Source organism: Aureimonas jatrophae (genome assembly GCF_900104035.1).
GTDB lineage: Bacteria > Pseudomonadota > Alphaproteobacteria > Rhizobiales > Rhizobiaceae > Aureimonas > Aureimonas jatrophae.
Genome location: NZ_FNIT01000008.1, coordinates 112,316 through 169,701, shown reverse-complemented (window position 1 = coordinate 169,701; position 57,386 = coordinate 112,316). Strand labels below are relative to the sequence as shown.

The following is a 57,386-nucleotide window of genomic DNA, read 5'->3' as shown; positions in this document are numbered from 1 at the left end:
GAAGTTCACCAAGCGCATCGCCTTCAACGTGATCCCCCACATCGACGTCTTCATGGAGGACGGCTCCACGAAGGAGGAGTGGAAGGTGATGGCCGAGACCAAGAAGATGCTGGATCCCAAGATCAAGGTGACCTGCACGGCGGTCCGCGTGCCGGTCTTCATCGGGCATTCCGAGGCGGTCAACATCGAGTTCGAACAGCCGATCACGGCGGACGAGGCGCGCGATATCCTGCGCGAGGCGCCGGGCTGCCTCGTGATCGACAAGCAGGAGGACGGCGGCTACATCACGCCGATCGAGACCGCGGGCGAGGACGCGACCTATATCAGCCGCATCCGCGAGGACCAGACGCTCGAGAACGGGCTCAACATGTGGATCGTGGCCGACAACCTGCGCAAGGGCGCGGCGCTGAACGCCATCCAGATCGCGGAGCTTCTCGTGAACCGCAAGCTGCTCGGCGCCAAGGCCGCCGCCTGACGATCCTTGTGGCCGGGCGGCAACGCCCGGCCACCATTCGTCTCGCCAGCCCCAATCCAGCCCCGACTGTTGTCTAGCGCCGGAACGCGAACAACACGGCGCCGCCTGATAGGGCGACGCCTTTCGGCTGGATCAAAGACGCCATGAAGAAGCTGCTTCTCGTTTTCGCCGCGACCTCGATGCTCGCCGGCTGCACGACGGATCCCTACACGGGCGAGCAGAAGATCTCGAACACGGCCGGAGGCCTGGGCATCGGCGCGGGTGCCGGCGCGCTCGGCGGCTACCTCGTCGGCCGTGCGACAGGCTCCGATCCCGGTCGCGCGGCGCTGATCGGCGCCGGCATCGGCGCGATCGGCGGCGGCGGCATCGGCGTCTACATGGACCGCCAGGAGGCGGACCTGCGCGCCCAGTTGCAGGGCACCGGCGTCTCGGTGACGCGCGACGGCGACCGCATCATCCTCAACATGCCCTCCAACATCACCTTCGCCACGAACCAGGACCAGGTGCGCTCGGAATTCTATCCGACGCTCCAGTCGGTCGCGATCGTCCTCAACAAATACGACCGCTCCATCGTGGACGTCGCCGGCAACACCGACAATGTGGGCGGCGAAGGCTACAACTTCGCCCTGTCGCAGCGGCGCGCCTCGTCGGTCTCGCAGTTCCTGGCGAGCCAGGGCGTCAACCCGCGTCGCCTGAACACGCAGGGCTACGGCATGAGCCGCCCCATCGCCTCCAACAACACCGAAGAAGGTCGCGCGCTCAACCGTCGCGTCGAGATTTCGATCTCGCCCCTTCAGGCGGGCTGATCCGGTCAAGCGGACCGCCCGCGCCGCGCATCAGGCGTGGGCGGTCCGATCCAGGCGCCGGCTCCACAGGACGGCGACCAAGGCCAGCGCGGCGAACAGCGCGCCCGCCAGCGGCAGATCGCGGAAGCCGGCGCCCGCCCCGATCAGTCCCGCCCCCGCCCAGGCCCCCAACGCATTGCCAAGGTTGAAGGCGCTTTGGTTGAGCGTCGAGGCGAGGTTGCGCGCACCCGCCGCCACCTGGACGATGCGCATCTGCATGGGCGCCACCACGCCGAACACCAGCGCGCCCCAGACGAACAGCAGCACGAGCGTGGCCGCGGGCGCATCCGCCAGAAGCCAGAGCGCCAGCAGTACCGCGACGATCCCCAGAAACAGACCCATCAGCGCGACCAGGAGAAACCGGTCCGCCGCGCGTCCCCCCAGGATGTTGCCGACCGTCATCCCGACGCCGAACACAAGAAGCAGAGCCGGCACGTCGGCTGGCGCGACATGCGTGACGTCGGTCAGAAGCGGCGTGATGTAGGTATAGACCGCAAACAGCGAGGTCGAGGCGAGTACGCTGATCGACATGGCGACCAGAACGGGACGGCGCAGGAGCACGCGCACCTCGTCGCGAAAGCCGACATCGGCACGCGGAACGCTGCGCGGAACCGTGAGCGCCAGCGCCAGGGCCTGAAGAAGCGCGAGCGCCGTGACGACGCCGAACAGCGTGCGCCAGCCGAACGCCTGCCCCACGAGCGTGCCGAGCGGAACGCCGACGACATTGGCCAGCGTCATGCCGACGAACATCAGCGAGATCGCCTGCGCCTGCCGGCCCGGTCGTGCGACCTCGGCTGCCAGCACCGCGCCGACACCAAAGAACGTGCCGTGCGCCAGCGCGGTGAACAGGCGCGCGGCCATCAGCAGCCCGTAGGTCGGCGACAACGTGCAGGCGAGGTTGCCGACCACGATGATCGCGGCCAGCGCCAAGAGAACGCGGCGGCGCTCCATGCGCGACGTCAGAACGGCCAGAAGCGGCGCGCCGAACACGACGCCGAGCGCATAGCCCGTGATCAGGAGCCCGGCCTGGGGGATCGTTGCACCGAGATCGCGCGCCACCTCCGGCAACAGGCCCATGATCCCGAACTCGCCCGTGCCGATCACGAAGGAGCCGAGCGACAGGGCTGCGATGGCCCAGCCCCCGCCGCGACCGGTCGACGCCGTATCGGGGCCGACGGGTTCGTCGATCGAAACCGAGATCATGGGTCATCCTCCCGGAGCGATCGATGGACAGGCTCGATCCCAAGCACGGTCGCCGGACCGATGGCCAATGCGCATTTGCCGACGCACCCATGCATCCGCCGCGCTCCTGGAAGGCGGCAGCCGCATGGCTGCTTCACCGAGCCGGACAGGGTGCCAGCCGGACCGGCGGCCTCAGGGCTGGAACGCGGAGTCGATCAGCCGGCGCGTATAGGGATGGGTCGGGTTCTCCAGAATCTCGGCGGTCGCCCCGCGCTCGCAGATCTCGCCGCCCTTCATCACCACCACGTTGTGGCAGAGCGCGCGCACGACCTTCAGGTCATGGCTGATGAAGAGGTAGGTCAGCCCGTGGCTGCGCTGGAGGTCGCGCAGGAGCTGGATGATCTGCGCCTGAACGGACAGGTCGAGCGCCGAGGTCGGCTCGTCGAGGAGCACGAACTCGGGCCGCAGCACGATGGCGCGCGCGATCGCGATGCGCTGTCGCTGGCCGCCGGAGAACTCGTGCGGGAAGCGGTTGAGGCAGTTGGGATCGAGATCGACGTCGCGCAGCGCCTCGCGCACCAGCGCCTCGCGTTCTCTGGACGAGGCCCCGATGCCGTTGACGACGAGCCCCTCCTCCACGAGATCGCGCACCGACATGCGCGGGTTGAGCGAGGCGAAGGGATCCTGGAACACGACCTGGAGCTTGGTGCGCAGCGGGCGCATCTCGGCCTTGGTGCGCCCCTGGATCGGCTCGCCCTGCCACAGGATCTCGCCGCAGCGCACGTTGAGAAGCCGCAGCATCGCCTTGCCGAGCGTCGACTTGCCGGAGCCCGACTCGCCCACGATGCCGAGCGTCTCGCCGCGCCGGACCGACAGCGTCACGTCGTCGACCGCGCGCAAGGAGGCGGTCCTGGAGCGCAGGAGCCCGCCCCAGCGGATGTCGAAGAAGACGTCGAGGTTGCGCGTCTCCATCACGACCTTCGCCGCCTCGGGGACCGGATCGGGCAGGCCGCGCGGCTCCGAGGCGAGGAGCTTTCGCGTGTAGGGATGTGCGGGCGCCTCGAAGACGGCGCGCGTCTCGCCGCGCTCCACGATCTCGCCGCGTCGCATGACGCAAACGCGGTCCGAGCGCCGCTTCACGATGCCAAGGTCATGGGTGATCAAGACCATGCCCATGTCGCGCTCGCGCCGCAGCGTGTCGAGAAGGTCGAGGATCTCGGCCTGGACCGTGACGTCGAGCGCTGTGGTCGGCTCGTCGGCGATCAGGAGGTCGGGGCCGTTCGCGATCGCCATGGCGATCATCACGCGCTGGCGCTGGCCGCCGGAAAGCTGATGGGGATACTGCGACAGGCGCATCTCGGGCTCGGGGATGCGCACCTGACGCAGGAGGTCGAGCGCCTCGGCGAGCGCCGCCTTCTTGGGCATGGGGCGATGCGTCGTGATGGCTTCCGCGATCTGGTCGCCGATCCGGTAGAGCGGATTGAGCGAGCTCATCGGCTCCTGGAAGATCATGGCGATGCGCCCGCCGCGCACGGCCCGCATCTGCCGCTCGGTGAGCCTGGCCAGATCCTCTCCCATGAAGCGGATGCGCGTGTCGGCACCGAGCCTGGCGTTGCCGGCCAGAAGCCGCATCACCGCGCGCGAGGTGACGGACTTCCCCGAGCCCGACTCGCCGACGATGGCCAGCGTCTCGCCGCGCTCGACGTGGAACGAGGAGGCGCGCACCGCCTCCACCGCGCCGTCCTCGTGGCGGAATGTGACGGACAGGTTCTCGACCTCGAGGAGGTGCGTCATGGTCGAGCCTTCTATTTCGAGGTCGGGTCGATCGCGTCGCGCAGGGCGTCGCCGAGCATGTTGAAGCCGAGCACGGTGACGAGGATGGCGGCGATCGGCGAAAGCACCCACGGGTAGGAGCCGAGCGTCTGAAGGTCGCTCGCCGCGTTGAGCAGCATGCCCCAGCTGACCAGCGGCGGGCGCACGCCGATGCCCAGGAACGACAGGAAGCTTTCCAGGAGCACGATGGTCGGGATCATGAGCGTGGTCGAGACGATCACGTGGCCGAGGACGTTGGGCAGGATGTGCTTGACGAGGATGCGCGGCGTCGAGGCGCCGATCGCCTCGGCCGCGCCGATATAGTCGAGCCGGCTGACCAGAAGCGTCTTGCCGCGCACCTCGCGAGCGAGCTGCGCCCAGCGCAGCGCCGACAGGATGAGGGCAAGGCCGATGAACACCAGAAAGGCGTCGGTGTTGCGCGGGATGACGACGACCAGCGCGAAGTAGAGGGGAAGTTCGGGCAGGGCCAGCACGAACTCCACGACGCGCTGGATCCACTCGTCGCCCCGGCCGCCGAGATATCCCGACAGGATGCCGACCAGCGTCCCGACGGTCACCGAGATCGCGACCACCAGCCCCGCCATCAGGAGCGTCAGACGCGAGCCGACGAGAAGGCGCGAGAGCATGTCGCGCCCGTCGCGGTCGGTGCCGATGACATGGAAGGCACAGTTCTGCGGCGCGGCGAGAAGATGCCGGTCGAAGCTCATGCCGAGCACGCGGTACGACCAGCCCTGGCCGAGAAAGGTCGGCTGGCATCGCGTCGCGGTGTCGACCGTCGGCACGAGAAGGAAGGTCGCCGGGTCGAGCTCGAAGCTCACGGGATGGGTGAAGGGCACGGGGTGGAAGCCGTCCTCGGAGCTGAAGTGCAGCGTCTGGGGCGGCTGGTAGATCGCGTCGGCGTTTCGCGCGTTGGGATCGTAGGGCGCGAGGAAGTCGGCAAAGACCGCCGTCAGAAGGAGAAGCGCGACGAGCGCGAGGCCGATCATCCCAAGCGGGTTGCGCCGGAAGCGCCGCCAGACGAGCGCGCGGTAGGAGCGCGCGCGCACCTCCGGCGCCTTGGCGTCGGCGAGAAGCCCCTCGTCGCGGGCGGCCTCGTCGGGATGGAGGAGCCGGCGCTCCTCGTCCTGCGCGATCTTGGCGTCGAGCAGCGTCATCGGAAGGCCCCCTGGCGCACGCGCGGATCGAGAGCGGCGAGCGCGACGTCGGCCAGGAAGTTGCCGATCACGAGGATCACGGCGAGGATCATGAAGATCGAGGCCGTGACGTAGATGTCCTCGACGAGCAGCGACTGGAGCATGAGTGGGCCGATCGTGGGGATGGCGAGGATGATCGCCGCCTCGAGCTCACCCGAGACCATGTAGGGCATGATCAGCCCCTGGTTCATGACGAGCGGATGGATGGCGTTGGGCACGGCGTGCTTCATGACGACCTTGCGCTCGGGCAGGCCTTTGGCGCGCGCCGCCTCGATGAAGGGCTGGCGCAGGACGTCGAGGAGATTGCCGCGCATGACGCGCAGATTGTAGGCGAGCCCACCGAAGGCCGCGATCAGGACGATCGGCCAGACATGGGCGACGAGATCAAGGAACTTCGCGAAGCTCCAGGGCGCGATCACGTAGGGCGCCGAGAAGAGCGAGCCGATCGTGGGCGAGCGCCAGACGAAGGCGAGAAGGTAGAGGATCACCAGCGCCATGAAGAAGCGCGGGATGGTCATGCCGAGGAAGGCGATCACGGTCGCGGCGCGGTCGCCCCATCGATGCTGGTTCACGGCCGCGAAGATGCCGAGGCCGCAGCCGATCAGCGTCGCAAGAAGGTGGCAGACGAGCGCGATGCCCAGCGTCCACCAGATGCGCTCGCCGATCACCGCGATGGCCGGGCGGTTCTGGAGGAAGGACGGGCCGAAGTCGCCGCGCGTGACGATGCCGCCGATCCACTTGGCGTATTGCACCGGCAGGGGATCGTTGAGGCCGAGGGTCTCGCGCGTCGCCTGGGCCAAGCGCTCGGCGTCGGCCTCGCCCATGCCGCCGCGGCTCATCGCCGTCGCCTTGACCGTATCGCCGTAATCGCCCGGCGGCGCCTGGATCAGGGCGAAGGACACGAGGCTCACCGCGAAGACGAGGCCGATCGCCGAGACGAGGCGGCGAAGGACGAAGCCGAGCATGGACGCACTCCCTACGGATCGCTTGGGATCAACGCGATGGCGCACCGCCGGGGCATCAGGACCCCGGCGGCGCGGCTTCCCTTACTGGACCCCCGGGAGGGTTCGAGGTGCCAGTTCGGGAACGCTGCCCTGCTGATCGGCGGGGACGAAGAGGCGTTCGCGCATCGCCCCATCCTCGCCCCAGCCGTAGGCCAGAACCGGAGTTCCGGCAGGCACGTTGTGCAGGCGCTTGCCGATCAGAAGCGCGGCCGGCACCGAGACGAGGCCGATCTGGTAGACGTTCTCGGTCTGCAGCCGGTTGAAGTCCCGCAGGAGGGCGTTGCGCTTGCCCGCATCCGGCTCGCGCTGGATCTGGCGCACGAGCGAGACGAGCTCGGTCTCGAAGGGCAGAAGCTCCTGCGGCTTCTCGGGCGTGCCGCGGTGCCATTCGGGCCGGTTGGCGGCGACCGGCGCGAGATAGTCGAGGTTCATGATCGGCGCCTGCGAGTAGCGGTCGCCGCGGCGCACGACCCAGTCCCAGGCGCAGCCGTCGATGAGGTTCACGAGCTCGGTATTGTTGGGCTGGAGCACCGCGTTGACGCCGACCTCGCGCAGCATGGTGACGAGCGACTGCGCGATGCTCGTGTCGGTCGGGTAGAGCGTGGAATAGGCGAGGTTGATGTCGAGGTTGCGCCCTCCCATCGCCGCCTTGTCCGCCGGCCAGTTGACGATGCCGTCGCCGTCCGTGTCGGTGAAGCCCATCCTGGCCAGCGCCGCCTTCGCCCCGGCGAGGTCGTAGGGGTAGAAGACCGTCATGTCGGGCGAGCCGAAGTCGCTCTCGGGATGGAGCCCGCCGGCGAACGGGATGATGAAGGGACCGCGCACGAGCGACTGGCCGAGCGCCTGCCGGTCGATGCCCTGGCTGACGATGCGGCGGAACTCGGCGTTGCGGTTCAGCTCGCGGATCGCCCGGTCACGGTCGGAGGCGACGCCGCAGACCGTCGAGTAGTTGGGCAGGACGCTCCAGTCGATCGAACGGGGGCCCCAGATGACCTTGGTCGGGAAGTCCGGCTTCTGGGCCTGGCGCATGGACTCGAGGTAGAGGCTCGGGTCCTCGAGGTTGGCGTAGTCGGCCGAACCCGCCACCGTCTGGATCGTGCGATCCTCCCAGGTCGACAGCTTGTACTGGACCTCGTCGAGGTAGGGCAGCTGGTTGCCCTTGTCGTCGACCTCGTAGAAGTAGGGGTTGCGGCGCATCACCATGATCTGGTTCGGCCGGTAGTCCGTGACCGTCCACGGCCCCATGGTCACCCAGGGCGTCTTGTCGGGCGAGAGCGCGGTCGCGTAGCTCTGGTAGGTAGCGTCCTTGTTATACTTCGGGTGTAGGGGCTTGAGGATGTGCGCGGGGCCCGGGCACATCTTCTGGTAGCCCATCTGGTAGAGCGTCGTGACCGGGAAGGCCTCGGTGAAGACCCAGCGGATCGTCGCGTCGTCGACCTTTTCGAGCTTCGTCCCCTCGCCGTAGGCGGCCGGCCGGCCCCAGGCGGCGACGCCGGGATCGTTCATGTTGTCTTCCCAATGGAAGACGACGTCGTCGGCCGTGAAGGGCTGGCCGTCCGACCACTTGGCGCCCTTGAGGAGGTGCATGGTGAGGGCGTGGCCGTCCTCGGACCACTCCCAGCGGGTGGCCAGCTGCGGCAGCGGCTCGGTGTTCTCGGGCGTCAGCATCCAGACCGGCGCGTTGCGCACGAGGCACTGGCTGATGATCTCCTCGACGCCGCCCCAGGCGAGGACGTTGCCGGCCGCCCAGTTCCACCCTTGCGGACGCGCGCCCGAGACGTGGCGCAGGACGCCGCCGTAGACGCCCGGCCCCTCGACGCTGGACGTGTCGACCACGAGCGGCACGGCGGGCAGACGGTCCTTGACGGGCGGCAGCTTGCCGGCCTTCACCATGTCGGCGACCCAGCCCGGCTCCTGATAGCTGTCGAGCGCGCGGGCCTGCATGAGCGTGTCGCGCGCGATGCGCACGCCCTCGCCCTTCTGCAGGCTCTGCCCGACGGGCGCCGGCTCGGGGCCCTTCAGCTCTTGCGCGCCCGCCGCTCCCGACAGGGCCATCGTCCAGAGGACCGCGATCGCGGTGCCCGAGAACCACTTCGTCATGCGTCCGTTCCTCCCATCCTGAATGGCGGCCGGATCTTCAGCCCGGTACCGCCGCCCTGTCCGATCTGGTGATGTGTCAGGCGCCGGGGCGCTGGCCGAGCGCGCCCATCGTGCGCCGCGCGGCGGTCGCCTCGCGGACCTCCTCCACCGAGCGCACCTCGCGGCGCGCCGCGCCCGCCCACTGGCGCGTCGGCACGGTGCCCTTGGCAAGACGCTCGCGCGCGGCCGGGATCGCGTCGGCATACTGTGGCAGCCATTCGGCCTGCGCCACGAGCATCTCGTCGACCATCTGCCAGACCTCCTCGGGCGAGCAGATCGCGCCGACCAGCGGGTCGTGCAGAACGGAGAGCTTGAGCAGCTCGACGTCGCCCGTCACCGCCGCCTGGACGGCCATGCGCTGGACGTCGACCGAGGCTTGGCAGGTCGCCGCGCAGCCGAGCGGCAGCGTCAGGTTCGACACCATGTTCAGGCCGAAGCGGTCCACGAAGCCGGTGGACTCGACGATGCAGTCGGACGGCAGGTTGGTGATGATGCCGCGGTTCTTGACGTTGAAATGCCCGCGATAGGTGCGGCCCGTTTCCAGCGCCTCGATGATATGGCTGCAATGCTCGTCGGTGCGGCGCGCGGGGTCGAGCCGCTGACCGGCCTCCTCCAGGAAGGCAGGGAAGTCCGTTTCGAACCAGTTGCGGCTCTCGGTGGAGTAGCGCAAGTACCCGCCCGTCTCGCCGTGGATCCAGTCCGACATGTCGATCCAGCGGCCGATCTCGTCGGGCCGCTTGCGGTACCAGGGCAGGTACTCCGACAGGTGGCCGTTCGACTCGGTGGAGTAGAAGCCGAAGCGCTTCAGGACGTCGATGCGCACCTTCTCCTGTTGGCTGAAGACGGGGTGGCGCTCGAAGGCGGCGACGAGCTCGTCGCGCCCGATGCGCCGGCCGTTGTGGCGCAGGTCGACGTACCACGTCTGGTGGTTGATGCCGGTGCAGATGTAGTCGAGCTCCTCGCGCGGAACTCCGAGCGCGCTCGCGATCTGGCGCCAGCCGTTCTGCACGCCGTGGCACAGGCCGATCGTGTCGACCCCGCCATGGTCGATCGCCGCCCAGGTGTTGATCGCCATCGGGTTGGCGTAGTTCAGGAGCCGCGCGCCGTCCTCGGCGACCTCGCGGATGTCGTGGCAGAAGTCGAGGATGGCGGGCACGTTGCGCTGGCCGTAGAGGATGCCGCCCGCGCAGATCGTGTCGCCGACGCACTGGTCGACGCCGTATTTCAGTGGAATCTGGATGTCGCTCGCATAGGCCTCGAGCCCGCCGATGCGCGAGCAGTTGATGACGTAGCGCGCGCCCTCGAGCGCGCGGCGACGGTCGCTCGCGGCCGAAACCTGCGTCGGCAGGCCGTTGGCCTCGACGATGCGCCGAACGATGCGCTCCGCCATGGCGAGGTTCTGCGGATTGATGTCGGTGAGCGCGATGTGCGCGTCGCGAAGCTCCGGCACGCACAGGATGTCGGACACCAGCTTCTTGGTGAAGCCGACCGAACCGGCTCCGATGATGGCGATCGTCACGGACATCGCGGCCCCTCCCCTTGCGTCTTGCGGCGGTCCGGCCCCTGCCGGCTTCTCGGCCGCGACGGGTCGAGGCGGATCGACCCGGTTGCGTTGGATCGGAGGTTATCGCCGGGTATTTGGGGCGCGATAGAAGCAAAATGTCGGATGGAGGGTAAAATCGTGCTGGGCTGCCGCAAGCGGTGCGGCGCCGTCAGCCACTCGACGCCGGGCTCCCGGCATACATGCCGCTGGTGCGGAAATCGCTCGGGCTCGTGCCGAAGGCACGTCGGAAGGCCTTGGCGAAATAGTTGGGATCGTCGAATCCACAGTCGATCGCGATCGCCTTGACGGGTCGCTCGCCGCTGGCCAGCAACCGCGCCGCGCGCCGCATGCGCTCGTTCAGGACGAACTCGCCGGGCGAGATGCCCTCGGCCGCCGTGAAGAGACGGGTGAAATGAGCGCGGCTGAATCCGGCGAGATGCGCGAGGTCGTCGACCGAGAGGCGCGCCGTCAGATGGTCGCGCACATGCGCCTTGACGAGGTCCACCGCATCGCGAACCGGCGCCCCGTCTTCCGCCGCCGGCCGGCCGGGGCCGAGAATGTCGTCGTAGAGCGCCATCTGCGCGGCATAGGCGTGGGCGGACGCCGCACCCGGCGTCACCCCTCCCCCCTCGGTGAGCTTCAGGCACTCGCCCGCGATGGCGTCGATCGTCGCCGCCGCCAGGCGGAAGACCGGCCCGGCATGCTCCTGCACCGCCCGGTGAACACGCAGGGCCTCGCCGCCATACATGGAGATCCAGAAGAACTCCCAGTGCCCGCCCGCGGGCACCGTGTAGACATGGTTCGAGGGGATGATGACCAGCATGGTCTGGCCGGGCCCGACCTCGTAGGCGCGGCGCTCGAAGACGAGGCGGCCCGCACCCGAGATCGTGTGCTGGAGCACCGTGAAGGGTGCGGCACCGCGTTTCTGCCCGTCCCAATGGTAGCCGTCGGCGTCGGTCAGCCGGTCGTAGCCGGTCGAGGTCGGCATGGTGTGCAGCCGGTGGCGGCTGCGCGCCAGCGTCACGATGCGCATGGCCGAGCCCTGCGCGCGAAAGCGGCGCAGGAGCTCCCCGTCCATCCCGCCCTCGCTCGCCACGGCCGCTCAGGCGGCGTTGCGGCGGCCGTCCGGCTTGGGACGCGCCCATTCGGGTATGAAGTCCCCGTGGGCGCGCAGGAGATCGGCGGTCAGCTGCCAGATCTGGTCGAGGTCGAGTTCGGCGGCGGTGTGCGGGTCCATCATGGCCGCATGATAGATGTGATCGGGATTTTCCTCCACCAGCGCGGCGACGGTGAGCTCCTGCACGTTGATGTTGGTGCGCATGAGCGCGGTCAGCTGGGGCGGCAGGCGTCCGATCCGCGTCGGCTGGATGCCGCTGGCGTCGACGAGGCACGGCACCTCGACGGCCGCGGCCTCGGGCAGCGACGAGATGCAGCCGTTGTTGCGCAGGTTGCCGTAGATCACCGAGGGCTCGCCGGTCCACACCGAGTTCACGATCGAGGAGGCGTATTCGTGGCTCGCCTTGACCTCGATCCGGTCGGCGTCGCGGTACTGCTGGACCTGCGTCTTCCAGCGGGCGATCTGCTCGACGCAGCGCTTGGGATATTCGTCGAGCGGGATGCCGTAGCGCTCGATCAGGTCCTCGCGGCCCTCCTTGATGAAGTAGGGCGTGTATTCCGCGAAATGCTCCGAGCTCTCGGTCACGAAGTAGCCGAGGCGCGTCAGCATCTCGTAGCGCACCTTGTTGGGGCAGCGCTCGTTCCAATGCGAGGGCTTGGGAATGCGGCCCGCGCGATAGCCTTCGAGGAGCGCGGGATAGAGGTCCTTGTAGGAGCCGTCCGCCTGCCGGTGCTCGAACTGGAGATAGAAGGCCATGTGGTTGATGCCGGCCGCGCGGTAGCGGATCTCGCCGAGCGGAATGTCGAGGTCGCGGGCAAGCTCGAAGGCCGTGCCCTGCACGGAGTGGCACAGCCCCACCTGCCGGATGCGGGGGAACTTCTCGGCGATGGCCCAGGTGTTGATCGCCATCGGGTTGACGTACTGGAGCAGGATCGCGTCGGGGCAGACCTCGGTCATGTCGGCGCAGATCGCCCACAGGTGGGGCACCGTACGCAGGCCCCGCATGATGCCGCCGACGCCCAGCGTGTCGGCGATGGTCTGGCGCAGGCCGTATCGCTTGGGCACCTCGAAGTCGGTGACGGTAGCAGGCTCGTAGCCGCCGATCTGGAAGGCGACCACCACGAAGTCCGCCCCTTCCAGCGCCGCGCGCCGGTCGGTGAAGGTCGTGACGGTGCTCTTGCTGCCGAGCGTCGCGGCGAGCTTGCGCGCGACGATCTCGCTTTCGCCGAGGCGCTGCCGGTCGATGTCCATCAGCCGGATCTCGATGTCGCGCAGCGCGGGACGCTGCAGGATGTCGCCGACGATGTTCTTCATGAAGGTCGTCGAGCCCGCGCCGATGAAGGTGAGCCTGGGTTGAGACATGGATCCGATCGCCCTCTGCGGTCCGGTTCGCTCCGGCTTTCCCGGTACCGGCGTTTTTATGTTGGATCCCGGCACCCTAACGGAGCCCGCACAAAGGAACCTAGCGGGGATTTCATGCCTAAACGGGTAAAATTAGGCTGCCGATCGTCGCCCGTGGCATTCCAGATACGTGCGCATCGAGCCCGAGCCGGTGAGCGAGCCTCTTCCGGATCGTCCGACCGCGACGTCGTCCGTTGGCCGGCGGTACTGGCCGTTCCCGACAGACGACGAGTTGCAGGATCTCGGAAACCTCGCCGTGCGTCATGATCCCATCGCGCCTCGAACGATGGGGCGGCTCCCCGGCGGAAGTTGCCCATCGTCACCTTCTCGCGCCTTGCGCTCCCGGCCACCGCCCTGTGCGGGCCGACCTAAGGGGTGCGATCGTGGCGCCCATCATCTGCGGAAGGATCCGAAGCCGGTTCTCGCAAGAGCGCCAGAACCGCGTCCTGCAGCAACTGCTTGTGGCGGGCTTGAACGGTTCCGTCGGCCAGGTCGCGATCGAAGATGGCGCCGAACGTATGCCGGTTCGAAACGCGGAAGAAGCAGTAGGACGAGATCAGCATGTGCAGGTCGATCGGGTCGACGTCGCGCCGGAACACCCCGCTTTGCTGTCCCCGCCTCAGGATGTCGGCGATCGTGTCGATCACCGAGACGTTGAGCTGCCCGAGCGTGCCGGACTGCCGCATGTGCGTCGCCCGGTGGATGTTCTCGATCGTCACGAGGCGAATGAACTCGGGGTTCGCCTCGTCGTAGTCGAAGGTGAAGTCGACGAGGCGACGCATGGCCTCCTCGGGGTCGAGATCGCCGAGCCTCAACTCCGCCTCGACGCCCCGGATACCGGCATAGGCATGTTCTAGGACGGCTAGGTAGAGCCCCTCCTTGGACCCGAAGTGATAGTAGATCATCCGCTTCGACGTGCGGGTGCGCTCGGCGATCGCATCGACGCGCGCGCCCGACAGGCCATGGGCGGCGAACTCCTCGCGCGCCACCAGAAGGATGTCGTCTCGGGTCATCCGGGTTCGGCTTGCCTGAGGCGTCGCCGTGCCGCGTCCGCGACCGGCGCGGTCGGCGGATACCGCCCGTTCACCCGCTTTGCGGTTGCTCGTCTCCACCTCCCTGATTCCTCTCCTGCCCGACGATCGCTGCGCGCGAAGCATGCTTGGAATGGCGGCCCACGCCAATCAAGTCCCGTCACCGTTGACTAAACGAACCAGTTCGTACACTTTTTGGCAGCGCTCGAAAAACGGAGCGTAACAAGCCACGGAGCAAGGCGACACACTCGGCACGCACCATCACGGATGGACGAGCCGAAAGATCGCTGCCGGGGCGCGGGCGTGACGCAACGCGTCCGCCGGGATGGGAGGACCAACGGCATGCGACGGATCGTCGAGGCTTACTTCGCTCTTCTGCGTCTGGCGATTGCAGGCCTTCTGGCCGCGATGGTCATACTGGTCTTTGGCAACGTCGTTCTGCGCTACGGCTTCAACAGCGGCATCACCTCGTCGGAAGAGCTGTCGCGGCTGGCCTTTGTCTGGCTGATCTTTCTGGGTGCCGCGCTGGCGCTGCGCGACCATGCCCATATCGGCATCGACACCCTGATCCGCATGCTCCCGGCCGCCCTCGCCCGGCCAGCCGTGCTTCTGGGATACGCGCTCATGCTCCTGGCCTGCGTGCTTCTTCTCCAGGGAGTCTGGGGGCAGTTGGCGCTGACCTGGGCCACCACGACGCCCGTGACCGGCATCTCGATCGGCTGGTTCCTCGTTCCCGCGCTCGTCTTCGCGGTGACGGCGCTCGGCCTCCTCCTCGCTGAGGGTATCGGCATCGCGACCGGACGCGTCGACCTTTCGCACGTCGTGCTGGTCCAGGAGTCCGAAGACCAGCCCATGACCCTGGCCGAGGGCGGCCATGGCGCACCGGTCCGCTGAGGTCGCGCGTCGATGGTGATCGCGGTCTTCCTCGGCTCGCTTCTCGGCACCATGGCGCTCGGCATGCCGATCGCCTTCGCCCTGATCCTGTCGGGCGTGGCGCTCATGGCGCATCTCGACCTCTTCGACGGTCAGATCGTCGCCCAGACCCTCCTGCAGGGTGCCGACAGCTTCACGCTGATCGCAGTGCCCTTCTTCATGCTGGCGGGCGAGGTGATGAACCGCGGCGGCCTGTCGCGCCGCATCGTGGCGCTGGCGGTGGCGCTCGTCGGCCACCGCCGCGGTGGACTGGGCTTCGTGTGCATTCTGGCGGCCTGCGTCCTGTCCAGCCTTTCGGGCTCGGCCGTGGCGGATGCCGCGGCGCTGGCCGCCCTTCTCATGCCGATGATGATCAAGTCAGGCCACGATCCGGCGCGCTCGGGCGGCCTGATCGCGGCATCCGCGATCATCGGCCCGATCATCCCGCCCTCGATCGGCTTCATCTTGTTCGGCGTGGTGGGCGGGGTGTCGATCACCAAACTGTTCCTGGCCGGCATCGCGCCCGGCCTCATGATCGGGGCCGCACTCTGCATCGCCTGGCTCGTCGTGATCCGGCGCGAGCGCTTCGAGCTGCCGCCGCGCGCCGGATGGGCCGAGCGCGGTCGCGCTCTGCGCGAAAGCGTCTGGGCGCTCCTGCTGCCGGTGATCATCATCTTCGGCCTGAAGCTCGGCGTCTTCACGCCGACCGAGGCGGGCGTGGTGGCGGCCGTGTATTCGCTGTTCGTCGCCATGGTGATCTATCGCGAGCTCGACGCTGGCGCGCTGGTGGACGTCTTCGCGGCGGCGGCCAAGACCACGGCGGTGGTGATGTTTCTGGTGGCGGCGGCCAGCGTATCGGCCTGGCTGATCACGATCGCGGACCTGCCGGGAGCGATGGTCGCCCTCTTGGAACCGCTGATGGGCAACCAGACGCTGCTGCTTCTGGCCATCATGGTGCTGATCGTGGCGGTGGGCACCGCGATGGACATGACGCCCACCATCCTGATCCTGACGCCCGTGCTCATGCCCGTAATCAAGCAGGCGGGCATCGACCCGGTCTACTTCGGGGTGCTCTTCATCATCAACAACTCGATCGGCCTCGTCACGCCCCCGGTCGGCACCGTGCTCAATGTCGTCTGCGGCGTGGGACGCATCTCCATGGAGCGCCTGATCCGCGGGGTCTGGCCCTTCATGCTGGCCCAGCTCGCGGTCCTGCTGCTTCTGGTTCTGTTTCCAGCGCTCGTCACCGTGCCCGCAGCCTTCTTCTCGGCTCGCTGAGCGCGCCGCGTCCCTTGTTCCATGTCTCAAACGCCCAAACGGGCAAACCGGCGCCAGACAGCGCCATTCGGGAGGATCTTCATGAAGCTCGCACCCCTTCTGGCCGGAGCGGTATCGCTGGTCACGCTTCTCGGTTCGCCGGCCCTGGCCGAGATCCAGGAGCGGACCATCAAGTTCGCCGCCGCCAACTCCAAGGGCCATCCGCAGGTCACAGGCATGGAGCGGTTCGCCGAGCTCGTGTCGCAGCGAAGCGGCGGCAAGATCACCGTGAAGCTGTTTCCAGGCGGCACGCTCGGCGGCGACGTCCAGACACTGGCCAGCGTCCAGGGCGGCACGGTCGAGATGAGCGTCATGAACGCGGGCATCCTGTCGGGCACGGTGAAGGAGTTCGGCGTCGTTGATCTGCCCTTCCTGTTCGCCACGCCTCAGGAAGCGGACGCGGTGATGGACGGCCCGATCGGCACGCAGCTCATGGAACGCCTGCCGGCGCAGCGCCTTGTCGGCCTCGGCTTCTGGGAGCTCGGCTTCCGCCATCTCACCAACGAGCGCCGGCCGGTGAACACCGTCGAGGACGTGCGCGGTCTGAAGATCCGCGTCGTGCAGTCGGCGGTTCCCGTCTCGACGTTCAACACGCTCGGTGCCAACGCCGTGCCCCTGCCCTACCCCGAACTCTACAGCGCCCTGGAAACAGGCACCGTGGACGGGCAGGAGAACCCGCTCGCCAACATTGTGAACGCCAAGTTCACCGAGGTCCAGAAGTACCTGACCCTGACCGGGCACCAGTACAATCCGCAGATCGTGATCGTCTCGAAGGCGTTCTGGGACCGTCTCGACGCCGACGAGCAGGCGTTGCTCCAGGCCGCGGCCACCGAGGCGCGGGACTACCAGCGCCAGGTCTCGCGCGACGCCAGCGACGGCTTCCTGGCCGAGATCCGCAAGAGCGGCATGGAGGTCGTGGAACTGTCGCCCGAGCAGCTCCAGGGTTTCCGCGATGCGGTCGAGCCCGTGGTCGCGGAGTTTCGCGACCAGATCGGCGCCGAGACCGTGGATGCCGTCATGAACCAGCTCAAGACGCTGCGCGGCGGCCAGTAACCCGTCGCCGGTTCCGTTCGCGGCGCGCCCCAACCGGCGCGCCGCCCCTCTCGTCTGGAAAGGCAGCCTTCCCATGCTCGACGTCGCCCAGCGCACGCTCCAGGTCGGCCTGATCGGCAGCGGCATTCAGCTGTCGCGCTCGCCGGCACTGCACGAGGCCGAGGGCCGCGCGAACGGCCTCGACCTGCGCTACAGACTGCTCGACCTCGACGAACGAGGGGGCCCGGACGCCCTGCCCTCGCTCCTGCATCAGGCGGCCGCGGAAGGCTTTGCAGGCGTCAACGTCACGCATCCCGTCAAGCAGGCCGTGATCCCTCACCTCGACGCCCTGTCGCCGGAGGCGGAAGCGCTCGGTGCCGTCAATACGGTGGTGCTGCGCGAGGGCCGGCGGATCGGACACAACACCGACTGCTCGGGGTTTCGAGACGCCTTCCGCAGGAGGCTAAGTGGCGCGACCCTGGATCACGTCGTGCAGCTCGGGGCGGGCGGCGCCGGGGCAGCCGTCGCGCATGCGCTGCTGCAACTCGGCACGCAGCGCCTCTCGCTGTTTGATCGCGAACGGGACAAGGCGGGCGAACTGGCCCGGCGGCTGACGCGCTCCTTTGCCGGCCGACGCATCGAGGTCGGCGATGACCTTGAGGGCGCCCTGTCCGAGGCAGACGGCCTCGTGCACGCGACCCCGACGGGGACCGCAGCCCATCCGGGCCTTCCGCTCGACGCCAGGCTGATCGCACCGCGGCACTTCGTGGCGGAGATCGTCTACTTCCCGCTCGAGACCGAGCTTCTGCGCCTGGCGCGCGCGCGCGGCTGCCGCACCGTGGATGGGGGTGGCATGGCCGTGTTCCAGGCGGCCGGCGCCTTCGAACTGTTCACCGGGATCAGGCCCGACACGGAGCGGATGCTGGCCCATTTCGAAACCATAACGCGCTGAATCCACGCACTTAGGGAGACTGCAGACATGTGCCCTCCGGGATGCCTTCATTCGATCTGCGCCCAGGCCACGCGCCGGGGTGTCCTGCGGAGCGGCTTTGCTCTGGGTGCGGCCATGGCCTTGCCCTCCGCCTCGCTCGCGGCCCCCGTTCCGGCGGCCGAACACCGCTTCAGCACGGTTCACGACCTCACGCACACGCTGTTCGAGGGTTTCCCGACCTTCAGCGGCGAGCGGTGGTTCACGGTGGAGAAGCCGGTCACCTGGGACAAGGACAAGGTGAACCTGCATCGCTGGACGCTGATGGAGCATACCGGCACCCACATGGATGCGCCGCTCCATTTCTCGCAGGACGGCCTGAGCGTCGACCTCATCCCGATCGCGGACCTCGTGGTCCCGCTCGCGGTCATCGATATCCGCGAGCGCGCGGCGGCAAATCCTGACACCAGCCTGACGCCGGACGACATCGCCCGCTGGGAAGCGCGATACGGTCGCCTGCCGGATGGTTGCTGCGTCGCGATGAACTCCGGCTGGCACGCGCTGCTCGACGAGCCCCGCTTCACCGGCCGCGACGCCGACGGGCGCAACCATACGCCGGGCTTCCACATCGAGGCGGCGGACTTCCTCCTGCGCGAGCGCGACGTGAAGGGAATCGCGGTCGACACGCTATCGCTCGATACGGGCCTCGCCTCGTCGGGCGCGTTCCCGGTCCATTACGCCTGGCTCGGAAGCGGACGTTGGGGCGTCGAGGCGATCGCCGGGCTGGACGACCTTCCCGCATCAGGCGCCATGCTCGTGGTCGCCGGTCCCAAGGTGCGCGGGGGGACCGGCGGTCCGAGCCGTGTCCTGGCTCTCGTGTGACCTGATGCGGCGCAGCGTCGTCGACCCGATCCGGCGGGAGACCACCCCATGAAGACCTCGATAGCGACGGTATCCCTGTCGGGCGATCTGTCCGAGAAGCTTACGGCCATTGCGGCGGCCGGCTTTGGTGCGGTGGAGATCTTCGAGAACGACTTCCTGGCGTTCGACCGGAGCGCGCGGGACGTCGGGCGCATGGTGCGCGACGCGGGATTGGAGATCTCGTTGTTCCAGCCCTTTCGCGACTTCGAGGGTCTGCCCGAGCCCCAGCGGTCTCGTGCCTTCGAGCGCGCGCGGCGCAAGTTCGACACGATGAACGAGCTCGGCACCGACCTCATCCTGATCTGCTCGAGCGTGTCGCCGCTGGCGCAGGGAGGCATCGACCGAGCGGCCGACGATCTGCGACAACTCGGCGATCTGGCTCGCTCGATGGGCGTTCGCGTCGGCTACGAGGCGCTGGCCTGGGGCCGTTTCGTCCACGACCACCGCGACGCCTGGGAGATCGTGCGCCGGGCCGATCATCCGGCGGTCGGGCTCATTCTCGACTCCTTCCACACGCTGGCGCGCGGCATCGATCCCACCACGATCTGCTCCATTCCGCGCGACAAGATCGCGATCGTCCAGATGGCCGACGCGCCGAAGCTCGACCTCGACCCCCTCTCCTGGAGCCGGCATTATCGCGCCATGCTGGGTCAAGGCGATCTGGCCGTCGCCGACTTCATGGCCGCCGTCGAGGCGACGGGCTACGAGGGCTACTACTCGCTGGAAATCTTCAACGACGAGTTCCGCGCAGGTTCCGCACGTCAGACAGCGGTGGACGGGCGTCGCTCGCTGATCTTCACGATGGACCGGTTGAAGCGCGAGGGACGCGCGGTGAAGGGGCCATCCGAGCGGCAGCCTCTCCCCCCGCCCGCCCCCACGACGGGCGTCTCGTTCCTGGAGTTCGCGACCGACGCCGCCTCGGCACCCGCCCTGTCGACCCTGATCGAGGGGCTGGGCTTCCAGCATGCGGGCCGGCATCGCACCAAAGAGGTCGAGCTCTACGCGCAAGGAGCCCTTCGCATCGTGATCAACCGCGAAACGGAAGGGCTCGCCCACTCCTCCTATGTCCTGCACGGCACGAGCCTGTGCGCGATCGGCTTGGCGATGGCCGATACGGACGCGGCCGAAACACGCGCCAAGGGTCTCGTCGCCGACGTCGTCCGCCCTCCGGTCGGGGCGGGCGAGCTGGCGCTCGGCGCGCTGGCGGGTGTGGGGGGCAGCCTTCTCTACCTCGTGCCGGAGGGCGAGGCTCGGGACCGGCAATGGGAACGCGACTTTCAGTTGCACCCCGGCTGGAACACCCATGATGGCATCAGGCTCGAACGGGTCGACCACCTCGCGCAGACCGTGCGAACCGAGGATATCCTGTCCTGGACGCTCTTCTACCGCTCGATCTTCGACCTCGAGCCTTTGCCCGGCGTCGAGGTGGCCGACCCGGGCGGCCTCGTGCGCAGCCATGTGATCGAGAATGCCGATCGCAGTTTGCGCATCGTGCTCAACGCCTCGCAGTCCTCGCGCACCCAGTCGGCGCGCTTCGTGCGCCAGTTCGTCGGCCCCGGGGTCCAGCACGTCGCCTTTGCCACCAGCGACATCCTCGCCACCGCCGCGGCCCTCAAGACAAACGGCATGCCGCTCCTGGCCATTCCCCAGAACTACTACGACGACCTCGAGGCCCGCTTCGACCTTGCCGACGAGACGATGGCGGCCCTGCGCGAATACGGCATTCTCTACGACCGCGACGACGAGGGCGCCTATTTCCAGCTCTATCTCGACGCTCTGCCCGGCGGCTTCTTCTTCGAGATCGTCGAGCGCCGTGGGTACAAGGGCCTGGGCGCCGCCAACGCGCCGATCCGTCTGGCCACACAGGCCAGGATGAGACCGGAAGGTCTGCCGGCCGTCTAGGACTGAATCGGTTCCGCCGCCTCCGTCCCGCGCCGTCGCGAGGTTGTGCGCTCGCGCAGGGCGTCCAGCGCGTCGGCGTTGAGGCGGCCCCAGCGGTAGAGCCACTCGACCGGCTCGACGAAGCGCGTGCCCAGCGCCGTCAGCCGGTACTCGACCGCCGGCGGCACGGTGCCCGCGACGTGGCGCGTCACGAGCCCGCTCGCCTCCATCTCGCGCAGCGTCTGCGTCAGCATCTTCTTGGAGATGCCGGGCAGCGAGCGCTGCAGGACGCCGGTGCGCGCCGCGCCTGCATGCCGCGCATGGAGCGTGTGGAGCACCATGCTCGTCCACTTGGTGGCGAAGAGTTCGAGAACGCGGCGCGGCGCGCAGTCCTCGCGCCACGCCTCGTCGGGCGTTCCGGGTCGCATGAGTGGATACCTCCGGGTGCCTATGTCCCCATTCGGTTCCGTCTAGCCGCCGGCGTCCGGGCTGCCTAGCTCGGGCGGAACGCGGCCCCAAACACAGCCGAACCCGGACGGAGACGGACAGCATGACCAAGACAGCCCTCGTGGTGGGTGCCAGCGGCATCGTGGGCAGCGCGACCGCCGCGCTTCTCAACGAACAGGGCTGGCGGGTGCTGGGTCTGGCCCGACGCCCCGCCAGCCAGAACGGCATCCTGCCGGTGGCGGCCGACCTGCAGGATGCCGCGGCCACAACAAAGGCGCTGCGCGACGTGCGGCCCGATGCGGTGTTCATCACGACCTGGGCCCGGCAGGCCACGGAAGCCGAGAACATCCGCGTCAACGCCGGCATGGTGCGCCACCTTCTCGACGCGCTGCGGCCCGGTGGCACGACGCGCCACGTGGCGCTGGTCACGGGCCTCAAGCACTATCTCGGACCCTTCGAGGCCTACGGAAAGGGCGAGCTGCCCGAGACGCCGTTCCGCGAGACGCAGGGCCGCCTGCCGGTCGACAACTTCTACTACGCGCAGGAGGACGAGGTCTTCGCGGCAGCAACGCGCGACGGCTTCCATTGGAGCGTCCACCGCCCGCACACGGTGATCGGCCAGGCGGTCGGCAACGCCATGAACATGGGCACGACGCTGGCGGTCTACGCCACGCTCTGCCGCGAGACGGGACGCCCGTTCCGCTTCCCGGGCTCGGAAGCGCAGTGGAAGAGCCTCACCGACATGACGGACGCGCGCCAGCTCGCCCGCCAGCTCCTGTGGGCGACGGAAACGCCTGCGGCCGCCGACGAGGCCTTCAACATCGTCAACGGCGACGTCTTCCGTTGGAACTGGATGTGGGGCCGCATCGCCGAGTGGTTCGGGATCGAGCCCGCCCCCTTCGACGGCACGGTGCGCCCGCTCGAGGACCAGATGCGGGACGACGCGCCCCTTTGGCGCCGCATCGCGACACGCGAGGGTCTGGCCGAGCCCGATCTGTCGCGCCTCGCCTCGCCCTGGCACACGGATGCCGATCTTGGCCGTCCCTTCGAGGTCGTCACCGACATGGGCAAGTCGCGCCGGCTCGGCTTCCTCGACTACCAGCCCACCGACGACAGCTTCTTCGACCTCTTCGCCAAGCTGCGCACCGACCGCCTTATCCCCTGACGGGCGAGGCACCTCACCAGACAACGGGATGGATGCGCCCCGTCTCGCTTCAAGCCAAGGATACGCCGTTGCCGACCCTCTCCACCGCCGCGAACTTCGCCGAGCGCGATCGCACCATCGCGATCAACACCTACACCACGGTATTACGCCGCGACCGCGTGCCCCACGACCTCTTCGCGACCTACTGGCGCGACGTGCATGGTCCGCTGTGCTCGCGCATCCCCGGTCTCGGCTGGTACGTTCAGGCTCACTTCGATCGGGAGCAGGACGCTCACCTTTGGCCCGAGATCGAAGGGATCCGCACCTTCGACAACTACGAACTCGACGGGGGCGTCGAGATCGGGTTTGCCTCCGCGGACGACCAGACGCTCTTCAACGACACCTGCGCGATCCTGTTCGCGGATGAGCAGAACATGTTCGCCGCGACCGTTGCCTACGCCCTTCCAAAGGGCTCGCAAACGCTCGTGGATCGCTCAGTGGATCCCGTGCCCAATGGCGACGACGGACTGGACCGGATCCATGTCCATTTCGGCGCGGCCCACACCGACGCCGAGGCGTTTGGAGCCCGCATCGAGGCGCTGGCGCGCGATCTGGCGGTCGAACCCGCCGTGTTGAAGGTGCGCGTGCATCTCCCGGACCGCTACGATAACGCCAAGCCTGCCCCACCGGCGCCCTATGTCGGGCACGAGGTGAGCACGGAGCGTGAGCTGATAGCGGTTCTGGAATTGGCCTTCGCGACGCCGCTCGAGCGGCGGCAATTCTTCGCCTCGCCGAACTTTCAGACCGCAACGCGAGATCTCGACCGGGACGTTGCCTACGCAACGGGCTTCGCGGTGAGTGGGGTCTATACCTATGTGCGCGACAAGACGCTGACCCTGGCAGGACTGCGTGGAAGTCGCCCCGCTCAACTCATCGAGCAGATCGGCGCCGTCAACCAGGTCACCGACGAGGTTCGCCGGCTCCTGATGACGGGCAAGCTCTAGGGTCGCGTCCGGCCCTCGGCGGCGAAGTGGCGACGTCCCCGCCTGTCCGTGGTGCTTCTTAAGCGGTACGGCGGACACCATGGCTGCGCCGTCGGCAGGCGGCTTCCGTCCCATCAGACGAGGCCGCCTCTGACTCAGCGGAAGCGGAAGTTGGGCACGGGATGCGCGGTCCGTGCTGCCGCTACGAAAGCACGGAGCAGAGACGCGCCGGATGGAAACCATCACGGCCAGCCAGCAGCGACGGGTCTGAGCGAAACTTCGGATTCCGCTCCCCTACCAACGTTTGCAGGGTCGCGATCCGGTATCGGAACCACGAACAGCGGTTGCCGAACGGGATGCTCATAGGCCACGAGCGGTACGAAAAAGCCCTCTAGATCAGGCCAAGAGGACTGATCTAGAGGGCTTTGTTGGTTGCGGGGGCAAGATTTGAACTTGCGACCTTCAGGTTATGAGCCTGACGAGCTACCGGGCTGCTCCACCCCGCGCCATGTCGGCGGCGCCTCGGCCGTCGATGAGCGGGATATAGACGAGGACTTCGCGGAATGAAAGAGCCGTTCGCGATGTTTTTGTGACGAACCCCGTTCCTCCCGCCACCGGTCCGGCGTCAGTCCCGCAGAGCCCGGCGCAGGACCTTTCCGACACCGGTCTTGGGCAGTTCCTCGCGAAACACGAGATCGCGGGGACGCTTGTATCCGGTCAGCCGCTCGCGGCAGTAGGCGCGCACGGCCGCCTCGTCGACCGAGGGATCGCTTCGCACCAGGAAGAGGCGCACCGCCTCTCCCGAAGCCTCGTCCGCCACCCCCACCGCAGCCGCCTCGGCGATGCCCGGCATGCGCGTCACCACGTCCTCGATCTCGTTGGGATAGACGTTGAAGCCCGAGACGTTGATCATGTCCTTCTTGCGATCGACGATCCGTACGAAGCCGCGGGCGTCCATGATCCCGATATCGCCCGTGCGGAAGAAGCCGTCGGCCGTGAAGGCTCCCCGCGTCTCCTCGGGCCGGTTCCAGTAGCCCTTCGTGACCTGCGGTCCCGCGATGGCGATCTCGCCCGGCTCGCCGAAGGGCAACTCCCGGTCGGCCTCGTCGATGATCCGAAACACCGTCGAGGGCAGCGGCAGACCGATCGTGCCGGTGAACTCCGTCGAGGTCACGAGATTGCAGCTGGCGGACGGCGAGGTTTCCGACAGGCCGTATCCCTCGCAGATCGGCGACCCCGTGGTTTCGAGCCAGAGACGGGCCGTCGCGGCCTGCACGGCCATGCCGCCGCCGACCGACAGGCGGAGGTGAGACCAATCGACGGTCTTGGCGTCGGGATGACGGGCGATGGCTCCGAACAGGGTGTTCACCGCCGGGAAGAGGTGGAAGCGTCCGCGCTTCAGCTCCTTGATGACGGCGGGAATGTCGCGCGGGTTCGGGATCAGGATGTTGCAGCCGCCCATGCGGATCGACAGCATCATGTTCACCGTGAAACCGAAGATATGGTAGAGCGGCAGGGCACAGACCGTCATGACCTGCTCGCCGTCCGGGATCCGCTGGGTCGCCGGCCGGTTCCAGAGTTCGGACTGCAACGCGTTGGCCACGACGTTGCGATGGCTGAGGATGGCGCCCTTGGCGGTTCCGGTCGTGCCACCCGTGTACTGCAGGGCGGCGGGATCCTCGAGCGTGATCTCGACGGGCTGGAACCCATGCTCCCGGGCCATCGCCGAACGCCATCGCACGGCGCCCGCCAGATGGAAGCGGGGAACGGCCTTCTTGACGTGACGCAGAACGAAGTTGACGACATGTCCCTTCAACCCGGGCAGCATGTCGCCGACGCCCGTCACCACCACATGCTCGACCGGCACCTCCGCCCGGCAGGCCTCCAGCGTATGGGCCATGTTTTCGAGGATGACGATCGCGCGCGCCCCGGAGTCCCTCAACTGATGGGCCAGCTCGCGCGGGGTGTAGAGCGGGTTGGTGTTGACGCAGACGAGCCCCGCCCGCGCCACCGCCGCCACGGCCACCGGGTACTGGAAGACGTTCGGCATCATCAACGCGACGCGGTCGCCGCGCTGCAGTCCCAGGCCCTGCAGGTATCCCGCAAAGCGGGCCGACGCCCGGTCGAGTTCACGATACGTCATCGTCGCGCCCATGAACCGGAAGGCCGGACGATCGGCGTAGCGCTGGAACGCCTCCTCCATCAGCGCGGCGAGCGACGCATAGGGCAAGGGTCCCAGTTCGTGCGGCATGCCGGGCGGATAGTGAGCGAGCCACGGATGCATCGATTCGATCCTCCCATCGTTTCTTGCATCGATGGGTAGCGCAGGGTTGCCTGGAACGAAATAGTCTTCCGTTTACGTTCACGTCAGCTGCTACACCGCCTTCGAACGGTATCGGGCGGCAACGGTGAGCCGGCACCACAAGAACCGACTGTCGCGCTTTCCCTTCGCGCGAGGAGATTTATGTAGCCTCGAAATGCTCGCCTTGCTGTCGATCGTCAGATGTCGGCCGTAGGACAAGAGCATGGAGCGAAGCGTCGAAGGGAATCAGGCGGGATGACAACGGACCGGGACCAGGAGATCAGGAATCGCGCCTACTACCTTTGGGAGAAGGCCGGGCGCCCCGCCGGACACGAACACGATTTCTGGGCGCAAGCGGCACGCGAGATCGAGGGCGATCCCGCGGACCGGCCCGCTGCCGACGACGAGAACCGCTTCATCGCCCGATAACAGCCCTCTGCGCTTCGATGCATCCAAGCGGATGCTGCTGCGTTTCGGTCACGGATGCGGGAGCGCCACCGAGCTGCTCTCGCCAGTCATGACAGTCAGGAGCTGAAGCGATGAACTTTCCGATCAAGGAGCATATGGAGATCATCGGTGCGGACGGCGTTCACGTCGGCACGGTGGATCGCCTGGAAGGCGACCGTATCAAGCTGACCAAGAAGGACAGCGGCCAGGGCCTGCCGCAGGGCGGACACCATTACATCTCCACCGCCCTCGTGGCCGGCGTGGAAGGCGACAAGGTGCGCCTCTCGGCCAACGGCGACGTCGCGGCCGAACTCTTCGAAGAGAGCGAGGACGGCAAGGCCGCCTGAAGCCGGCAGAGCCGCTGCCGTCTGACGCGACGGCACACCCGGACCGACATGGACGGCCGGTGTCTCCCAAGCGGAGCCGCCGGCCTTTTTCATGGTCCGTAGCCGATGCCGCCGCTTGACAGCGGCACCGGCCTCCCGCCAACCTCACGGCGATTCCGAGGGGTGCGCCGAAGGGCGCTGAGATGGCGATCGCCGAACCCTTGAACCTGATCCGGGTCATGCCGGCGTAGGAACGGGAAACGCGACGTTGCCTCCTCACCCGATCACGTCTGCCTTTCGGGCGGGACCAACGCGCCGGCTCCTCGACCGGAGTGGCGGCCGGACCGCGCGGATGATCATCCAGACCGCCTTCGGGGTCGCGGCGGCGCTCGCGACCTGGCAGCTCGTCGTGCTCGCGCTCCGGCCGCCACGCTACATGTTGCCCGAGCCCTGGACGGTCGCGCAGACGCTTTGGCGGCGCCGCGATCTGCTGATGCGCGAGGGTGCGACAACCGCGACCGAGGCGCTCCTGGGTCTGTTGGTTGGAGCCGTGGCAGGCGCGCTGGCGGGTCTGGCGACGGCGGCCTGGCCCCGCGCCGGCGCCATTGCCTGGCCGGTTCTGATCGTGCTCCAGTCCCTGCCTGTCTTTGCGCTCGCTCCCTTGCTGGTTCTGTGGTTTGGCTTCGGCATGGCTTCGAAGGTCGCCATGAGCGCGATCGTGATCTTCTTCCCGGTTGCCTCCTTCCTAGCCGACGGGTTGCGCCGCACCGACCCCGACCTTCTCGACGCGACGGCGCTGACCGAAGCCAGCCATTGGCGAGCCATCCAGCACGTCCGCCTGCCGCTCGCCATGCCCGCCTTCGTGTCGGGTCTGCGGGTCGCAGCCCCCCTCGCCCCGCTCGGTGCGGTGATCGGCGAGTGGGTCGGGGCGTCCGGCGGCCTCGGCTTCCTGATGATCCAGGCCAACGCGCGGCTGCAGACCGACCTGATGTTCGCCTGCCTCGCGCTCCTGGCCGCCCTGACGCTGTTCCTGCGCGCGGTGGTGGATGCCCTTGCGCCCCGGTTCGTGCCTTGGGCGCCCGAAGCCTCCCTTCTTCCCTCGCGCGCCTGAGGTCGCTCTCCGATGCTTCGTTCCCTGCTCCTTCTCCTGGCCACGCTGCTGGGCCTTGCCGCGCCGCCCGCGTCCGCCGCCGAGCCCCAGCGTCTGCGCGTTCTTCTGGAATGGTTCGTCAATCCCGATCACGCGGCGCTGGTGATCGCTCGCGAGCGCGGTCTGTTCGCCGCTCGGGGCCTCGATGTGGAACTCGTGCCGGCGACCGATCCGGCCGCGCCGCCCCGCCTCCTGGCGGCCGGCGAGGCCGAGATCGCGGTGCACTACCAGCCCAACCTGATGCTCGATGTTGCCGCCGGTCTGCCGCTCGTGCGCTTTGCGACCCTGGTCGAGACGCCGCTCAACACGCTGATGGTTCTCAAGGACGGTCCGGTCCGCTCGATAGCCGACCTGAAGGGTCGGCGCATCGGCTATTCCGTGGCGGGACTCGAGGAGGCGGTTCTATCGGGAATGCTGGCCCATGCCGGGCTCAAGTTGACGGACGTGACGCTCGTCAACGTCAACTTCGCGCTGACGCCCGCCCTCCTGTCGGGCTCGGTGGACGCCACGATCGGCGGTTTTCGCAACTTCGAGCTGACGCAGATGCAGATCGAGAAGCGCGAGGGCCGCCCCTTCTACCCCGAAGAGCACGGTGTTCCGCCCTATGACGAGCTGATCCTCGTAACCCGCGCCGACCTCTTGGGGGATGCGCGCCTGCCGCGCTTCGTCGACGCTTTGGAAGAGGCGTCGCTTTTCATCGCCAACCATGCCGACGAGGCGCGCGACCTCTTTTTGCGCGCTTATCCCGATCTGGACGATGCGTTGAACCGGCAGGCTTTCGCCGATACCGTTCCGCGACTGGCCAAGCGGCCCGGCGCCCTGGACCGTGCCCGCACCGAACGCTTCTCGCGCTTCCTGGAGGAACGCGGCGTGATCGCATCCACCCCGCCCCTCGACACCTATGCGGTGGAGCTGACCCGATGACGCGCATCGGCTTGACGATTGCAGGGTCCGACTCCGGCGGGGGGGCGGGCATCCAGGCCGACCTCAAGACCTTTTCGGCGCTCGGCCTCTTTGGCGCAAGCGTCGTGACCGCCGTGACCGCGCAGAACACGCATGGCGTTCGTGCCGTCGAAACCCTGTCGCCCGACATCGTCGGCGCCCAGATCGACGCCGTGCTCGACGACCTCGCGGTGGATGCGATCAAGATCGGCATGGTCTCGCGGAGCGACGTGATCCGCCGCATCGCCGATCGGCTGCGGGCCCACGGGCGTCGCGCGGTGCTGGATCCGGTGATGGTCGCAACCTCGGGCGACCGCCTTCTGGAGGAAGAAGCCCTCGACGCGTTGCGCATCGAGCTGCTTCCGCTGGCTCTCGTCGCGACCCCGAACCTGCCCGAGGCGGCCCTTCTGGCGGCCGCGCCGCAGGCGGACGACGAAGCGGCCATGCGCGCACAGGGCGAGCGCATCCGGGCGCTCGGAGCCGAGGCCGTCCTGGTCAAGGGCGGGCACGGAGCGGGTGCGTCGAGCGTCGATATCCTGGTGACGCCGGATGCGGCCTTCCGCTTCGCCGCCCCCCGCATCGCGACGACGTCCGACCATGGCACGGGATGCACCTTGAGCGCCGCCATCGCCGCCCATCTGGCGCGCGGCCTCGTTCTGGACGCGGCGGTCGAGCAGGCCCGCGCGTATCTCCAGGGTGCACTCGTGGCCGCGGGCCGGCTGCGGGTGGGTGGAGGCCGAGGGCCGGTGCATCATTTCCACGATTGGTGGGACGATCGCGTTTGAGCGACGCGTGCGGCCGCTCCGGTTGACGCTGCGCAGGCACGGCCCGACAAGCGAAACTTCCGAAACCCCGGGGGCCTCGCATGCTCAAGCCCATCGCCGTCCTTCTTCTGTGCCAGCTGGCGGGCGAGAGTGTCGCTCGTGCGCTGGGTCTGGCGGTACCGGGCCCGGTTCTCGGCTTCCTTCTCCTGTTTGCGCTCCTCGTGCTGCGCGACCGCGGATGGGTGCCGCGCTGGCCCTCGCTGGGCGGCGAGCCCGGCGAGCCGCTCGGGCGAACCGCCGACGGCCTCCTGTCGGTTCTCGGTCTGCTCTTCGTGCCCGCCGGCGTCGGCGTCATCGACAATCTCGGCCTTCTGAGCGCCCACGGGTTCGGCCTCGTCGCGACGCTGGCCCTGTCGGCGGTGGCTACGTTGCTGGTGACGGTCGGCATCTTCGTTCTGGTCGCCGGCCACCGTTTCGGCGGGGATGCCTGATGGGCCTGCCTGCCGATCCGGCCGAACTGTGGGCCTATCTCTCGGCCTCGCCACTGTTCTGGCTTTCGGCGACGCTGGTCGCCTTCTTGGCCAGCCAGCGCCTCGCGCAGGCTGCAAGGCACCATCCGGCGGCCAACCCCGTCCTGTTTTCGATCGTGGCGCTCGGCCTCGTGCTGGCTGTGACGCGCACGCCCTATGCGACCTACTTCGCGGGCGCCCAGTTCGTGCACTTCCTTCTGGGACCTGCGACGGTCGCCCTGGCCGTACCGCTCTACCGTCATCGCAGGCTGGTGCGCGTCCACGTCCTGCCGTTGGCGGTCGCGCTGCCGACGGGATCCTTGGTGGCGGTCGTGTCGGCCGTGTGGCTGGCGCGGTTGTTCGCGATCCCGCCCGAGGCGATCGTATCGCTGGCACCGAAATCAGTGACCGCGGCGGTCGCGATGGGTCTGTCGGAACAGCTCGGCGGCGACCCGGCGCTGACGGCGGTCCTGTGCATCGCCACCGGCATCTTCGGCGCGGTGATCGTCACGCCGTTGATGAATGCCCTGAGGATCCGGAACTACGCCGCGCGCGGCTTTGCCGTGGGCCTCACGTCGCACGGCATCGGGACGGCGCGCGCCTTCGCGGTGGATCCCGTGGCGGGCGCCTTCGCGGGCATCGCCATGGCGCTGAACGCTGTGGCGACGTCCCTGATTCTTCCCGTGCTCCTGCCCCGGCTCTTGTAGCGGCCGGTCGCAAACGAACGGTCGCGCGCGAAGCCTCAGACGGCCTCGAAACCTCCGGTCCAGGCCCGCCAGTCGGCACTGCCGGGGCGGTAGGGATTGTCCTTGCGGCTGCGACGCGCACGGGCTGCCGACTGGCCTTCCTGCCAGACGAACTGGTCGCGGGTGATGGGAACTGCGCTCATGACAAGCCTCGTTCGAATTGTTTGTCCAACCGGCCTCAAGATACTCTTGCCGGATAGGGGCGGTGCCCTAACGCCATGTGGGCGCGAGTTCAACCCACCGCAACACAACCCTGCCCCGCACAGGGTCGGCCGCAAGAATGACGCAGATGGTTGTCATGGCCATGACATTCCCCGATGACTGACGAGGACAGGGTGGCTCCCGTGCCGGAGCGTCTCCCTGCCCGACCGGAGTTTCGCATGTCCCGCCCCCTCGCCCGAACGGATGCGCTGTTCGACCTGGACACCCGCCACCGGGATCCGTCCGAGGTGCTGCGGCAGGTCTTCGGCCATGCCGCCTTTCGGGGCCATCAGGAGGCGGTCGTTCGGCACGTGACGACCGGCGGGGACGCGCTCGTTCTCTTTCCGACCGGCGCCGGCAAGTCGATCTGCTACCAGGTGCCCGCGCTCTGCCGCGACGGCGTCGGCATCGTCGTCTCGCCCCTGATCGCCCTGATGCGCGATCAGGTGCAGGCGCTCCTGCAGGCCGGCGTCCGCGCCGCCGCTCTCAACTCCGCCATGGACGACGAGGCACGGGCCACGGTTCGCCGCCAGTTGATGGCGGGCGAACTGGATCTCCTCTACGTCACGCCCGAGCGCATCGCGATGCCCGGCTTCCGGCAGGTTCTCTCGCGCGTTCCGATCAGCCTCTTTGCGATCGACGAGGCGCATTGCGTCAGCGCCTGGGGGCATGACTTCCGCCCCGAGTACCGGCTTCTGGAAAGCCTTGCCGACGACTATCCGAACGTGCCGCGCATCGCGCTCACCGCGACCGCCGATCCCGCGACGCGCGCCGACATCGCCGAGCGGCTGCGTTTGACCGACGCGCCGGTCTTCATGACGAGCTTCGACCGGCCCAACATCCGCTACGCCATCGTGGAGCGCGACGAGCCGCGCCGTCAGCTCCTTCATTTCCTGAAGGACCACGACGGAGACTCCGGCATCGTCTACTGCCTCTCGCGCCGCAAGGTGGATGAGACGGCCGACTGGCTGAACCGCGAGGGCATCCGTGCCCTGCCCTACCATGCCGGCATGGAGTCCGCCGTCAAGGAGCGCAACCAGGATGCCTTCCTGCGGGAGGAAGGTCTGATCCTGGTCGCGACGGTCGCCTTCGGCATGGGCATCGACAAGCCCGACGTGCGCTTTGTCGCCCATCTCGACCTGCCCTCCTCGGTCGAGGCCTACTATCAGGAGACCGGTCGCGCAGGCCGCGACGGTCAGCCGGCCGAGGCCTGGATGGCCTACGGCCTGCAGGACGTCGTGCAGCGCGGGCGGATGATCGACGAGGGTGCGGCCGACGAGGCGGTGAAGCGCGTCGAGCGCGCCAAGCTCGAGGCGCTGCTGGGCATCTGCGAGACCGCGCAATGCCGGCGCGCCGTGCTGCTTCAGCATTTCGGCGAGACGTTGCCCGCCCCCTGCGGCAACTGCGACACCTGCCTTTCCCCTGTCGAGACCTTCGACGGGACCGAGGATGCCGTGAAGCTCATGGCCGCGATCTACCGCACCGGCGAGCGCTTCGGCCTCGGTCACGTGATCGAGGTCCTGACCGGCAAGGCGAGCGATAAGGTCCGCCAGATAGGCCACGACCAGATCCCGGTCTTCGGCAAAGGCGTGGGCCGCGATGCGCGCGCCTGGCGCTCGATCGCGCGCCAGCTGACCGCGATGGGCCTGATCGAGGTCGATCACGCCGCCTATGGCGCGCTTGTGCTGCGCGAGGAAGCGCGGGCCGTCTTTCGCAAGGAGCGGGTCGTCACGCTCCGGCGCGACCGCGCGCGGCGCGCGACCGAGCTGAAGCGCGTGGGCAGCGGCGCGGCGGATCTGTCGCCGGCCGACGCCGAACTTTTTCAGGCGCTGCGGGCGGTCCGCACGCGCTTGGCCCGCGACAACGCGATCGCCCCCTACATGGTCTTCTCGGACGCCACGCTGCGTGCCATGGCCGAGCGCCGTCCTCGCGACCAACGCTCGCTGCTGGCGGTTCCCGGCGTCGGCCAGCTCAAGCTGCAGACCTTCGGAGCCGATTTCCTGGAGGTTCTCGCCGAAGGCCGATGAGAATGCGACCCGCCGGTTGCACTCACCTCCTCCCCCGCCTTGTCCTTCGCTGCGCCATCCTGTACCAAGGCTTCGGCCGTCCAGACCGGTCATAGACCCGGCACCCGTAGCTCAGCTGGATAGAGCGCTGCCCTCCGAAGGCAGAGGTCACAGGTTCGAATCCTGTCGGGTGCGCCAATCATTCTCGCAGCTCCGTTGGCATTCGTTTCCAGCTGACGCGTCTTGGATCGCGATGTCTGGCGATGGTATGCACCGCTCGCCTCGCGTCGACGGGAGCGAAGGGCGTGGGTGCACGCATCTTGGTTGGCATGCGGGCTCCGGAACTGAATGAGACGGATCGCGTTCGCATCCACAGCTCCGTCTCGGTCGCAGGCGGAACGTCGTCCTCCAGCCGCCATGACGCTTCCCGTCGTTGAAACCAATTCGCGCCGGTTCGCTTCCCTGTCTGCCAAACCGGTGCGGATGGAGAGACGGCCTTGCTTCGGGTGCTGATCGTCGAGGACGAACCACTGATCGCGATCGACCTTCAGGACATTCTGGAGGATGCCGGCCATACGGTGGTCGGTATTGCTCCCGCCATGCAGCAGGCGATCGACTTGGCAGCCGGCGCGATGCCGTTCGACGTCGCCATCCTCGACATCGATCTAGCCGGCTGCGACGATGGCATCGAGACCGCTCACAGGCTGCGCGCCGAGCATGGAATCGATGCGCTCTTCGTTTCGGCGCGGATCGAGGAGGAAGCGCGCGCTCGAGAACTGGGATGGCGGCCGATCGGCTTCATCGCCAAGCCGTTCATGGAAACCCAGATCCTGGCGGCTCTTTCAAGGGTCGAGGCGAGGCGATGACGTTCCAGAGTAAGGCTACGGGAAATGGGCTGGCTGCCTGACGGCATGCTTGTTATGCACATCAGTCCGTATGTCGCGGTGGGACAATCCCGAACACGGTTCCTGACGCCATGCCTCTCTCCGGTGCCTATCATCGTTCGCTGATCAAGGCTCTGAGCGCTCGTCTTCCGGCTCCCGCAACCTACGCTTTGGTGGCGCTTGCCGTTGCTCTTGTTGCCATGGTGCGCGGCGCGTTCGTCACGGACCTTCTGCCGTTCCTATTCTTTATCCCGGTCATCATCGTGAGTGCGCTGCTGGGTGGACGCGGGCCTGGCGTCTTTGCAACGCTCGCCTCGACCATTCCCGCGGCCTACGCGCTGTCTCCGGAGGACGATCCGCTCGCCCTGACACGAACGCAGTGGACGGCTCAGATCCTGTTCGTCGCCGTCAATCTCGGCATTGCGGAGCTGGCCGCGTCCCTGCGCTCCGCCGTTCTGGTGCTGGGCGATGTCGCAGAAGGCCGGCGGATGGCCATATCGAACCTGGCCCGCGAGGTGCAGCAGCGAAACCAGCTCAGCCGCATCGTGGAGAACAGCTCCGACTTCATCGCCTACGCCGATCTGGAGGGACGCGTCCAGTATGTGAACGAGGCTGGCAAGGCACTTGTCGGCCTCCAGGCTCCGGAAGAGACGACCCGGATCAGCGACTACTTTCCCGTCGGCGACTGGTCCCGCGTCGAAACGGAAGTCCTGCCGATTGTTCTTCGCGAGGGATCGTGGACCGGCGACGTTTGCTTCCGCCACTTCGAGACGGGCGAGGAGATACCGGTCCGCTACAACGTCTTCACGCTGCCCAACGTCGATGGCCGGCCGATCGCCTTGGGAACCGTCACCTCCGACCTTCGACGGGAGCGGGCCGCCGAACAGGAACGGCAGATCCTGGTCAGCGAGCTCGCGCATCGACTGAAGAACACGCTGGCGATCACGCAGTCGATCGCCACGCAGACCCTGCGCAGTGCACCCGACCTCGTGACCGCACGCAAGAGCTTGGGCGAGAGGATCCAGGCACTCTCGCGGGCTCACGACATCCTTCTGACCGGCGAACACGACTCGGGCGCGGTCGAGAGCGTCGTCCGGAGCGCAGTCGAGTTGCACGATCCGGAGGGCCGGGTCGCCCTGCGCGGCCCGGATCTGTTTGTCGGTCCCAAGGCTGCCTTGACGCTGGCGCTGATCATCCACGAGTTGGCGACCAACGCCGCCAAGTACGGTGCCTTGAGCGTTCCGCAGGGGCGGGTTCACATCGCCTGGGTCGTCGAGGTCGATGATGAGACCCAACGCCCGACCCTGGCCCTGATGTGGCGCGAGCTCGGCGGTCCGCCGGTCGTGCCACCCAGTCGCAAGGGATTTGGATCGAAGCTGATCGAGATCGGCTTGTCGGGATCGGTCGGCGGATCCGTCGATCTCGACTACGCACCCGATGGCCTGAAGTGCCGGATCGTGGCCCCTTTGACGGAACTTCAGACCGAAGCGGCCTGACCGGCGGCGCGTGGGGTTGCCGTTCCCGTATCGAGCCGTCGGCGCGTTTTGACGTCGTCAGACGGTGCTCCAGAAACGGGAGGCGGATCGCCTGTTCGTCCAACGCCGTTGCGAACGTCAACGCCGTTCGTCCCTCACTGCCCATGGACATGGGCCGGTTCGTGCCAACGGATGGTCCAGGGCGATGCCGATAACGGCGCTCGAGGCTTTGCATCGATGCAGGATCGCTTGGAGGCAGGCCTGCAGGGTGTCCTTCACCCCGCGATGGGGGACCGTTCGCTTCGAACCGTCTCCGACCGCGGGACTGTGGCACATAGGGTTACCGAGAGCGGCTCGTCGACTGTTGCGCCGCCTCGTCGATCACGTCGGCGACAGCCTTGGGCTGCGTGAAGTAGACCGCGTGACTGGCGGGGACGTTCGTGACCTCGGCGTCGATGCGCTTGGCCATATCCTGCAGCATGCGCTGGTCGAAGGCCTTATCGTTCGTAGCGATCACCGCCCAGGTCGGCAGGGTGCGCCAAGCGGCGTGGTCGAGCTTGGTCGCGAAGACCGACATGTTGATCGGCACCTGCGTGTCTCGCAGGAAGGCCGCATCGGCCTGGTTCGCATCCGCCGCAAACCCCGCCGCGAACGCGTCGGGCTTGATGAACCCGTAGCCGTCCTCTCCGGTCTCGATCACGAATTCGGGCGGGGTCGTGTATCCGTCGTACTGCTGGGCCGTGGTCTCGCCGGCGTCCGGGGACAGGGCGGACACGTAGACGAGACCGCGGACCTGCGGATGAACGCCGGCCTCGGTGATGACCGTGCCGCCTCAGCTATGGCCGACGAGAACCGCAGGCCCGTCCTGTCGGTCCAGCGCCCGGCGGGTCGCCGCGACGTCGTCCAGCAGCGAGGTGAGCGGGTTCTGAACGATCGTGACGCGATAGCCGCGAGCGGTGAGCTCCTCGTAGACGCCGCGCCAACCCGATCCATCGGCGAAGGCGCCGTGAACGAGGACGACATTCCGGATTCGCCCGGCGTCAGCAGATGCCGGCAAAGCACCGCTGGCCTGGGCTGCGGCCGGTAGCTTGCCGGCGACGGCGATCGCGGCACCGGCGAGAGCGACGGTCATGATGGCCTTGAGCATCGGATTTCCTTTCAGAGAAGCGGTGATCGTCGCGACGACATTTCTCGCGATATGTTTCTGGCATACCATTTGGACGGAGTCCAACAGAAATTTATCGCGATATGTGTTTGATCACGACGACGCTGAGATCGGAGCAAAGACCGTTGGGATCACCCAGCCTGCCGAGCCATAATGACGGCGACGCACGAAATTGGCTTCGGCACCGATTCCCAAGGCATCGTGCCTCGAAGTGCCTTGCATCCCGCCCCGACGAGCTCAAACTGACCTCTCCGCATTCGCTCGGGCTCGGCCATGCCATGCTCGCGGCCCAACCTCCTCGCTCGACGCCGGCCGGCATGCCGCGCATCAACGCCCTCGCGACGGGTGATTGTGAGATGATCGCACGGCTCGTCATCCCGCTCCTGCGTCGCTCTCCGCAGAAGCCTATCGATCTCGTCACCTTAGGGGCGGACCATCGATATCGTGGCGGTAGGCTGCGACAGGTGCCTTCGGCCGACCGACCGCATGCCAAATAACATCGTCGCGTTGCCGCTCGGCTTGCAGCGCCATCATGCCTGGGTCGGCTTACCGGACACCCGATCCGCGTCTCTCAGACCCAGAAGACGCTCGTCTCGAGACCGGGCGGCGCGTTCTGGATGGCGACGAAGCTGCCGTCGCCAAACTGGAGAAAGAGCGTGCCGTCGCCGGTGCGGGCCATCGCGAACCGCTCGCCACCCGTGTCGATGCGGTCGCCCTTGTACACGTCGAAGTCCGTGACGACGTCGAAGCCACCGATCGCGTGGACAAAGGTATCAGCACCGGCCCGGCCCGTCAGGATATTGAGCCCCGCTCCCCCGGACAGGCGATCGAGACCGTCGCCGCCCTCGATTGTGTCGTTGCCCGAACCGCCGTCCACCGTCGCCCCGACGCTCCCGACGATGCGAACGAGGTCGTCACCACCGCCTGCCAGCACGAGATTGTGCCCGTCGCCGACGATCATGATGCGGTCGCCACCATCGGTCGGGTCGTTCGCGTCGATGCCTCCAAAGATCGTGTTGTTGCCGCTGCCCTCGATCAGGATCTTATCCGCCCCCGTGCTGCCGACCACGACATTCGAGCCGACACCCTGGATACGGATCGCGTCGTCGCCAAGGCCGCCATAGATGCGGTTGTTGCCGTCGCCGCCGATGAAGACGTCGTCGTTGCCGCCGTTGGCGAACACGAGGTTCTGTCCGTTGCCCCGGATCGAGATCGTATCGGCACCGTCGTTGGGATCGGCCGAAGCATTGCCGCCGTACACCGTATTGTCGGCGAAGCTGTCGATGACGATGCGGTCTTGGCCGGTGCCGCCGGTGACGAAGTTGTTGGCCTTGTTGAGGATCAGGATGTCGTCGTCGCCGAGGCCGGCTTGGATCGTCGCATTGCCGAGCGCGCGGTAGAGGATCGCGTCGTTGCCGGCATTGGCAAAGATCGCCGCCGACCCCTCGCCGCTGACCGCGATCGCATCTCCCCCGTCCTCGCCGTCCGACTGGCCCCGGCCACCGTAGATTTCCGCACGCTCGCCCAGGAGCGGCATCGCGAAGATCGTATCGCCTCCGAGCAGCCCGTAGACGGTATCGCTGCCGGAACCCGCGGCGAGCCTGTCGTCGCCGGCCGTTCCCCATAGGGTTTGGGTTGTCGGCGAGCCGGACGGCGGCACCATGTCGAGAAGCATCTGCAAGGACAGGGTCATCGGTGACTCAAGTAACGAGGAGACGGATCGGCAACGGTCGGGTGCGGGTCCATCGGGTCAGTTCGACGACCAGGCATTGAACTGCGAGTTGAACGTCGCGCCGATGCCAAAGCGCGTATCCTTCGTGGAGCCGCGCTTGTCTTCGGCCTTGAAGATCGCGCGGGCCTCCTGATAGCGGCGCATCTTCAGATTGGTCCAACCCTTGAGGAGCTCGGCTCCTCGATTGCGGCCAAAGGTGCGCTCGTGCTGATCGAGCGAGGCGAGCGCGGACTTGTAGTCGCCGGAATCGAACTGCTTCTGGGCCTGACGGAGGATCTTGTCCTGACCTCCCCCACCGCGACGCTGACCGCCTGTCACGCCGGCGGCGCGACGCGTCGCCTTCGCCACCGCCACCGGGGCATCCTCGAGGTCGGCGACCTCCGGATACTTGTCGCCATAGCGACTCTTGATCTCCTGCAGGCCCGCCTTGTCCTTCAGGCGCGACGCAGCGACGGCCAAGCCGATCACGCCCTCGCTGGTTTCCTGCCACTCCACCGACCTGCGGAACCAGGTTCGTGCCGCATCGGGCTTGCCTTGTGCGATCAGCGACCAGCCGATCGCCTGGGCGCCGAGGCTCGAACGGGCCTGCTCGACGACATCGCCATAGCGGCGCTGCTCCGCGTCGCTCGGCGGCGTGGCGCCGTCGGCCGTAAGACGCTCTGCCTCCATCTCGACGTAGATCTTGGTGATCTCGGGCGAGCGGGCGCGAGCCTCGAAGGCCATGCTCGAAGCCGCCGGCACGTCACCGCCGTTGCGCAGCGAGAGGATAAGCCCTTCGAGCGCCTTCGGATCGTCGGTGATCTGCCCGGCCGCGCGGAACCAACCGGCCGCGTCCTTCCACTGTTTCTGGCCGAAGAAGTACCAGCCGAAAAGCGCGGCGTCCGGCGCCGAGCGCGAGCGGCCCACATAGTCGGCGAACGCCGCCAGCTCGGTTGCCGCCGGCAACGTGCCCGTTTCTCCGGACGCGACCCGTCCCATCGCGCCGCGGAGCAAGTCAAAGCGCACGGCATCGAACTCGCCGCCCATCGGACCCGTGCGACCCAGCGCCAGAAGCGCGTCCCGTCCCTGCACCGGCAGAACCTGCGACGCCTTCTGAACGGTCGCGAGGCGCGCACCGCCATCCTCGCAGGTCTTCAGGACGTAGGCATAGACATCGAAGGAGCGGGCCAGATCACCGGTCCTGGCGAAGGCCTCGCCAAGGTTCCAGAGAATGTCGACCTGCGCGCAGGTCAGGAGCGACGGGGAGGCCTGAGCCGCGCCGATGATCTGGGACCAGGCGCCGTTCGCCGCAGCAACATCGATCCGCTGCCGCGCCATCGCGTCGGCGAGCTTGCCGGACAGGTCTTCGCTGGGCTGCCAGCCCTGGGTCTCAGACCGCAAACGGGCGACTAGCGCTTGAGCACCGGCGAAGTCCCGTTTCGCGAAGAGGTCCCAGACCGGCTGCTCGTCCACCTTGGGACCGGTCGCGAACAGATCGGACGGTGGCTGCCAATCGGCGTAAAGGCCCTTCAGCCGACGGATCTCGGCGCCGACCCGTGCCATGTCGCGTTGCGACGCGTAGTAGCGCAGGGCACTCTCGTCGGGCTTGGTGGGATCGGCTTCGGGCGCGTCTGCGCTGGTCGCCGCCGCCGGTTCGGGAGCGAGCGCGAAGGGAGCCGCAGCGGGCGCGGAAACCGGCGCCGGCGCGGCGACCGCCGGCGGCATGGCGAACGGGTTGGCGCCGGCCGGAACAGACATCGCCGCCGGGATCTGCGCCGGCATGGACCAGTTGGGCGCCGACGGCGGCGAGGCACCGGGGCTCATGGCCGGAGCGGCGGCTGAGCTGGGCCGGGTGAAGTCGGGTGCAGCGACCTCGGCGCGCGCGGACGCAAGGGCCAGCAGGACGCTCGCCGAGGCCAGGAGAAGGGACTTTACAGGCATCGCGGGTACCTTTCGGCAAAGGCCATCAGGCTCAGGAGATGAAGGGTGCTGGGGTAGTAGGTGGTGGGCACGAAGTTGCGCGTCCGGTCGCTGGCCGGCCGCTCGGTGAGCGCGCAGGCCACGAGATCCGAGATCGCCTCGTAGCCCGGCGCGTCGAGCCGGTTGGCGCGAAGGTCGTTCGCCACATCGACGACGTGGGGGCCGGCCGCGCTCTCGCCTGCCCAGGCGTCGAGATACGGCTCCAGCAGCGCCCGTCCGTTCTCGCCCTCCCAGGCGAGATAGAGAGGAACGCGAACGGCGTTGTAGCTGAAGGTCGGCGCGAAGGCCTGGGCTGGCGCCGGCTGCCGGCCGGCGAGCGAGATCCAGTCCGTTGGGAGCGCGTCGCGGCCGAACCGGGCCGCGCGGGCGAGTTCCAGGCCGCTGCGCCGCAGATCTGCCTTCGCCAGCTTCGGCGAGATCGTCTCCAGTTCCCCGATCGCCGGAAACACCCAGTAGGACAGGTTCACGACCGGACCATCGACCTGGTCCGACGCCGCGAAACCGGACACCGCCGGCATGAGGACCGACAGGCGCCCGGCCGGCTGGACGGCATGCTCGGCGACGGCATCCGCGATGCGGCGGGCCCGATGGCGCCAGTCGTCCTCGCCCCAGCGTTCGGCAGCGCGCAACAAGGCCCAGGCGATCAAAATGTCGCCGTCGGTCGCATCGTTCCGGTCGGTGACGCGCGGTGTCGCGCTCGGATCCCACCGCCAGGCCGCCAGTTCGTCGTCGCGTACGAAGAGTTCCTGTTGCGTCCAGGCCCAGATCCGCTGGAAGCGCTCCCGGTCCCCGGCGGCGACCGCGAGGAGCATGCCGTAGCCCTGCCCCTCGCTATGGCTGATCGAGCCGTTGTCGTCGTCGACGATCCGACCCTCGGGGGTGACGAAGCGGCTGCTGTAGAGTTCCCAGCCGCCCAGGAGATAGTCTCCGGCCTCGACAACGAGCGCGGGTCGGCCGGAGGCTTCTCCGGCCGGCGCCATGGCCACCGTGAAGAGCGTGGTGGTTCCAACGAGAAGCATCCCGGCGAGCGTCTGCCGCACGCGTCTCACTTGTCCTTCTCCCCGATCCGGCGGAGCAGGAGCGCCGTCGACACGGCCAGAAACAACGAGGCCGCGAGGGCGAAGGTCGCGTACTGCTCGCTATGGCGCGAGAACCAGCCGGCCAGAACGAGGCGCGCGTTGGAGAGGCTGCGCGGTTGCGTCTCGAAGAGGCGTTCCGAGCCGCCGGATGCCGAGACGATCGGCTGGTCGGCCGCTTCGGGCACCTCGACGCGGGCGCCCTCCACCGCCGTCCAGGCCTTGTTGTCGACGAGGCGGTCGAGACCGCGCGTGAGCCCTTCGGCCGTCGGCGCAGCCAGGAGCGTCCATGCGGCTCCGGGCGCCCGGGGCGCCGGGGCCTGCGCCAGCACCGTCGCCGCCTCGGGAAGCAGCGCCCGCTCCTCGGTGCGGTCCTCGTCGACGAGCCGCGCGAGATGGCTCATGATCGGCGCGGCGACCTGCCGCCCGATCTCCGCGATCCGGTCGCCGTAGGCCACCGGTTGTGCGAAGGCCGACAAAGCCTGGTCGCCGACGGCACGCGGGGCGACGGCGGCGGAAACGGCCGCCTCGGCGCTGGCGACTGGTCCCCACGCGTCCTTCGACAAGAGCGTGTCGGGCTCACCGGCCGAACGCATCCTCACCGCGCGCACGAGTTCGTCCGGCAGAGATTGATAGGTTCCGACGGCCAGGAGGTCGCCGCTTTCCTCGTGCGGCATGGCCTGCACGAGGCGCGTGCTTCGAATGCTGCCCGATCCCGTCGCCATCCGTGTGACGAGGGTCGAGGCGGCGTCGAGCGCATGCAGATCGCCGCCGGGCAGATAGACCGCCAGTTCGGTCTTCGCGCGGGACGCGGCCGTGACGCCGGCCAGCGTTCCCGAAAGGTCGGGATAATGACCGGCTCGAGCCAGCGCCGGAAATTCCAGCCGCGTCGTGTCCGACAGGACGAACCGGGCCGGTCGTTCGCCGACCGCGTCGCAGGCGGAATCCTCCGGGCGCGGCAGGAACGCCTCCAGCGACAGCTGGTTGGTTCCCGCTTTCAGCTTGTCGAGCGGCACGCGCAGGCGGTGGTCGCGCAGTTGACCGGCGCGCGGCGAAGACAAGGGCAGGGTCGCCACGATCCGTCCGTTGGCGCGAACCAGAAGCACGGCCTCCGACGACAAGCCCGCGGCGTAGGCGGCGTTCAGCCGGAGGCTCGCGGAATCATAGTCCGCGGCATAGAAGTCGGCCGGCAGCGAGAAGGACACGTCCTCTCGGAACAAGCGCCCGGAGAAGGGACGCGCGTCGATCCCGAGATCGTCGAAGGTCAGCGACTGCCCACCTTCCACGCTCTGCCCGCGCAGGCGGGAAACCGCGAGAAGTCCGCTCGGCGACCCTGTGGGCTTGCGATCCTCGGCGGCCGCGACGAGCTGCGCCAGGTTGGCCTCGACATCGGCGATGCTGGCGCCGGACACCACGAGCTGAGCCGAGCGGCCGGGCAAGGGCGCGACGAAACCGACACCGGGCCAAGGCGTCGGCGAGGGCTGGGCCATGACAAGGCCCTGCACCTCCTCGTCGGTCCCGACCACCACATCCAGGCCGGCTCCCTCGCCCGGCTTCGACCTCATCGTCACGACCGGGTCCTCGAAGCCGCCGAGCAGCGCCGCGGCCTGAAGCGCCGTCATGGTCCGATCCGTCGCGGTGGACGAGCCGGCGCGCAGCACGCCCTGCAGCGCGACGCGTCCCGTGGCGCCGGGCGGCAGAGCCGGCAGGTCCTGAACGTCGGAGATGCGGGCTGCGGATTGCGCGAAGCTCAGCCCGCTCGCCTCCGGGTCGAACTGCGTCCACAACTCGTAGGTGCCGGGGACCGAACAGTCGACGCGGTGGGACTGGCGCAGCTGGATCTGCACGGCGTTGTAGCCGGGCATCAGAAGTCCGACGGCCAACGGAAGCTCGATCGCCTGGGCGTCGCCGACCCTCAACGGACGATCGAGAACGGTTTCGCCGTTGACCAGGACCACGAGACTGGACGTTTCGGGCGCGACCGAGACCGCGCTCGCATAGGAGAGAACGAGCTTCGCGCTTCGGGTGCTCTGCTCCGTGGTCACGAAGACCGGATAGGTTCGATGCGGGTTCTCGCCGCCGAAGAAGAGATCCGCTCGGCCCGCCTGCAGTCGGGCCAGGGCCGGCATGGTGCCGGCCGGCCGCGTGGCGCCGGGCGCGGACGCATGGGTCGCACCGATGTCGAAGGCTGGCGCGGCCTGCGCGAGCGCCGGGGATCCGGACGCGATGGCTGCGAGAAGCGCGAGGGCGGATGTCGCCTGCAGGCATCGGCTGGCGGGAAGATGGGTGTTGGTCACGATCCGGCTCCGGGGCTCAAGGCTGGACGGGTTGGGCGCTGGGGCGAAGGATCGCCGCAGGTTGCAGTGCCTGGACCTCCTGCGGGGACGGTGGCGCTGCGGCGGTGCGGTCGAAGACGAGGTGGCGGAAGGCCCCCATCGGGTAGCGCAGGACCCATGTCAGGACGTTGGCGCTTGCGAGCCAGAGGGCTCGCCGATGCTGCCGCCGGGCGCGCTGCTCGCGCAGGGGCGTCATGTCCGCCAGCATGAGTTCGGCGATCAGCGGGTAGTGCGCGTAGTCGGCACGGTATCCCAGGCCCAGAACCGGCAGGCCCTTTTCCTCGCCCTGCGAGCGGATGGTCACCGGCAGGAGACCGAGCGGCGTGCCGTCGCTGCGGGAAACCAGGAGTTCGGCGGCGGTATCGGGTGCGACGACCCGCAAGGCTCCCATCGGCTGCACCTTGGCACCACCGGTCGAGATGTCGGTAACCGCGACCGGGAAGGACGTTCCGTCGAGCACCAGCTCGGCCGCGCGGTTCGTGACGATGCGCGGAGTGGTGCGACGCTCGCGCTTCTCGGTGACGACGCCGAGAGCGGCAGCGGCGATCACGAGGTTGAGCAGGTTCCAACCGGCGACCACGAGGAGGATGCCGCCGATCTCCGGCTCGGTCTGATACCGATAGACGCTGTAGCCGGCCGCGCCGAGCAGCACCGCGAAGATCGCGAAATAGGGCCAGGCGATCTCGGACAGGCGATCCTCGGCGAGCGTGTCGCCCTTGGCCGTGACGTTGAAGGTCGGACGGCGCGGATTGAGAAGAACGCTGATGATGGCGCGGAAGAGATAGACGGACTGGACGTACTCATAGAGCTCCGACATCCAGGGCCAGCGCACCGAACCGTAGAGATAGTTGCGGATGAGGCTGGAGACCGCGAGGTATGTGAGCGTGTAGGCGACGAACTCCTGCGTCGAGACGTCGTAGATCTTGAGATCGAAGAAGATGAAGAGGAGCGGAGCCGCCAGAAACACCATGCGCATGATCGGGAAGAACCAGATCAGGCCGGACGAGAGGTAGCAGATGCGCTGCGGCCAGCTGAGGCCGGGCATGAGACCGGCGTTCTTCATCAAGAGGATCTGCAGCATGCCGCGGCACCAGCGCGAGCGCTGCCCGATGAAGCTCGCCAGCGTCTCGGGCTGGAGGCCGGTCACCATCGGCCGGTCGACATAGACGCTCTTCCAGCCCTTGGAATGGAGGTCGAGCGCCGTTTCGCAATCCTCGGTGATCGTGATGCCCGAGAAGCCGCCGACCTGCATCAGCGCCGCGCGGCGAAGCACCGCCGCCGAGCCGCAGAAGAAGGCCGCGTTCCACTTGTCGAGGCCCTTCTGGATCGTGCCGTAGAACATCTCGTTCTCGGACGGCATGCGCTCGAACGTGGAAAGGTTCTTCTCGATCGGGTCGGGGTTGGAGAAGAAGTGCGGCGTCTGGACCAGAAAGACCTTGGGGTCGCGCACCATGTAGCCGACCGTCTGGCGCAGAAACTCGCGCGCCGGGGCATGGTCGGCATCGAACACGACGATGAGGTCGCCGTCCGAGGCGGCCAGACCTGCATTCAGATTGCCGGCCTTGGCGTGAACGTTGCGGGCGCGGGTGACGTAGGTGACGTCAAGCTGGCCACACAGAGCCTGAAGCTCCTCGTGCCGGCGCCAGGCCTCGGCCGCCTTGGCGGGGTCGCGGGCGTTGCGCTTCTCCTCGGTCCCGCCGTCGTCGAGCAGGAAGACGCGCAGCTTGTCGGCCGGATAGTCGAGGGCCTTGGCGCTCGAAAGCGTCAGCGCCAGGATGTTCGCGCTCTCGTTGTAGGAGGGCACGAACACATCGACGCGGGGAAGCTGTTCGTCGTCCGCCTGAGGAGCCGCGCCCCGTTCCAGCGGGTCGGACACCACGAAGAGGTTCATCGCCAGGAGGACGATGTAGTACATCTCGGCCAGGTAGAGGACGACCGCCGGAATGAAGTTCGCGAGATCGTCGGGCGACGGCAGGGTCGAGGTGGTGCGCCAGTAGGCGTAGCGCAGGACCACGAGGGTCGAGATGGCGAGGAAGACCGCACGCCAAGGGCCGCGCAGTCTGAGAAGGTAGATCGCTGCGGCTCCCAGGATGGCCGTGACGGCGACCGTCAACTGGGCGTCGACGCCAACAGGCTGACTGATCAGGAAGAGCCCCGCCATGGCTGCGCACAGCCATAGGACAGCAAGCACCATGGTACGCATACATACCTCGTGGGAAGACCGACAGGATGGGAGTTCGGTGGCGGAGACCGTGGGAGGGCGGTCGTCAGCCATCTAACTGACAGCCTCTATAGCACGACCTGCGCTAGTAAATACCGCAACGTCACTTGTTGGTTGATGATCGGTTTTTCTGAAAAATTAGATCAACGACTATCATCGATAGGAAAGACCTGCCTGCCTGACGATGTCCTTGCGGAGTTGGATAACGATCCCTGAAGCAATCCGATTGTCTTAACTGTCTTTGCAGAGTAGCGAACGAGGCAACGCCGCAAACCTCGCCCCAGGCGCACCGGCCGATAGCGCCAACCTCACGAGCAGATGGCGGGCGGTGTGAAGACCGGTGCAAGGCGGACGGTTTGATGACCTGCGGACAGATCGGTGATCCGCCGTATCGAACAACCCGGTCGCCAACGCAGGCAGATCACAACGAGCCGGAAGGCCGCCGATGGATCGATCCGGTCAATCCGAGCGGCGAGGTCGAAGAACGCGAGCCAACCGCCTGCGATCTCCTTGAAGCGGATGCCGACCGCTTCTCACGCCTTCGGTCGGACCGCAAAGGGGCGATCCGATCGCGGTTGCCGTGGATCCGGTCCGAACACGCGATCGGCTTCGCCTGTCAGAGCGGCGGTCTAGCGCAGGGCGATAGTGGCGCGCTCGGTCTCCATCGCGGCGCGCAGAAGCGGTTGGCCGGGACCGGCGAGCCATTCCGGAAACCGGGTCAGCGCCCCAAACTCCCGTTCGAGCCCGCTGATGTCCGCATTAGCGCCAAGGCGCCCCTCGTCCATGAGGCTTGCGATCCTTCCCAGGAAGGCATTGTCCGCCAGCAGCGCGTCGGGAAAGCGCTGGTATGCGATCGGCCGCCCTGCGGCGCGCGCCAGCGCCTCGCCTAGCGTCCGCCCCGTCACCTCGTCGCCCGCGATCTCGATGGTCCTCCCGGCAAACCGCTCCGCATCGGCAAACACCGCGGCGACGATCCGGCCGATATCCCGGACGGCGATGATCTGGCCTGTCTGGTCCGGTCGCAGGAAGAAGGTGTAGGCGCCCTGATCGAGACCCATGCCGGGAAGCAGAAGCAGCTCCATGAACGTTGTCGGGCGCACGATCGTGCTGCACAGGTCGAGGCCGCGGACGTGGTTCTCGATATCCATCTTGCTGTCGAAGTGCCCCATCCCGGTCGGGCCCGCGCCGGACACCGCGATCGAGGTGTAGACGAGATGCCGGACCCCTTCCGCCAGCGCCAGATCCGCCACCGTCTTGCCGTAGCGGACCTCCTGTTCGTCGGTGACGCCGTAGGCAGCCCCCTGCCCTGAACTCGGCTGGACGCTGAACACGCCATAGGCGCCTCGCATGGCGGACCGGACCGATGCTGCATCGGCCAGGTCGCCGGCGACAACGGTCGTGCCGAGATCGCCGAGCCGCTTCGCCGTCTCGGCGGAGGGATCGCGAACGAGCGCGCGGACGGACCAGCCCCGAGACAGAAGCTCGGACGCCACGGCGCCGCCTTGCTGTCCGGTCGCCCCGAACACGAGGACGGTCCGGTTTTCACCTCGAACAGCCGTCTCGGCGGTCGCGCTCTTGATCGAATGGGTCATCGTGGTCTCCCTTACGTTGGGAGCCGACTAGGTATAGATATGAAACCTGAAAGCAATTAGGTACCAACAAGCTACTTGGTCGCCCGGAGTATCCCTTCCATGTCGACGTCCCCCGACGAGCTCGAACTCAACCGCTTGGTGCTGGAGGAGATCACGAGCAAATGGACGCTGCTCGTCCTCAACGCCCTTTGCGGCGGCCCCATGCGGTTCAATGCGTTGCGGCGCGCCAACAAGGGGGCGACGCAAAAGTCCCTGACCCAGTGCCTTCGCCGCCTGGAGGCGAACGGCTTCATCACGCGCAAGGTCGTCAGTACCGCGCCGGTCGCCGTCGTCTACGAGATCTCCGCGCTCGGGCGGTCGCTGGAGCCCCATCTCGGCGGGCTCCTCGCATGGGCTGCGGAACACCGGCAGGCCGTGCTGTCCGCCCGGGAGGCCTTCGCGGCATCCGCTCAAGCGGGCCGGTGACGGGCGAGTTCGGCGTCCGGCCGGGATCCGTGGCGGGGTGGATCCGAAGGCATCGTGTATCCGTCAGCGGAACGGGTGAGCCTTCAGGACGTCGATAAAGGCCCGCAGCGCGGCCGGGACGTGCCGGCGCCCGGGATAATAAAGGCAGAGGCCCGGGAACGCCGGGCACCAGTCCTCCAGCAGCGCGACGAGCCGGCCCGTTCGCAATTCGGGCTGCGCAAAGGACTCCGCGACGAAGGCGATCCCGAGCCCGTCGGCTGCCGCACCGGCCATAAGGCGGTGGTCGTCCAGCGTGAGGCGGCCGGGCACGTCGACGACGATCGCCTCGCCATGCTTCTCGAACTCCCAGCGGTAGAGCTTGCCGCTGGGCATCCGGTGGCGGATGCAGCGGTGCTCCCGCAGGTCGTCCGGCACGAGTGGCGTTCCGTGACGCGCAAGATAGGCCGGCGCCGCGACCGCAAGGAAGCGGGCATCCCCACCGAACGGGATGGCGATCATGTCCTGGGGCACGGACTCCCGAAGGCGAACGCCCGCATCGAACCCGGCCTCGACCACATCCACCAGGCGCCCGTCGGTGACGAGATCCAACGCGACGCCGGGGTATTGCTCGGCGAAGGTCGGCACGACCAAGCGCAGCAGCACCTCCGCAGCGGCGGTCCCGCAGTTGATCCGCAGCGTGCCGCCGACGGCGCCGGCCTCGCCCACGACGGCGTCCAACGCTTCATCCAGATCGCGCAGCACGGGCACGAGCCGATGCAGGAGCGTTTCGCCGGCCTCGGTCGGCGAGACGCTGCGGGTCGTGCGGTTGAGAAGGCGGACCCCGAGCGCCTGCTCCAGTCCGATCAGCGTATGACTGAGCGCCGAGCGGGAGGTGCCGAGCGCATCGGCCGCCTGGCGAAAGCTGCGATGGCGGGCGACGGCGGCAAAGGCCGAGAGTTCAGCCAGGCTGGGTCTGCGCATTGGTGTCGATCTCTCACCGGGTCATGCGGATTGTCCCGTCTAATTGGACCGCTCGTTGATCGCTAGATCTGTCGCATCACCCCACACGGAGACGACGACGATGACCAAGACTTGGCTGATCACGGGAGCATCCTCCGGCCTCGGCCGCATCATGACGGAGACGCTGCTGCGGCGAGGCGACCGGGTCGTCGCCACCGTCCGGCGGCAGGAGGCGCTCGGGGATCTCGAAACCCGGTACGGCGACCGGATCCGGATCGTGGTGCTCGACGTCACCGACGCGGGCGCGGTGCGACAGACGATCGACGCGGCCTTCGCGGCACAAACGCGGATCGACGTCGTGGTCAGCAACGCGGGATACGGCTTGTTCGGTGCGGCGGAAGAGGTGAGCGACGAGCAGATCGAGCGTCAGGTCGCGACCAACCTCGTCGGATCGATCCAGGTGATCCGGGCCAGCCTGCCGCATCTGCGGGCGCAGGGCGGCGGACGCATCATGCAGGTGGCCTCGGAAGGCGGCCAAGTCGCCTATCCCGCCTTCGGCCTCTACCATGCCACGAAGTGGGGCATCGAAGGGTTCGTCGAGGCCGCCGCGCAGGAGGTCGCCCCGTTCAACATCGATTTCGTGATCGTCGAACCCGGTCCGACAGCCACGAACTTCGGCGCGGGCCTCGATCAGGCTCCGGCGATGGCGGTCTACGAGGCGACGCCGTCGGGCGACATGCGCCGGGGCCTTGCCAGCGGCAGCTTCGCCATCAAGGGCGATGCCGGGCGAAGCGTCGATGCCATGATCGACGCCGGCGACACGCAGCATCCGCCCCTGCGTCTCGCGCTCGGCAGCACGGCCTACGAGCATATCGAGACCGCCCTTGTCCGCCGGCTCGAAGCGATCCGGGCACAGAAGTCCGTGGCCTACGCGGCCGACACGCCATCCTGACGCCGGGCGGGCGCGCGGCCGAAACCCCGCCGACCCGAGCGTGTCGGGCGCTTCTAGTTCCGCAATCCCGGCGCTTCCTGGCCGGTGCGCTCGACATACTCGGAATAGCCCCCGCCGTAGAGGTGCGGGCCCTCCGGGGTCAGCTCCAGCACGCGGTTGGACAGGGCGGCCAGGAAGTGCCGGTCGTGGCTGACGAAGAGCATGGCGCCCTCGAAGCGCGAAAGCGCCTCGACCAACATCTGCTTCGTGGCGATGTCGAGGTGGTTGGTCGGCTCGTCGAGGACGAGGAAGTTCGGCGGGTCGAACAGCATCTGCGCCATCACCAGCCGCGCCTTCTCGCCGCCCGAGAGCACGCGACACTTCTTCTCGACCTCGTCGCCCGTGAAGCCGAAACAGCCGGCGAGCGCGCGCAAGGGGGCCTGGCCCGCCAGCGGAAAGGTGTTCTCGAGCGACTGCAGCACCGTGTGCTCGCCGTCGAGCACCTCCATCGAATGCTGGGCGAAATAGCCCATCTTGACGCTGGGCCCGCGCGACACCGTGCCGGCGTCGGGTTCGGACGTACCGGCGATCAGCTTCAGCAGCGTCGACTTGCCCGCCCCGTTCACGCCCATGATGCACCAGCGCTCGCGGCGCCGGACCTGGAAGTCGAAGCCTTCGTAGATGGCGCGCTCGCCATAGCGCTTGGAGACGCCCTTGACGGTCGCCACGTCCTCGCCCGAGCGCGGTGCCGGCTGGAACTCGAAGCGCACCGTCTGCTGGCGCTTGGGCGGCTCGACGCGGTCGATCTTGTCGAGCTTCTTCACCCGGCTCTGCACCTGCGCGGCGTGGCTGGCGCGCGCCTTGAAGCGCTCGATGAAGGCGATCTCCTTCGCCAGCATCGCCTGCTGGCGCTCGAACTGCGCCTGCTGCTGCACCTCGGCGACGGCGCGCTGCTGCCGGTAGAACTCGTAGTCGCCGGAGTAGGTGGTCAGCGCGCCGCCGTCGATCTCGATGATCTTGCCGACGATGCGGTTCATGAACTCGCGGTCGTGCGAGGTCATTAGCACCGCGCCGTCGAATCCCTTCAGAAAGCTCTCGAGCCAGATCAGGCTTTCCAGATCGAGGTGGTTCGAGGGCTCGTCGAGGAGCATGATGTCGGGGCGCATCAGCAGGATCTTGGCGAGCGCCACGCGCATCTTCCAGCCACCCGACAGCTGGCCCACGTCGCCGTCCATCATCGTCTGGCTGAAGCCGAGGCCGTCCAGCACCTCTCGAGCCCGCCCGTCCAGCGCATAGCCGTCGAGCTCGTCGAAGCGGCCCTGCACCTCGCCGTAGCGGGTGATGATCCCGTCCATCTCGTCGGCACGATCCGGATCGGCCATGGCCGCCTCCAGTTCCGCCATCTCGGCGGCCAGCGCGCTCACCGGACCGACGCCGTCCATGACCTCGGCCACGGCGCTGCGGCCCGCCATTTCGCCGACATCCTGACTGAAGTAGCCGATGCGCACGCCGCGATCGACCGAGATCTGCCCCTCGTCGGGCAGTTCCTGGCCGGTGACCATGCGAAACAGCGTCGTCTTCCCCGCGCCGTTCGGCCCGACGAGGCCGATCTTCTCGCCACGCTGCAACGCCGCCGACGCTTCGATGAAGACGATCTGCTTGCCGTTTTGCTTGCCGATATTCTCGAAGCGGATCATGCCAGTATTCCAGGTGTGGGCGCGGCGCGACCCGCCTCAAACCATCCCGCCTGCCCTCGCGCAAGGGAGCGTGGTGGCTGACGGCCGCTTTTGCGAGCCCCACCTGGCCTCGATCCCGTTTCACGGCGCCGAGCGGTCCCGGACGAGAGCCCCATCGATAGCGTCCGCCAACGCTGCTTTTGCCGCCGTGCCGCGGTTCCACCCGACCCTATGCGTTTGCAGGGCGACATCGAACGAGTACTTCCAAAATTGGTCTAGCCAATTTTGGATTCGGCGCGCTATGGTCCGGCCAATCCGGCGTTGGGAGGCGCTCTTGGCAGAGGGGATCGGCAGGCGGCGCTACCAGCAGATCGCCCGCGCGTTGGTCGAGGACATCGTCTCGGGCCGTCACGCGGCCGGTGATCGCCTGCCTCCGGAACGCGAGCTTGCGATCCGGTTCGAGGTGAGCCGCGCGACGGTTCGCGAGGCAATGCTGGCGCTCGAACTCACGGGCCATGTCGAGATCAGAATTGGCTCGGGCGTCTTCGTCCTGCCGCCAAACCCGCAGGGCGAGAAGGCGAGCCTCTTCCAGCCGCCGCAGATCGACGGTCCCTGGGACGTGCTCGATGCACGACGGCTCATCGAGGGCGAGACGGCGGCGCGCGCTGCCGCACGGGCCGACGCCAGCGTGCTGGATGCGATCGGCGCGGCGATCGAGGATATGGCTCGTGCCGTGAACGACACGGCTCGCTTCGACAAGGCCGATACCGCCTTCCATGCGCTGATCGCGGAGGCGGCGGGAAGCGCGCTCTACGAAACCTATGTCGAGCAACTCTGGCAGATGCGGCAGGGTCCGATGTGGGATCGCTGGTACGCCCGCACCCGCTCCGTCGCCAACCGGCGCCAGTCCATCGCGGAGCACCGCGTCATCCACCGCGCCCTGTGCCGCCGCCTGCCGACCACCGCCCGCACGGCGATGGAGAGCCATATCGACACCCTGACCGAACGCTTCCTCGCCTTGAGACTGGATGCGGACGAGGACGAATCGACGCCCGCCTGAAGCTCGCCCCTCCCGACGACCGATCCCAGTGCAGCAGGACCCCGACACCGTGGCGCAACGCCCCAACATCATCCTGATCGTCACCGACCAGCAGCGCTACGACACGATCGCCGCGCTCGGCTTTCCCTATGCGGTGACGCCCAATCTCGACCGCCTCGTCGAGAGCGGCACCGTGTTCTCGCAGTGCCACGTCACGGCGCCGAGCTGCGTGCCCTCGCGCGCAAGCCTCTTCACCGGCTACTATCCCCATACCACCGGCATCCTCGCCAACGGGCAACGCTGGCAGCACACCTGGGTCGAGCGTCTGCGCGACAGCGGCTATCGCTGCGTCAATGTCGGCAAGATGCACACCATCCCCTACGATGCGGATGCGGGCTTCAACGAGCGCTACGTCGTCGAGAACAAGGATCGCTATCTCGAGGGGCGCTGGTACTTCGACGAATGGGACAAGGCGCTCGCCGCCAACGGCCTCGTGAAGCAGCAGCGCGAGACCTACCGCACGCGCCCCGACTACCGCGAAAGCCTCGGCTGCTTCGACTGGGAGCTGCCCGAGGCGCTCCATTCCGACAGCTTCGTCGGCAACTTCGCCAAATGGTGGGTCAACACCCACCCCCCCACCGAGCCGCTCTTCCTCCAGGTCGGCTTTCCCGGGCCCCATCCCCCCTTCGACCCGCCCGCCCGCTACTCGCAGACCTTCGAGCAGCGCGACGATCTTCCCGACACCCGCGCCTCGGCCGAGGAACTCGCGACGCTCCACCCCATGCTGCAGGAGAAGCGCGCGCACGACGTCGCCGTCGACCACGACTCCGTGGTCTGGAGCCTCGACCCGACGCCCGAGCAGATGCGTCGGCTCTGGGCGCATTATCTCGGCAACGTCACCCTGATCGACGAGAAGATCGGCGAGCTCCTGCAGGCGCTGGAAGCGCGTGGCTATCTCGAGGACGCGGTCGTGATCTTCACGTCCGACCACGGCGAGTGCCTGGGCGAGCACGGTCTGATCCAGAAATGGTCGATGTACGACGCCGTCACGCGCGTGCCGCTCGTCGTCTGGTCGAGCGCGGGTCGCTTCGAGGCCGGTCGCACCGTGGACGGCCAGTGCCAGTGGTTCGACCTCGGTCCGACGATCCTGGAACTCGCCGGTCTCGCCGTTCCCGCCGACTTCGAAGCGCGCAGCCTCCTGCCGGCGCTGGAGGCAGGCGAGCATTGGGAGCCCCGCCGCTTCGTCTTCTGCGAGCAGGCCGGGGACGTCGCGATGGGAGGCGTGGAGTTCATCACCGGCATCCGCTCCGAGCGCTGGAAGCTCGTCCACTTCAAGGGCTCCGCCGAGGGCCAGCTCTTCGACCTCGAGGACGATCCCGGCGAGGTCCGCAACCGGTGGAACGACCCGGCCTGCGAGGGGGTGAAGCGCGAACTCCTCGACGCCATGCGCGAGTGGCTGATCGAGTCGAACCTGCGCACGCGCGACCGGGAGGCCGCGACGCGATGAGCGCCGTTCTCGCCCCTTACGCCGACGCCACTGCCGCTTCGGACATGATCTGGATCAGGGGCGGCCCGTTCCTGATGGGCTCCGAACGGCACTATCCCGAGGAGGGTACGGTCCGCCGGGTGCGGGTGGACGGCTTCTTCATGGACCGCGCCCCGGTCACCAACCGCCGGTTCGCCGCCTTCGTGGAGGCGACGGGCTACCGGACCGTCGCCGAACGCGATCCCGATCCGGCCGCCTATCCGGGCGCCGACCCGAGCTTGCTCCAAGCCGGTTCGATCGTCTTCGACCCGCCGGCCGGTCCCGCCGATCCGCGGGCGCGCGGCCGCTGGTGGCGTTTTCAGCCGGGCGCGTCCTGGCGCCGACCGGACGGTGTTCATCCGTTAGAGGAGGCGCAAGCGGATCATCCGGTCGTGCATGTCGCGCATGCCGACGCTGCGGCGTTCGCCGCCTGGGCCGGTTGCGTTCTGCCCACCGAGGCGGAATGGGAGTTCGCCGCGCGTGGCGGACTGGAAGGCGCCGAGTTCGGCTGGGAGGGCTCCGAACTCACTCCCGGCGGACGACGCATGGCCAATACCTGGGACGGGCCCTTTCCGTTTCGGGCGGCGAACTCGGCGGCCGAGTTCGGCACGAGCCCGGTCGGACGCTATCCAGCCAACGGCTTCGGTCTCGTCGATACCATCGGCAACGTCTGGGAATGGACCGACGACTTCTGGCGCGACCGGCACGAGGCGGGAGCTCAGCGAAGCTGCTGCATGGCGAGCGCCCCCCACGTCACGGATCCTTCCGCAAGCTTCGACCCTACCCAGCCGGGCGTCCGCATACCTCGCAAGGTCTTGAAGGGAGGGTCGCACATGTGCGCGCCGAACTACTGCCGGCGCTATCGTCCGGCGGCCCGCCACGCGGAGATGGTGGACAGCGCCGCCGGCCATGTGGGCTTCCGTTGCATCCGCCGCGAAGCGGGAACGGCGCCATGAGCGTCGCCGGAACCAACGATGCGGCCCCGGCCGTGGCTCCGCCTGCGCGACGCGGCGGCCGCACGCTCCTTCTCAACATCCTGGCGCTCGCAGCCGGCCTTCTGATCTGGGACGGGGCCGTCCGGCTCGGTGCGGTCGGGCTTCCGACACCGGTCGAGGTCCTGCGGCAGGCCGCGGCCTCGATCGAAAGCGGCCAGCTCCTGCGGGACGCGCTGGCCAGCCTCGCGCGTGTTCTTTCGGGCTTCCTTCTCGGCGTCGCGCTGGCGATCCCCGTCGGCTTCCTGATGGGCTGGTACCCGACCGCGCGCGCCCTGATCGAGCCCTATGTCCAGTTCTTCCGCACCATCCCGCCGCTCGCCATCATCCCGCTCGCCATCGTCACCATGGGGATCGGCGAGGTTCCCAAGGTCTTCGTGATCTTCCTCGCGGCCTTCCTCACCAGCGTCGTCGCGACCTTCCAGGGCGTCGTCAGTGTCGACCGCACCCTGATCAACGCCGCGCGGGTCCTTGGCGCGCGCGACGCAACGATCTTCCGGCGCGTCGTGATCCCGGCCTCGACGCCCTTCATCATGGTGGGCGTGCGCATCGGTCTCGGCTCGGCCTGGGCGACCGTGGTCGCGGCCGAGCTCATCGCCGCGCAGTCGGGCCTCGGCTTCCGCATGCAGCAGGGCCAGCTCTACTACGACCTGCCGGTGATCTTCGTCAGCCTCATCACGATCGGGCTCCTCGGCCTCGTCATGGATCGCATCGTCATCGCGGCGGACCGTCGCCTCACCGCCTGGCAGGAAAAGGCATGAGCCCGAAGATCTCCTTCCAGGACGTGTCGCGCCAGTTCACGGTGGGGGGCCGGACCGCCTTCACCGCGCTCGACCGCCTCTCGCTCGACATCGCGGACGGCGAGTTCGTGACCGTGGTCGGGCCGTCGGGTTGCGGCAAGTCGACGGCGATGAGCATCGCCGCGGGTCTGCTCGCGCCCTCCAGCGGGCGCGTTCTGGTGGACGGCGCGCCGGTCGAGGGTCCCGGTCCCGAGCGCGGCGTGATCTTCCAGCAATATGCACTGTTTCCATGGCTGACGGTGCGCGAGAACGTCGAGTTCGGCCTCCAGATCGCCAAGGTAGACCGCGCCGAGCGGCGACGGATCGCCGACCGCTTCATCGCGTTGGTGGGCCTGTCGGACTTTGCCGACGCGCTGCCCAAGACCCTGTCGGGCGGCATGAAGCAGCGATGCGCCATCGCGCGCGCCTATGCCGTGAACCCCAAGATCCTTTTGATGGACGAGCCCTTCGGCGCGCTGGACGCGCTGACGCGGGTGCAGTTGCAGGACCAGTTGCTGTCGACCTGGAGCCAGGAGCGGCGCACCGTCCTGTTTATCACGCACGACGTCGACGAGGCGGTCTACCTGGCCAACCGCGTCGTGGTCATGGCGGCGCGTCCCGGACGTCTCGACCGCATCGTTCCCGTCGATCTTCCCTATCCGCGCAACGAGGAGGTCCGTCTCTCGCCGGCCTTCTCGGCCCTGCGCAACGAGGTCTGGCGCGCCGTCTATCACCCGGCCGCCGCGCACTGATCAGAACACAACAAACGGAGGAACCGCCATGCTCGACAGACGCACCTTTCTCGCCGGCACCGCCGCGCTCGGCACGGGCCTCGCCGCCCCCGGCCTCCTCGGTCGCGCCCGGGCGCAAGGGTCCACGCTGCGCATCGGCTACATCGCCGACTTTCCCAACGCGAGCGTCCTCGCCATCGCCAAGGACCAGGGCCTGTGGGAGGCGGAAGGGGTCGATGCCGACACCAAGGTCTTCACCAACGGCCCGATCCAGATCCAGGCCATGGGGGCCGGAAGCCTCGACTTCGGCACGATCGGCCCCGGCGCGCTCTGGCTGCCGGCGAGCGGCCGCGCCAAGGTCGTCGGCGTCAACGACATCGGGTTCTCGGACCGCGTGATCGCGCAGCCCGGCATCAACGCGCTCGCGGACCTGAAGGGTCGCAAGGTCGGCGTGCCGCAGGGCACCTCCGGCGACATGATCCTGCGCCTCGGGCTGGCTAAGGCCGGCATGACGGTGGCCGATATCGATCTCGTCCCGATGGACCCCTCCACCGTGGTCGCGGCCTTCGCCTCGAAGCAGATCGACGCCGCCGGCATCTGGTATCCGCTGATCGACGTCATCAAGCGCCAGCAGCCGGAGCTCAAGGAACTCGTCGCCAACAAGGACTTCTATCCCGAGCGTTCCTTCATCAACTCCTTCGTCGCGCGCAACGAGACGGTGGATCAGAACCCCGACCAGGTGCGCGCCTTCCTGCGCGTCATGAAGAAGGCGATCGACTACCGCGCCGCCAACCTCGACCGCACGATCGAGATCACCGCCGCCTTCCTGGAAGCGCCGCTGCCGGTCACCGAGAACGTGGCACGCTCGCGCAAGCTCCTGACCAGCGCGGAGCTCGACGCCTTCACGAAGGACGGAACCATCAACGGCTGGCTCCAGGGCTTCAACGACCTGTTCCAGGAGTTCGGCCAGGTGAAGGAGCCTTTGGCGCCCTCCAGCTACTACACGGCCGACCTCTTCACCTCGGCCTGACCGCACGGAGGGGCCGATCGCGAGACCGGCCCGTCTCACATCCCCTGTTCGAGAGCGCCCGATGCCCGAATCCGCCCGCCGCCCCAACATCCTCTTCGTGATCACCGACCAGCAGCGG

48 protein-coding genes, 2 tRNA genes, 2 pseudogenes and 1 riboswitch (2 of these 53 running past the window's edge) are annotated in these 57,386 nt (G+C 67.9%); of the genes and pseudogenes, 30 read left to right on the top strand and 22 right to left on the bottom strand.

Annotation, left to right across the window (positions count from 1 at the left end; genetic code table 11):
- Together BLQ76_RS16840 and BLQ76_RS16835 are read left to right on the top strand one after the other, a co-directional pair.
- Nucleotides 1-475, top strand: partial view of an aspartate-semialdehyde dehydrogenase gene (locus BLQ76_RS16840; protein WP_090675669.1) — the 3' end only. 557 nt of this gene lie to the left of the window's left edge; only the last 475 of its 1,032 coding nucleotides appear in the window; its start codon lies off the left edge, out of view; it ends in the stop codon at nt 473-475.
- 143 nt (nt 476-618) lie between these two features.
- Nucleotides 619-1,281 (top strand): YiaD family glycine zipper/OmpA-like lipoprotein, encoded by a 663-nt coding sequence (locus tag BLQ76_RS16835; RefSeq protein ID WP_090675666.1) that lies wholly within the window; start codon nt 619-621, stop codon nt 1,279-1,281.
- Nucleotides 1,282-1,311: 30 nt separating this feature from the next.
- On the opposite strand, the gene BLQ76_RS16830 is transcribed toward BLQ76_RS16835, so the two are convergent.
- From BLQ76_RS16830 to BLQ76_RS16790, 9 genes are all read right to left on the bottom strand, one after another.
- Nucleotides 1,312-2,523, bottom strand: coding sequence for an MFS transporter (locus BLQ76_RS16830; RefSeq protein ID WP_090675664.1), 1,212 nt, complete (start codon nt 2,521-2,523; stop codon nt 1,312-1,314).
- Between the two features lie 171 nt (nt 2,524-2,694).
- A complete protein-coding gene (locus BLQ76_RS16825) occupies nt 2,695-4,296 on the bottom strand; it encodes an ABC transporter ATP-binding protein (RefSeq protein ID WP_090675662.1) in 1,602 nt (533 codons plus the stop codon).
- A gap of 11 nt (nt 4,297-4,307) precedes the next feature.
- Nucleotides 4,308-5,489 carry an ABC transporter permease gene (locus BLQ76_RS16820; protein ID WP_090675659.1) on the bottom strand — a complete coding sequence of 394 codons (1,182 nt, stop codon included), beginning with the start codon at nt 5,487-5,489 and terminating at the stop codon, nt 4,308-4,310.
- Nucleotides 5,486-6,493 carry an ABC transporter permease gene (locus BLQ76_RS16815; protein WP_090675657.1) on the bottom strand — a complete coding sequence of 336 codons (1,008 nt, stop codon included), beginning with the start codon at nt 6,491-6,493 and terminating at the stop codon, nt 5,486-5,488. Before BLQ76_RS16815 ends, BLQ76_RS16820 begins: the two co-directional genes overlap by 4 nt.
- 81 nt (nt 6,494-6,574) lie before the next feature.
- Nucleotides 6,575-8,632, bottom strand: coding sequence for an ABC transporter substrate-binding protein (locus BLQ76_RS16810; RefSeq protein WP_090675654.1), 2,058 nt, complete (start codon nt 8,630-8,632; stop codon nt 6,575-6,577).
- Nucleotides 8,633-8,708: 76 nt separating this feature from the next.
- Complete coding sequence (gene melA, locus BLQ76_RS16805) at nt 8,709-10,196, bottom strand: alpha-glucosidase/alpha-galactosidase (RefSeq protein ID WP_090675652.1); 1,488 nt, start codon at nt 10,194-10,196, stop codon at nt 8,709-8,711.
- A gap of 187 nt (nt 10,197-10,383) precedes the next feature.
- Nucleotides 10,384-11,292, bottom strand: a complete 909-nt coding sequence (locus BLQ76_RS16800; protein WP_090675650.1) for a helix-turn-helix transcriptional regulator — start codon at nt 11,290-11,292, stop codon at nt 10,384-10,386.
- A gap of 24 nt (nt 11,293-11,316) precedes the next feature.
- Nucleotides 11,317-12,693 carry an alpha-glucosidase/alpha-galactosidase gene (gene melA / locus BLQ76_RS16795; protein WP_090675648.1) on the bottom strand — a complete coding sequence of 459 codons (1,377 nt, stop codon included), beginning with the start codon at nt 12,691-12,693 and terminating at the stop codon, nt 11,317-11,319.
- 407 nt (nt 12,694-13,100) lie between these two features.
- Nucleotides 13,101-13,745: a TetR/AcrR family transcriptional regulator gene (locus BLQ76_RS16790; protein ID WP_210184185.1), complete on the bottom strand. Its 645-nt coding sequence runs from the start codon at nt 13,743-13,745 to the stop codon at nt 13,101-13,103.
- A gap of 360 nt (nt 13,746-14,105) precedes the next feature.
- On the opposite strand from BLQ76_RS16790, the gene BLQ76_RS16785 reads away from it, so the two are divergent.
- The 6 genes from BLQ76_RS16785 (at nt 14,106) to BLQ76_RS16760 (ending at nt 20,775) form a co-directional block, all read left to right on the top strand.
- On the top strand, nt 14,106-14,657 hold the full coding sequence (locus BLQ76_RS16785; protein ID WP_090675646.1) for a TRAP transporter small permease: 552 nt from the start codon (nt 14,106-14,108) through the stop codon (nt 14,655-14,657).
- 12 nt (nt 14,658-14,669) lie between these two features.
- Nucleotides 14,670-15,953, top strand: a complete 1,284-nt coding sequence (locus BLQ76_RS16780) for a TRAP transporter large permease subunit (protein ID WP_090675644.1) — start codon at nt 14,670-14,672, stop codon at nt 15,951-15,953.
- Between the two features lie 75 nt (nt 15,954-16,028).
- On the top strand, nt 16,029-17,045 hold the full coding sequence (locus BLQ76_RS16775; protein WP_425285175.1) for a TRAP transporter substrate-binding protein: 1,017 nt from the start codon (nt 16,029-16,031) through the stop codon (nt 17,043-17,045).
- Between the two features lie 73 nt (nt 17,046-17,118).
- Nucleotides 17,119-17,976 (top strand): shikimate dehydrogenase, encoded by an 858-nt coding sequence (locus tag BLQ76_RS16770; protein WP_090675640.1) that lies wholly within the window; start codon nt 17,119-17,121, stop codon nt 17,974-17,976.
- Nucleotides 17,977-18,003: 27 nt separating this feature from the next.
- On the top strand, nt 18,004-18,834 hold the full coding sequence (locus BLQ76_RS16765; RefSeq protein ID WP_090675638.1) for a cyclase family protein: 831 nt from the start codon (nt 18,004-18,006) through the stop codon (nt 18,832-18,834).
- 48 nt (nt 18,835-18,882) lie between these two features.
- Nucleotides 18,883-20,775, top strand: a complete 1,893-nt coding sequence (locus BLQ76_RS16760; RefSeq protein WP_090675635.1) for a bifunctional sugar phosphate isomerase/epimerase/4-hydroxyphenylpyruvate dioxygenase family protein — start codon at nt 18,883-18,885, stop codon at nt 20,773-20,775.
- Here the strand turns inward: BLQ76_RS16760 and BLQ76_RS16755 are convergent.
- A complete protein-coding gene (locus tag BLQ76_RS16755) occupies nt 20,772-21,182 on the bottom strand; it encodes a winged helix-turn-helix transcriptional regulator (RefSeq protein ID WP_090675633.1) in 411 nt (136 codons plus the stop codon). The genes BLQ76_RS16760 and BLQ76_RS16755 overlap by 4 nt on opposite strands.
- 122 nt (nt 21,183-21,304) lie before the next feature.
- Between BLQ76_RS16755 and BLQ76_RS16750 the strand changes: the two genes are divergently transcribed.
- Nucleotides 21,305-22,366, top strand: a complete 1,062-nt coding sequence (locus BLQ76_RS16750; protein ID WP_090675631.1) for an SDR family oxidoreductase — start codon at nt 21,305-21,307, stop codon at nt 22,364-22,366.
- Nucleotides 22,367-22,434: 68 nt separating this feature from the next.
- A complete protein-coding gene (locus BLQ76_RS16745) occupies nt 22,435-23,349 on the top strand; it encodes an EthD domain-containing protein (protein ID WP_090675782.1) in 915 nt (304 codons plus the stop codon).
- A gap of 408 nt (nt 23,350-23,757) precedes the next feature.
- On the opposite strand, the gene BLQ76_RS16740 is transcribed toward BLQ76_RS16745, so the two are convergent.
- Nucleotides 23,758-23,834, bottom strand: a tRNA-Met gene (locus BLQ76_RS16740).
- Between the two features lie 119 nt (nt 23,835-23,953).
- Complete coding sequence (locus BLQ76_RS16735) at nt 23,954-25,612, bottom strand: AMP-binding protein (protein ID WP_090675629.1); 1,659 nt, start codon at nt 25,610-25,612, stop codon at nt 23,954-23,956.
- Between the two features lie 273 nt (nt 25,613-25,885).
- Between BLQ76_RS16735 and BLQ76_RS16730 the strand changes: the two genes are divergently transcribed.
- The 7 genes from BLQ76_RS16730 to BLQ76_RS16700 all read left to right on the top strand — a co-directional run bounded on the left by BLQ76_RS16730 (nt 25,886) and on the right by BLQ76_RS16700 (nt 30,475).
- A complete protein-coding gene (locus tag BLQ76_RS16730; RefSeq protein WP_090675627.1) occupies nt 25,886-26,059 on the top strand; it encodes a DUF2934 domain-containing protein in 174 nt (57 codons plus the stop codon).
- A 110-nt stretch (nt 26,060-26,169) separates the two neighbouring features.
- Nucleotides 26,170-26,424, top strand: a complete 255-nt coding sequence (locus tag BLQ76_RS16725; protein WP_090675625.1) for a DUF2171 domain-containing protein — start codon at nt 26,170-26,172, stop codon at nt 26,422-26,424.
- Nucleotides 26,425-26,572: 148 nt separating this feature from the next.
- Nucleotides 26,573-26,674, top strand: a riboswitch (TPP riboswitch).
- 81 nt (nt 26,675-26,755) lie between these two features.
- Nucleotides 26,756-27,514 (top strand): ABC transporter permease, encoded by a 759-nt coding sequence (locus BLQ76_RS16720; RefSeq protein ID WP_090675623.1) that lies wholly within the window; start codon nt 26,756-26,758, stop codon nt 27,512-27,514.
- A 12-nt stretch (nt 27,515-27,526) separates the two neighbouring features.
- Complete coding sequence (locus BLQ76_RS16715) at nt 27,527-28,477, top strand: ABC transporter substrate-binding protein (RefSeq protein WP_090675621.1); 951 nt, start codon at nt 27,527-27,529, stop codon at nt 28,475-28,477.
- Nucleotides 28,474-29,280: a bifunctional hydroxymethylpyrimidine kinase/phosphomethylpyrimidine kinase gene (gene thiD / locus BLQ76_RS16710; protein ID WP_090675618.1), complete on the top strand. Its 807-nt coding sequence runs from the start codon at nt 28,474-28,476 to the stop codon at nt 29,278-29,280. The genes BLQ76_RS16715 and thiD overlap by 4 nt, the downstream gene beginning before the upstream one ends.
- Before the next feature lie 80 nt (nt 29,281-29,360).
- Entirely contained in the window at nt 29,361-29,750 is a 390-nt protein-coding gene (locus BLQ76_RS16705; protein ID WP_090675616.1) for a CidA/LrgA family protein, read from the top strand.
- A gap of 5 nt (nt 29,751-29,755) precedes the next feature.
- The gene (locus BLQ76_RS16700; RefSeq protein ID WP_090675780.1) at nt 29,756-30,475 is read left to right on the top strand and encodes an LrgB family protein; all 720 of its coding nucleotides are present in this window, start codon (nt 29,756-29,758) and stop codon (nt 30,473-30,475) included.
- A gap of 35 nt (nt 30,476-30,510) precedes the next feature.
- Here the strand turns inward: BLQ76_RS16700 and BLQ76_RS22175 are convergent, their stop codons facing one another.
- A complete protein-coding gene (locus BLQ76_RS22175; protein WP_156418056.1) occupies nt 30,511-30,657 on the bottom strand; it encodes a hypothetical protein in 147 nt (48 codons plus the stop codon).
- 237 nt (nt 30,658-30,894) lie between these two features.
- Here BLQ76_RS22175 and recQ point away from each other — a divergent pair, with 237 nt between their 5' ends.
- The 4 genes from recQ to BLQ76_RS16680 all read left to right on the top strand — a co-directional run bounded on the left by recQ (nt 30,895) and on the right by BLQ76_RS16680 (nt 35,101).
- Nucleotides 30,895-32,742: a DNA helicase RecQ gene (gene recQ, locus BLQ76_RS16695; protein WP_090675613.1), complete on the top strand. Its 1,848-nt coding sequence runs from the start codon at nt 30,895-30,897 to the stop codon at nt 32,740-32,742.
- A gap of 100 nt (nt 32,743-32,842) precedes the next feature.
- Nucleotides 32,843-32,919 (top strand) — tRNA-Arg (locus BLQ76_RS16690).
- Nucleotides 32,920-33,227: 308 nt separating this feature from the next.
- On the top strand, nt 33,228-33,587 hold the full coding sequence (locus BLQ76_RS16685) for a response regulator (protein WP_244519696.1): 360 nt from the start codon (nt 33,228-33,230) through the stop codon (nt 33,585-33,587).
- Between the two features lie 110 nt (nt 33,588-33,697).
- Entirely contained in the window at nt 33,698-35,101 is a 1,404-nt protein-coding gene (locus tag BLQ76_RS16680) for a sensor histidine kinase (protein WP_090675609.1), read from the top strand.
- A gap of 319 nt (nt 35,102-35,420) precedes the next feature.
- Here BLQ76_RS16680 and BLQ76_RS16675 read toward each other — a convergent pair.
- The 7 genes and pseudogenes from BLQ76_RS16675 to BLQ76_RS16645 all read right to left on the bottom strand — a co-directional run bounded on the left by BLQ76_RS16675 (nt 35,421) and on the right by BLQ76_RS16645 (nt 47,161).
- A pseudogene (locus tag BLQ76_RS16675) lies at nt 35,421-36,212 on the bottom strand (alpha/beta fold hydrolase).
- Between the two features lie 604 nt (nt 36,213-36,816).
- The gene (locus BLQ76_RS16670; RefSeq protein WP_090675607.1) at nt 36,817-37,938 is read right to left on the bottom strand and encodes a calcium-binding protein; all 1,122 of its coding nucleotides are present in this window, start codon (nt 37,936-37,938) and stop codon (nt 36,817-36,819) included.
- Nucleotides 37,939-37,995: 57 nt separating this feature from the next.
- On the bottom strand, nt 37,996-39,897 hold the full coding sequence (locus tag BLQ76_RS16665; protein WP_090675605.1) for a hypothetical protein: 1,902 nt from the start codon (nt 39,895-39,897) through the stop codon (nt 37,996-37,998).
- Nucleotides 39,888-40,985: a family 8 glycosyl hydrolase gene (locus BLQ76_RS16660; protein WP_170842628.1), complete on the bottom strand. Its 1,098-nt coding sequence runs from the start codon at nt 40,983-40,985 to the stop codon at nt 39,888-39,890. Before BLQ76_RS16660 ends, BLQ76_RS16665 begins: the two co-directional genes overlap by 10 nt.
- On the bottom strand, nt 40,982-43,309 hold the full coding sequence (locus tag BLQ76_RS16655; protein WP_090675600.1) for a cellulose biosynthesis cyclic di-GMP-binding regulatory protein BcsB: 2,328 nt from the start codon (nt 43,307-43,309) through the stop codon (nt 40,982-40,984). The genes BLQ76_RS16660 and BLQ76_RS16655 overlap by 4 nt, the downstream gene beginning before the upstream one ends.
- A 16-nt stretch (nt 43,310-43,325) precedes the next feature.
- Complete coding sequence (bcsA, locus tag BLQ76_RS16650) at nt 43,326-45,551, bottom strand: UDP-forming cellulose synthase catalytic subunit (RefSeq protein ID WP_090675598.1); 2,226 nt, start codon at nt 45,549-45,551, stop codon at nt 43,326-43,328.
- 647 nt (nt 45,552-46,198) lie between these two features.
- Complete coding sequence (locus BLQ76_RS16645) at nt 46,199-47,161, bottom strand: NmrA/HSCARG family protein (protein WP_090675595.1); 963 nt, start codon at nt 47,159-47,161, stop codon at nt 46,199-46,201.
- A gap of 99 nt (nt 47,162-47,260) precedes the next feature.
- On the opposite strand from BLQ76_RS16645, the gene BLQ76_RS16640 reads away from it, so the two are divergent.
- On the top strand, nt 47,261-47,626 hold the full coding sequence (locus tag BLQ76_RS16640; protein WP_090675593.1) for a winged helix-turn-helix transcriptional regulator: 366 nt from the start codon (nt 47,261-47,263) through the stop codon (nt 47,624-47,626).
- A gap of 63 nt (nt 47,627-47,689) precedes the next feature.
- Here BLQ76_RS16640 and BLQ76_RS16635 read toward each other — a convergent pair whose 3' ends face one another.
- On the bottom strand, nt 47,690-48,586 hold the full coding sequence (locus tag BLQ76_RS16635) for a LysR family transcriptional regulator (RefSeq protein WP_090675590.1): 897 nt from the start codon (nt 48,584-48,586) through the stop codon (nt 47,690-47,692).
- 100 nt (nt 48,587-48,686) lie between these two features.
- Between BLQ76_RS16635 and BLQ76_RS16630 the strand changes: the two genes are divergently transcribed.
- On the top strand, nt 48,687-49,517 hold the full coding sequence (locus tag BLQ76_RS16630; protein ID WP_090675588.1) for an SDR family oxidoreductase: 831 nt from the start codon (nt 48,687-48,689) through the stop codon (nt 49,515-49,517).
- A gap of 53 nt (nt 49,518-49,570) precedes the next feature.
- Here the strand turns inward: BLQ76_RS16630 and BLQ76_RS16625 are convergent, their stop codons facing one another.
- Complete coding sequence (locus BLQ76_RS16625; RefSeq protein WP_090675586.1) at nt 49,571-51,193, bottom strand: ABC-F family ATP-binding cassette domain-containing protein; 1,623 nt, start codon at nt 51,191-51,193, stop codon at nt 49,571-49,573.
- Nucleotides 51,194-51,506: 313 nt separating this feature from the next.
- Between BLQ76_RS16625 and BLQ76_RS21780 the strand changes: the two genes are divergently transcribed.
- The 7 genes and pseudogenes from BLQ76_RS21780 to BLQ76_RS16590 all read left to right on the top strand — a co-directional run.
- Nucleotides 51,507-52,232, top strand: coding sequence for a FadR/GntR family transcriptional regulator (locus tag BLQ76_RS21780; protein ID WP_170842627.1), 726 nt, complete (start codon nt 51,507-51,509; stop codon nt 52,230-52,232).
- Between the two features lie 49 nt (nt 52,233-52,281).
- Nucleotides 52,282-53,718 carry a sulfatase family protein gene (locus BLQ76_RS16615; protein ID WP_090675777.1) on the top strand — a complete coding sequence of 479 codons (1,437 nt, stop codon included), beginning with the start codon at nt 52,282-52,284 and terminating at the stop codon, nt 53,716-53,718.
- On the top strand, nt 53,715-54,692 hold the full coding sequence (locus BLQ76_RS16610) for a formylglycine-generating enzyme family protein (RefSeq protein WP_244519688.1): 978 nt from the start codon (nt 53,715-53,717) through the stop codon (nt 54,690-54,692). Before BLQ76_RS16615 ends, BLQ76_RS16610 begins: the two co-directional genes overlap by 4 nt.
- Entirely contained in the window at nt 54,689-55,489 is an 801-nt protein-coding gene (locus BLQ76_RS16605; RefSeq protein ID WP_090675583.1) for an ABC transporter permease, read from the top strand. Before BLQ76_RS16610 ends, BLQ76_RS16605 begins: the two co-directional genes overlap by 4 nt.
- A pseudogene (locus tag BLQ76_RS16600) lies at nt 55,486-56,278 on the top strand (ABC transporter ATP-binding protein); the annotation flags it as partial. The gene BLQ76_RS16605 and the pseudogene BLQ76_RS16600, both read left to right, overlap by 4 nt.
- Nucleotides 56,279-56,287: 9 nt before the next feature.
- Nucleotides 56,288-57,268 carry an aliphatic sulfonate ABC transporter substrate-binding protein gene (locus BLQ76_RS16595; protein WP_090675577.1) on the top strand — a complete coding sequence of 327 codons (981 nt, stop codon included), beginning with the start codon at nt 56,288-56,290 and terminating at the stop codon, nt 57,266-57,268.
- 61 nt (nt 57,269-57,329) lie between these two features.
- Nucleotides 57,330-57,386: the 5' portion of a sulfatase family protein gene (locus BLQ76_RS16590; protein ID WP_090675575.1), read on the top strand. Its footprint extends 1,446 nt past the window's final position; the window shows 57 of its 1,503 coding nt (coding positions 1-57); its start codon is at nt 57,330-57,332; its stop codon lies beyond the right edge, outside the window.

Coding starts and splice junctions, on each gene's coding strand:
- BLQ76_RS16625 (WP_090675586.1), bottom strand. CDS start 51,193: ATGATCCGCTTCGAGAATATCGGCAAGCAAAACGGCAAGCAGATCGTC.
- BLQ76_RS16665 (WP_090675605.1), bottom strand. CDS start 39,897: ATGCCTGTAAAGTCCCTTCTCCTGGCCTCGGCGAGCGTCCTGCTGGCC.
- BLQ76_RS16815 (WP_090675657.1), bottom strand. CDS start 6,493: ATGCTCGGCTTCGTCCTTCGCCGCCTCGTCTCGGCGATCGGCCTCGTC.
- BLQ76_RS16790 (WP_210184185.1), bottom strand. CDS start 13,745: ATGACCCGAGACGACATCCTTCTGGTGGCGCGCGAGGAGTTCGCCGCC.
- BLQ76_RS16780 (WP_090675644.1), top strand. CDS start 14,670: ATGGTGATCGCGGTCTTCCTCGGCTCGCTTCTCGGCACCATGGCGCTC.
- BLQ76_RS16645 (WP_090675595.1), bottom strand. CDS start 47,161: ATGACCCATTCGATCAAGAGCGCGACCGCCGAGACGGCTGTTCGAGGT.
- BLQ76_RS16670 (WP_090675607.1), bottom strand. CDS start 37,938: ATGACCCTGTCCTTGCAGATGCTTCTCGACATGGTGCCGCCGTCCGGC.
- BLQ76_RS16725 (WP_090675625.1), top strand. CDS start 26,170: ATGAACTTTCCGATCAAGGAGCATATGGAGATCATCGGTGCGGACGGC.
- thiD (WP_090675618.1), top strand. CDS start 28,474: ATGACGCGCATCGGCTTGACGATTGCAGGGTCCGACTCCGGCGGGGGG.
- BLQ76_RS22175 (WP_156418056.1), bottom strand. CDS start 30,657: ATGAGCGCAGTTCCCATCACCCGCGACCAGTTCGTCTGGCAGGAAGGC.
- BLQ76_RS16755 (WP_090675633.1), bottom strand. CDS start 21,182: ATGCGACCCGGAACGCCCGACGAGGCGTGGCGCGAGGACTGCGCGCCG.
- BLQ76_RS16715 (WP_090675621.1), top strand. CDS start 27,527: ATGCTTCGTTCCCTGCTCCTTCTCCTGGCCACGCTGCTGGGCCTTGCC.
- BLQ76_RS16635 (WP_090675590.1), bottom strand. CDS start 48,586: ATGCGCAGACCCAGCCTGGCTGAACTCTCGGCCTTTGCCGCCGTCGCC.
- BLQ76_RS16820 (WP_090675659.1), bottom strand. CDS start 5,489: ATGACGCTGCTCGACGCCAAGATCGCGCAGGACGAGGAGCGCCGGCTC.
- BLQ76_RS16735 (WP_090675629.1), bottom strand. CDS start 25,612: ATGCATCCGTGGCTCGCTCACTATCCGCCCGGCATGCCGCACGAACTG.
- BLQ76_RS16770 (WP_090675640.1), top strand. CDS start 17,119: ATGCTCGACGTCGCCCAGCGCACGCTCCAGGTCGGCCTGATCGGCAGC.
- bcsA (WP_090675598.1), bottom strand. CDS start 45,551: ATGCGTACCATGGTGCTTGCTGTCCTATGGCTGTGCGCAGCCATGGCG.
- BLQ76_RS16830 (WP_090675664.1), bottom strand. CDS start 2,523: ATGATCTCGGTTTCGATCGACGAACCCGTCGGCCCCGATACGGCGTCG.
- BLQ76_RS16825 (WP_090675662.1), bottom strand. CDS start 4,296: ATGACGCACCTCCTCGAGGTCGAGAACCTGTCCGTCACATTCCGCCAC.
- BLQ76_RS16785 (WP_090675646.1), top strand. CDS start 14,106: ATGCGACGGATCGTCGAGGCTTACTTCGCTCTTCTGCGTCTGGCGATT.
- recQ (WP_090675613.1), top strand. CDS start 30,895: ATGTCCCGCCCCCTCGCCCGAACGGATGCGCTGTTCGACCTGGACACC.
- melA (WP_090675648.1), bottom strand. CDS start 12,693: ATGTCTCAACCCAGGCTCACCTTCATCGGCGCGGGCTCGACGACCTTC.
- BLQ76_RS16720 (WP_090675623.1), top strand. CDS start 26,756: ATGATCATCCAGACCGCCTTCGGGGTCGCGGCGGCGCTCGCGACCTGG.
- BLQ76_RS16640 (WP_090675593.1), top strand. CDS start 47,261: ATGTCGACGTCCCCCGACGAGCTCGAACTCAACCGCTTGGTGCTGGAG.
- BLQ76_RS16800 (WP_090675650.1), bottom strand. CDS start 11,292: ATGGACGGGGAGCTCCTGCGCCGCTTTCGCGCGCAGGGCTCGGCCATG.
- BLQ76_RS16630 (WP_090675588.1), top strand. CDS start 48,687: ATGACCAAGACTTGGCTGATCACGGGAGCATCCTCCGGCCTCGGCCGC.
- BLQ76_RS16680 (WP_090675609.1), top strand. CDS start 33,698: ATGCCTCTCTCCGGTGCCTATCATCGTTCGCTGATCAAGGCTCTGAGC.
- BLQ76_RS16730 (WP_090675627.1), top strand. CDS start 25,886: ATGACAACGGACCGGGACCAGGAGATCAGGAATCGCGCCTACTACCTT.
- BLQ76_RS16705 (WP_090675616.1), top strand. CDS start 29,361: ATGCTCAAGCCCATCGCCGTCCTTCTTCTGTGCCAGCTGGCGGGCGAG.
- BLQ76_RS16610 (WP_244519688.1), top strand. CDS start 53,715: ATGAGCGCCGTTCTCGCCCCTTACGCCGACGCCACTGCCGCTTCGGAC.
- BLQ76_RS16810 (WP_090675654.1), bottom strand. CDS start 8,632: ATGACGAAGTGGTTCTCGGGCACCGCGATCGCGGTCCTCTGGACGATG.
- BLQ76_RS16595 (WP_090675577.1), top strand. CDS start 56,288: ATGCTCGACAGACGCACCTTTCTCGCCGGCACCGCCGCGCTCGGCACG.
- BLQ76_RS16765 (WP_090675638.1), top strand. CDS start 18,004: ATGTGCCCTCCGGGATGCCTTCATTCGATCTGCGCCCAGGCCACGCGC.
- BLQ76_RS16605 (WP_090675583.1), top strand. CDS start 54,689: ATGAGCGTCGCCGGAACCAACGATGCGGCCCCGGCCGTGGCTCCGCCT.
- BLQ76_RS16750 (WP_090675631.1), top strand. CDS start 21,305: ATGACCAAGACAGCCCTCGTGGTGGGTGCCAGCGGCATCGTGGGCAGC.
- BLQ76_RS16760 (WP_090675635.1), top strand. CDS start 18,883: ATGAAGACCTCGATAGCGACGGTATCCCTGTCGGGCGATCTGTCCGAG.
- melA (WP_090675652.1), bottom strand. CDS start 10,196: ATGTCCGTGACGATCGCCATCATCGGAGCCGGTTCGGTCGGCTTCACC.
- BLQ76_RS16835 (WP_090675666.1), top strand. CDS start 619: ATGAAGAAGCTGCTTCTCGTTTTCGCCGCGACCTCGATGCTCGCCGGC.